49 protein-coding genes (1 of these 49 running past the window's edge) are annotated in these 56,561 nt (G+C 73.0%); 23 read left to right on the plus strand and 26 right to left on the minus strand.

Annotation, left to right across the window (positions count from 1 at the left end; genetic code table 11):
- The 7 genes from ACF1AL_RS27800 to ACF1AL_RS27830 all read right to left on the minus strand — a co-directional run.
- On the minus strand, positions 1-693 hold a 693-nt coding region (locus ACF1AL_RS27800; protein ID WP_366835757.1), incomplete at its 3' end, for an adenosylhomocysteinase.
- A gap of 429 nt (positions 694-1,122) precedes the next feature.
- Positions 1,123-2,103: a cation diffusion facilitator family transporter gene (locus ACF1AL_RS27805; RefSeq protein ID WP_366835755.1), complete on the minus strand. Its 981-nt coding sequence runs from the start codon at positions 2,101-2,103 to the stop codon at positions 1,123-1,125.
- Positions 2,104-2,259: 156 nt separating this feature from the next.
- The gene (gene manA / locus ACF1AL_RS27810) at positions 2,260-3,411 is read right to left on the minus strand and encodes a mannose-6-phosphate isomerase, class I (protein ID WP_391780684.1); all 1,152 of its coding nucleotides are present in this window, start codon (positions 3,409-3,411) and stop codon (positions 2,260-2,262) included.
- A 62-nt stretch (positions 3,412-3,473) separates the two neighbouring features.
- The gene (locus ACF1AL_RS27815) at positions 3,474-4,601 is read right to left on the minus strand and encodes an SIS domain-containing protein (protein WP_366835753.1); all 1,128 of its coding nucleotides are present in this window, start codon (positions 4,599-4,601) and stop codon (positions 3,474-3,476) included.
- Between the two features lie 44 nt (positions 4,602-4,645).
- Complete coding sequence (locus ACF1AL_RS27820) at positions 4,646-4,816, minus strand: Trm112 family protein (protein WP_007382472.1); 171 nt, start codon at positions 4,814-4,816, stop codon at positions 4,646-4,648.
- Positions 4,817-5,230: 414 nt separating this feature from the next.
- A complete protein-coding gene (locus ACF1AL_RS27825) occupies positions 5,231-6,595 on the minus strand; it encodes a phosphomannomutase/phosphoglucomutase (protein ID WP_391827948.1) in 1,365 nt (454 codons plus the stop codon).
- Between the two features lie 158 nt (positions 6,596-6,753).
- A complete protein-coding gene (locus tag ACF1AL_RS27830; protein WP_019331074.1) occupies positions 6,754-7,176 on the minus strand; it encodes a DUF3499 domain-containing protein in 423 nt (140 codons plus the stop codon).
- Positions 7,177-7,471: 295 nt separating this feature from the next.
- On the opposite strand from ACF1AL_RS27830, the gene ACF1AL_RS27835 reads away from it, so the two are divergent.
- Positions 7,472-7,921 carry a metallopeptidase family protein gene (locus tag ACF1AL_RS27835; protein WP_366835779.1) on the plus strand — a complete coding sequence of 150 codons (450 nt, stop codon included), beginning with the start codon at positions 7,472-7,474 and terminating at the stop codon, positions 7,919-7,921.
- A 197-nt stretch (positions 7,922-8,118) separates the two neighbouring features.
- Here ACF1AL_RS27835 and ACF1AL_RS27840 read toward each other — a convergent pair whose 3' ends face one another.
- The 3 genes from ACF1AL_RS27840 to ACF1AL_RS27850 all read right to left on the minus strand — a co-directional run bounded on the left by ACF1AL_RS27840 (position 8,119) and on the right by ACF1AL_RS27850 (position 13,760).
- The gene (locus ACF1AL_RS27840; protein WP_391827950.1) at positions 8,119-9,636 is read right to left on the minus strand and encodes a DUF5719 family protein; all 1,518 of its coding nucleotides are present in this window, start codon (positions 9,634-9,636) and stop codon (positions 8,119-8,121) included.
- Positions 9,633-13,304 (minus strand): glycosyltransferase family 2 protein, encoded by a 3,672-nt coding sequence (locus ACF1AL_RS27845; RefSeq protein ID WP_391827952.1) that lies wholly within the window; start codon positions 13,302-13,304, stop codon positions 9,633-9,635. Before ACF1AL_RS27845 ends, ACF1AL_RS27840 begins: the two co-directional genes overlap by 4 nt.
- 192 nt (positions 13,305-13,496) lie before the next feature.
- Complete coding sequence (locus ACF1AL_RS27850; RefSeq protein WP_030792866.1) at positions 13,497-13,760, minus strand: WhiB family transcriptional regulator; 264 nt, start codon at positions 13,758-13,760, stop codon at positions 13,497-13,499.
- 687 nt (positions 13,761-14,447) lie between these two features.
- On the opposite strand from ACF1AL_RS27850, the gene ACF1AL_RS27855 reads away from it, so the two are divergent.
- From ACF1AL_RS27855 to ACF1AL_RS27870, 4 genes are all read left to right on the plus strand, one after another.
- On the plus strand, positions 14,448-14,954 hold the full coding sequence (locus ACF1AL_RS27855; RefSeq protein WP_391780682.1) for a cysteine dioxygenase: 507 nt from the start codon (positions 14,448-14,450) through the stop codon (positions 14,952-14,954).
- A gap of 101 nt (positions 14,955-15,055) precedes the next feature.
- Positions 15,056-16,015, plus strand: a complete 960-nt coding sequence (gene cofD, locus ACF1AL_RS27860) for a 2-phospho-L-lactate transferase (protein ID WP_386913308.1) — start codon at positions 15,056-15,058, stop codon at positions 16,013-16,015.
- Positions 16,012-17,313 carry a coenzyme F420-0:L-glutamate ligase gene (locus ACF1AL_RS27865; protein WP_391821127.1) on the plus strand — a complete coding sequence of 434 codons (1,302 nt, stop codon included), beginning with the start codon at positions 16,012-16,014 and terminating at the stop codon, positions 17,311-17,313. The genes cofD and ACF1AL_RS27865 overlap by 4 nt, the downstream gene beginning before the upstream one ends.
- 49 nt (positions 17,314-17,362) lie before the next feature.
- Positions 17,363-18,367 (plus strand): DNA-3-methyladenine glycosylase family protein, encoded by a 1,005-nt coding sequence (locus tag ACF1AL_RS27870; protein ID WP_391827954.1) that lies wholly within the window; start codon positions 17,363-17,365, stop codon positions 18,365-18,367.
- 233 nt (positions 18,368-18,600) lie between these two features.
- On the opposite strand, the gene ACF1AL_RS27875 is transcribed toward ACF1AL_RS27870, so the two are convergent.
- Complete coding sequence (locus ACF1AL_RS27875) at positions 18,601-19,683, minus strand: sugar phosphate nucleotidyltransferase (protein ID WP_384212884.1); 1,083 nt, start codon at positions 19,681-19,683, stop codon at positions 18,601-18,603.
- A gap of 67 nt (positions 19,684-19,750) precedes the next feature.
- Positions 19,751-21,223, minus strand: coding sequence for a peptidoglycan recognition protein (locus ACF1AL_RS27880; RefSeq protein WP_391827956.1), 1,473 nt, complete (start codon positions 21,221-21,223; stop codon positions 19,751-19,753).
- Between the two features lie 151 nt (positions 21,224-21,374).
- On the opposite strand from ACF1AL_RS27880, the gene ACF1AL_RS27885 reads away from it, so the two are divergent.
- From ACF1AL_RS27885 to ACF1AL_RS27905, 5 genes are all read left to right on the plus strand, one after another.
- Positions 21,375-22,133 carry a TIGR03089 family protein gene (locus tag ACF1AL_RS27885; RefSeq protein ID WP_391780677.1) on the plus strand — a complete coding sequence of 253 codons (759 nt, stop codon included), beginning with the start codon at positions 21,375-21,377 and terminating at the stop codon, positions 22,131-22,133.
- A 456-nt stretch (positions 22,134-22,589) separates the two neighbouring features.
- A complete protein-coding gene (locus tag ACF1AL_RS27890) occupies positions 22,590-23,780 on the plus strand; it encodes an LCP family protein (RefSeq protein WP_391704629.1) in 1,191 nt (396 codons plus the stop codon).
- A 239-nt stretch (positions 23,781-24,019) separates the two neighbouring features.
- The gene (locus ACF1AL_RS27895) at positions 24,020-25,798 is read left to right on the plus strand and encodes an LCP family protein (RefSeq protein ID WP_391660839.1); all 1,779 of its coding nucleotides are present in this window, start codon (positions 24,020-24,022) and stop codon (positions 25,796-25,798) included.
- Between the two features lie 220 nt (positions 25,799-26,018).
- Positions 26,019-27,605 (plus strand): LCP family protein, encoded by a 1,587-nt coding sequence (locus ACF1AL_RS27900; protein WP_391828136.1) that lies wholly within the window; start codon positions 26,019-26,021, stop codon positions 27,603-27,605.
- Between the two features lie 134 nt (positions 27,606-27,739).
- Positions 27,740-29,365 carry an LCP family protein gene (locus ACF1AL_RS27905; protein WP_391827958.1) on the plus strand — a complete coding sequence of 542 codons (1,626 nt, stop codon included), beginning with the start codon at positions 27,740-27,742 and terminating at the stop codon, positions 29,363-29,365.
- Between the two features lie 24 nt (positions 29,366-29,389).
- On the opposite strand, the gene ACF1AL_RS27910 is transcribed toward ACF1AL_RS27905, so the two are convergent.
- Entirely contained in the window at positions 29,390-30,448 is a 1,059-nt protein-coding gene (locus ACF1AL_RS27910) for a glycosyltransferase family 2 protein (protein WP_386417043.1), read from the minus strand.
- Positions 30,449-30,677: 229 nt separating this feature from the next.
- On the opposite strand from ACF1AL_RS27910, the gene ACF1AL_RS27915 reads away from it, so the two are divergent.
- Positions 30,678-32,042 carry an LCP family protein gene (locus ACF1AL_RS27915; RefSeq protein ID WP_366835777.1) on the plus strand — a complete coding sequence of 455 codons (1,365 nt, stop codon included), beginning with the start codon at positions 30,678-30,680 and terminating at the stop codon, positions 32,040-32,042.
- Positions 32,043-32,188: 146 nt separating this feature from the next.
- Positions 32,189-32,548: a four-helix bundle copper-binding protein gene (locus ACF1AL_RS27920; RefSeq protein ID WP_366835738.1), complete on the plus strand. Its 360-nt coding sequence runs from the start codon at positions 32,189-32,191 to the stop codon at positions 32,546-32,548.
- Between the two features lie 75 nt (positions 32,549-32,623).
- Here the strand turns inward: ACF1AL_RS27920 and ACF1AL_RS27925 are convergent, their stop codons facing one another.
- The gene (locus ACF1AL_RS27925; protein WP_366835737.1) at positions 32,624-33,916 is read right to left on the minus strand and encodes an LCP family protein; all 1,293 of its coding nucleotides are present in this window, start codon (positions 33,914-33,916) and stop codon (positions 32,624-32,626) included.
- 119 nt (positions 33,917-34,035) lie between these two features.
- On the opposite strand from ACF1AL_RS27925, the gene ACF1AL_RS27930 reads away from it, so the two are divergent.
- Genes ACF1AL_RS27930 through ACF1AL_RS27945 form a run of 4 tightly spaced genes read left to right on the plus strand, consistent with a single transcriptional unit; the run spans position 34,036 to position 36,896 of the window.
- The gene (locus ACF1AL_RS27930; RefSeq protein WP_366835736.1) at positions 34,036-34,593 is read left to right on the plus strand and encodes an acyl-CoA thioesterase; all 558 of its coding nucleotides are present in this window, start codon (positions 34,036-34,038) and stop codon (positions 34,591-34,593) included.
- A 43-nt stretch (positions 34,594-34,636) separates the two neighbouring features.
- Positions 34,637-35,941, plus strand: a complete 1,305-nt coding sequence (locus ACF1AL_RS27935; RefSeq protein ID WP_391827960.1) for an SUKH-4 family immunity protein — start codon at positions 34,637-34,639, stop codon at positions 35,939-35,941.
- 50 nt (positions 35,942-35,991) lie between these two features.
- Positions 35,992-36,546: a hypothetical protein gene (locus ACF1AL_RS27940; RefSeq protein ID WP_391827962.1), complete on the plus strand. Its 555-nt coding sequence runs from the start codon at positions 35,992-35,994 to the stop codon at positions 36,544-36,546.
- 41 nt (positions 36,547-36,587) lie between these two features.
- Positions 36,588-36,896, plus strand: a complete 309-nt coding sequence (locus ACF1AL_RS27945; protein ID WP_391827964.1) for a hypothetical protein — start codon at positions 36,588-36,590, stop codon at positions 36,894-36,896.
- Positions 36,897-37,037: 141 nt separating this feature from the next.
- Here ACF1AL_RS27945 and ACF1AL_RS27950 read toward each other — a convergent pair whose 3' ends face one another.
- Positions 37,038-38,195: an acyl-CoA dehydrogenase gene (locus ACF1AL_RS27950; RefSeq protein ID WP_391660835.1), complete on the minus strand. Its 1,158-nt coding sequence runs from the start codon at positions 38,193-38,195 to the stop codon at positions 37,038-37,040.
- A gap of 201 nt (positions 38,196-38,396) precedes the next feature.
- Between ACF1AL_RS27950 and ACF1AL_RS27955 the strand changes: the two genes are divergently transcribed.
- A complete protein-coding gene (locus ACF1AL_RS27955; RefSeq protein ID WP_391827966.1) occupies positions 38,397-39,740 on the plus strand; it encodes a UDP-glucose dehydrogenase family protein in 1,344 nt (447 codons plus the stop codon).
- Positions 39,741-39,855: 115 nt separating this feature from the next.
- Here ACF1AL_RS27955 and ACF1AL_RS27960 read toward each other — a convergent pair whose 3' ends face one another.
- Positions 39,856-40,362 (minus strand): CGNR zinc finger domain-containing protein, encoded by a 507-nt coding sequence (locus ACF1AL_RS27960; RefSeq protein WP_391827968.1) that lies wholly within the window; start codon positions 40,360-40,362, stop codon positions 39,856-39,858.
- A gap of 125 nt (positions 40,363-40,487) precedes the next feature.
- On the opposite strand from ACF1AL_RS27960, the gene ACF1AL_RS27965 reads away from it, so the two are divergent.
- Positions 40,488-40,847 carry a VOC family protein gene (locus ACF1AL_RS27965; protein ID WP_386417054.1) on the plus strand — a complete coding sequence of 120 codons (360 nt, stop codon included), beginning with the start codon at positions 40,488-40,490 and terminating at the stop codon, positions 40,845-40,847.
- A 24-nt stretch (positions 40,848-40,871) separates the two neighbouring features.
- Positions 40,872-41,261: a VOC family protein gene (locus ACF1AL_RS27970; protein WP_384212855.1), complete on the plus strand. Its 390-nt coding sequence runs from the start codon at positions 40,872-40,874 to the stop codon at positions 41,259-41,261.
- 34 nt (positions 41,262-41,295) lie between these two features.
- Here the strand turns inward: ACF1AL_RS27970 and ACF1AL_RS27975 are convergent, their stop codons facing one another.
- The 4 genes from ACF1AL_RS27975 to ACF1AL_RS27990 form a co-directional block, all read right to left on the minus strand.
- On the minus strand, positions 41,296-42,417 hold the full coding sequence (locus ACF1AL_RS27975) for a dipeptidase (RefSeq protein ID WP_384212853.1): 1,122 nt from the start codon (positions 42,415-42,417) through the stop codon (positions 41,296-41,298).
- A gap of 189 nt (positions 42,418-42,606) precedes the next feature.
- Entirely contained in the window at positions 42,607-43,785 is a 1,179-nt protein-coding gene (locus ACF1AL_RS27980) for a dipeptidase (RefSeq protein WP_391827970.1), read from the minus strand.
- 4 nt (positions 43,786-43,789) lie between these two features.
- Entirely contained in the window at positions 43,790-44,287 is a 498-nt protein-coding gene (gene purE, locus ACF1AL_RS27985) for a 5-(carboxyamino)imidazole ribonucleotide mutase (protein ID WP_366835776.1), read from the minus strand.
- Positions 44,288-44,307: 20 nt separating this feature from the next.
- Positions 44,308-45,447: a 5-(carboxyamino)imidazole ribonucleotide synthase gene (locus ACF1AL_RS27990; RefSeq protein WP_391704660.1), complete on the minus strand. Its 1,140-nt coding sequence runs from the start codon at positions 45,445-45,447 to the stop codon at positions 44,308-44,310.
- 203 nt (positions 45,448-45,650) lie between these two features.
- Here ACF1AL_RS27990 and ACF1AL_RS27995 point away from each other — a divergent pair, with 203 nt between their 5' ends.
- Complete coding sequence (locus ACF1AL_RS27995) at positions 45,651-46,223, plus strand: GtrA family protein (protein ID WP_391704663.1); 573 nt, start codon at positions 45,651-45,653, stop codon at positions 46,221-46,223.
- A gap of 169 nt (positions 46,224-46,392) precedes the next feature.
- Here the strand turns inward: ACF1AL_RS27995 and ACF1AL_RS28000 are convergent, their stop codons facing one another.
- Both ACF1AL_RS28000 and ACF1AL_RS28005 read right to left on the minus strand, forming a co-directional pair.
- Positions 46,393-47,670: an ATP-binding protein gene (locus ACF1AL_RS28000; RefSeq protein ID WP_384212845.1), complete on the minus strand. Its 1,278-nt coding sequence runs from the start codon at positions 47,668-47,670 to the stop codon at positions 46,393-46,395.
- 41 nt (positions 47,671-47,711) lie between these two features.
- Positions 47,712-48,389, minus strand: coding sequence for a response regulator transcription factor (locus ACF1AL_RS28005; protein WP_020940464.1), 678 nt, complete (start codon positions 48,387-48,389; stop codon positions 47,712-47,714).
- Positions 48,390-48,914: 525 nt separating this feature from the next.
- Here ACF1AL_RS28005 and ACF1AL_RS28010 point away from each other — a divergent pair.
- Entirely contained in the window at positions 48,915-50,453 is a 1,539-nt protein-coding gene (locus ACF1AL_RS28010; protein WP_366835722.1) for an oligopeptide:H+ symporter, read from the plus strand.
- Between the two features lie 370 nt (positions 50,454-50,823).
- Here the strand turns inward: ACF1AL_RS28010 and ACF1AL_RS28015 are convergent, their stop codons facing one another.
- Together ACF1AL_RS28015 and ACF1AL_RS28020 are read right to left on the minus strand one after the other, a co-directional pair.
- Complete coding sequence (locus ACF1AL_RS28015; RefSeq protein ID WP_366835721.1) at positions 50,824-51,306, minus strand: ATP-binding protein; 483 nt, start codon at positions 51,304-51,306, stop codon at positions 50,824-50,826.
- 215 nt (positions 51,307-51,521) lie between these two features.
- On the minus strand, positions 51,522-51,941 hold the full coding sequence (locus ACF1AL_RS28020) for an STAS domain-containing protein (RefSeq protein ID WP_366835720.1): 420 nt from the start codon (positions 51,939-51,941) through the stop codon (positions 51,522-51,524).
- Between the two features lie 237 nt (positions 51,942-52,178).
- On the opposite strand from ACF1AL_RS28020, the gene ACF1AL_RS28025 reads away from it, so the two are divergent.
- Entirely contained in the window at positions 52,179-53,060 is an 882-nt protein-coding gene (locus tag ACF1AL_RS28025; protein ID WP_366835719.1) for an RNA polymerase sigma factor SigF, read from the plus strand.
- 156 nt (positions 53,061-53,216) lie between these two features.
- Positions 53,217-54,848 (plus strand): ricin-type beta-trefoil lectin domain protein, encoded by a 1,632-nt coding sequence (locus tag ACF1AL_RS28030; RefSeq protein WP_391827972.1) that lies wholly within the window; start codon positions 53,217-53,219, stop codon positions 54,846-54,848.
- A gap of 55 nt (positions 54,849-54,903) precedes the next feature.
- On the opposite strand, the gene hutI is transcribed toward ACF1AL_RS28030, so the two are convergent.
- Entirely contained in the window at positions 54,904-56,073 is a 1,170-nt protein-coding gene (gene hutI / locus ACF1AL_RS28035; RefSeq protein WP_391827974.1) for an imidazolonepropionase, read from the minus strand.
- 38 nt (positions 56,074-56,111) lie between these two features.
- Positions 56,112-56,561: the end of a formimidoylglutamate deiminase gene (locus ACF1AL_RS28040; protein ID WP_391780665.1), read on the minus strand. The gene runs 888 nt beyond the window's last position; the window shows 450 of its 1,338 coding nt (coding positions 889-1,338); its start codon lies off the right edge, out of view; the stop codon is at positions 56,112-56,114.

Raw genomic sequence — 56,561 nt, forward strand, 5'->3', positions numbered from 1 at the left:
GTTGATCGCGGGGAACAGCAGCGTGCCCTCGCGCATCATCTCGTACAGACGGTGCACACCCGTCGTCGTCTCCTCGGTGACGCCGCGGATCTCGGACGCCAGCTGGGTCCACTTCTGCGGGGTCTCGGCGACGGTGCGGGTGAGCAGCTCGAGGATGACGCGGTGCTCGTCGGACTCGGCGGTGTCGGGCGAGGGGACCTTGCCGTCCTTCTCGTACTCGACACCCTTGTGGACGAGGAGGGTGGCGTCACCGCCGTCGTCCAGGATCATGTTCGGGCCGCCGGTGGGGGTGCCCGGCCAGGTCAGCGCCTGCTCGGTGCACCACCAGTACTCCTCCAGCGTCTCGCCCTTCCAGGCGAAGACGGGGACGCCCTGCGGGTTGTCGGGCGTGCCGTTGGGGCCGACGGCGATGGCGGCGGCGGCGTGGTCCTGCGTGGAGAAGATGTTGCAGGACGCCCAGCGGACCTGGGCGCCGAGCGCGACCAGCGTCTCGATCAGCACGGCCGTCTGCACGGTCATGTGGAGGGAGCCGGTGATCCGGGCACCCTTCAGGGGCTGCGCCTCGGCGTACTCCTTGCGGATCGCCATCAGACCGGGCATCTCGTGCTCGGCGAGGCTGATCTCCTTGCGGCCGAACTCGGCCAGGGAAAGGTCGGCGACCTTGAAGTCCTGTCGGTTGTCGACAGAAGTCATTCGGGCTGCTCCTCGGGTTGGGTCGAGGTGTGGGTACGGCTGACCTGCGCGGCGGCGGACACAGGGTGCCCGAAGGGGACCCAGGCATGCCCGCGTGCGCGCAGCGCAGTCCGTCGGAGGCCCTCTCTCCCTCGGTCGGTCCGCGGCGGGACCGCCCGACCGCCATCAGCAGCGACGTCTGGCTCCCTCCCAAGCTACACCGGTCGGCCCGGCCGTCCCCAGTCCGCCTCGGAATCCATCGGACGTTCACCGCGGGGCCGGCGCAACTTTCACGCCATTGCGGCCGTGGCCGGGTGGGGCAGCACGCCGCGTCCGTCAGGCCGTCCGGGGCCGAGGGGACGCGGTACCGCGCGGTGGGCCGATCGTGGGGGTGCCGGGGCACCGGACGAGCCGGGGCTGCTCGACGACGGGTGAGGCAGGGGTAGCGGCTCAGTGGCCGGCGCTCTGGGGGGTGGGGCCGCCGGGGGTGGCCTCCGGGTCGGGGCCCTTGGCGGCCTCGGCCTCGCTGTAGATGTCGGGCTCGAGGTAGATGACGCGGGCGATGGGCACGGCGGCGCGGATGCGGGCCTCGGCCGCGTCGATGGCGGCGGCGACCTCGGCGGCGGTGTCGTCGTGCCGGACGGCGATCTTGGCGGCGATCAGCAGCTCCTCGGGGCCGAGGTGGAGCGTGCGCATGTGGATGATGCCGGTGACGGTGTCGCCGTCGACGACGGCGGCCTCGATCTTCTTCACTTCCTCGGTGCCGGCGGCCTCGCCGAGCAGCAGCGACTTGGTCTCGGCGGCGAGGACGAGCGCGATGAGGACGAGCAGGACACCGATGCAGACGGTGCCGACGCCGTCCCAGACGCCGTCACCGGTGAGCAGGGACATGCCGACACCGAAGAGGGCGAGGACCAGACCGATCAGGGCACCGAAGTCCTCCAGGAGGACGACGGGCAGCTCGGGTGCCTTGGCGCGGCGGATGAAGGCCGTCCAGGACAGCGTGCCGCGCAGTTCGTTGGACTCCTTGATGGCGGTGCGGAAGGAGAAGCCCTCGGCGATGATCGCGAAGACGAGGACGCCCACCGGCCAGTACCAGTGCTCCAGTTCGTGCGGGTGGCTGATCTTCTCGTAGCCCTCGTAGATGGCGAACATGCCGCCGACCGAGAACAGGACGATGGAGACGAGGAAGGCGTAGATGTACCGCTCTCGGCCGTAGCCGAAGGGGTGCTGCGGGGTGGCCTCGCGCTGGGCGCGCTTGCCGCCGATCAGCAGCAGGAACTGGTTGCCGGAGTCGGCGAGCGAGTGCACGCCCTCGGCGAGCATCGACGACGAGCCGCTGAACGCGAACGCCACGAACTTCGATGCCGCGATCGCGAGGTTGGCGCCGAGTGCCGCCACGATCGCCTTGCTGCCGCCTGACGCGCTCATGTGTCCGCGTGTCCCTTCGCCTGCGTCTGTTGTCGACGTCCGGGCCTTTGCCCGCCCTTTGCCGGTGGGTCATTCTTGCAGCCCGCACCGCTCCGGCGTCTCAGGTGTCCACAGGGGCGGTCATACGAACACACGAAATGGGCGCCGGGCTCGGTGTCAGGCGATCACGGTGGCCCGGAAGAGGGTGCCGGCGCCGGACACCTCGGCCCGCTCCCCCGCCGGCACGAACACGGACTGACCGGGGGTCAGCTCCTGGTCGCCGGCCCGGACCGTGCCCGCCGTGCACAGCAGGATCTGCGGGGTGGACCGGGTGAGGTCGTGGGCGGCGCCGCCCGCGGGGAGCACGTAGCGGGACAGGCGGAACTCGTCGATGGGGGTCTCGTAGACCTCCTCGCCGTCCGGGGAGGCCTCCGGGCGCAGTACGCCCGGGTCGCTCGCCTCGAAGCGGACGACGCGCAGCAGTTCGGGGACGTCGACGTGCTTGGGCGTCAGGCCGCAGCGCAGGACGTTGTCGGAGTTGGCCATGATCTCCACGCCCAGACCGCTCAGGTACGCGTGCGGGACGCCCGCGCCGAGGTAGAGGGCCTCGCCGGGCTGGAGCCGGACGTGGTTGAGCAGCATCGCGGCGATGACGCCGGGGTCGCCCGGGTAGTGGTGGGCGATGCCGGCGTAGGGCGCGTAGTCGCCGCCGAGGCGGTCGCAGGCGGCCGCGGCCTCGGCGACGGTGTGCGCGGTCTCCTCCCGGTCGGCGCCGAGGAGGGCGGTGAGCACCTCCCGCAGGGCCGCGTCCTCGGGGTGGGCGTGCAGCAGGTCGACGTACGGCTTGAGGGAGTCGACGCCGAGTCCGGCCAGCAGGTCGGCGGCGTGGGCCGGGTCGCGGAAGCCGCACAGCCCGTCGAACTCGGTGAGCGCGCAGATCAGTTCGGGCTTGTGGTTGGCGTCCTTGTAGTTGCGGTGCGGGGCGTCGGCGGGGATGCCGCGGCGCTCCTCGTCGGCGTACCCCTGCCGGGCCTGCTCCAGGTCCGGGTGCACCTGGAGGGAGAGCGGGGCACCCGCGGCCAGCAGCTTGAGCAGGAAGGGCAGACGCGGGCCGAACTTCGCCACGGCCGCGGCACCCAGCTCCCGCTCGGGGGCTGCCGCGATGACCTCGGCGAGAGTGCCGCGCGCGGTGCGCGAGGGGGCGCCCGGGTGTGCGCCCATCCACATCTCCGCCTGCGGTTCGCCGGTCGGCTCGACGCCGAGCAGCCGCGGGATCGCGGTGGTGGAACCCCACGCGTAGGGGCGGACGGTGTTGTCGAGGCGGTCCATGTCTCTCTCTGCGTACGCCGAAGGGGTGCGGGCCGGCCGCCCCGGGGGGCGCCGGTGAAAGGTCAGCTTCTGGACGCGACCGCCAGGTAAACGGCGGCGAAATCGGTGATGGCGATCAGCTCGGCGAGGGTCTCCAGCTCGCCGCCCTCCTCCGGTTCCAGCTCGCTGATCGGCGTGTCGTGGCTGAGTGCCAGGTCGCGGGCGGCCGGGGCGGCGGTGAGGCTGCCGATGGGGCGGTCGCGCAGCAGCACCACGCGCGCGTGCATCGCGGGCGGCTCCTCGACGCGGTCGCGGAAGAAGTCGTCCGGGTCGGAGCCGGCGGCCAGCGGGCCGGCGAGCAGGGCGCTGTGCGCGGCGAGCGCCTCGGGCAGTTCGGCGACGACCGCGGGGACGCCGGCCAGCTCGGCGAGGGCGGAGGCGAAGCGGCGGCCGGCCGGTCCTGCGGAGACGCCCTCGGTCCACACCAGGGGCAGGGCGTCGGCGAGTTCGGCGGCGAGCGTCTTGGCGGGATTGCTGTACGTCGCGATGGCCGGGCCGCAGCGTTCGGCGATCCGGTCGAGGCGGTCGGCGACCTTCTCCAGGGCCTCGGGCGGGGCGGAGAGCAGCCCGACCCGGTCCAGGAGGGCGAGCAGCGGGGTGAGCAGCGCCCACAGGACGCCGGGCGCGGACGCGGCGAGCGGCTCGTCCTGGTCGTACGGGGCGGTCGCCATCGGTACGAACAGGCCGTGGGAGCCCGCCACGGACTCGGCGAGCGGGGTGCCGGCGGGAGCGACGGCGACGACCGTGCAGCCGCGGCGGTAGGCCTGCTCGGTGAGCTGTGACAGGGACGGTTCGGTGCCGTCCGGGGTGGCGATCAGCAGCAGGTCGACGGAGCTGGCCCAGCCGGGCAGTTCCCAGCGCAGGGCGCCCGCGGCGGGGGCGACGCCGGTGGGGGCGAGCCGGATGACGGGGCTGCCGGCGCCGGCGAGCGTGCCGAGGAGGTCGGCGGTGTGGGTGGCGGCGGCGCCGGGACCGGCGATGAGGACGGCGCGGGGGCGGCCGTCGGGGCGCAGGTCGCCGATGCCGGCCTCGGCGGCGTGCCGGGCGGCCGTGCGGACGCGGGCGCCGGCCTCGGCGGCGCCGCGCAGCAGGGCGCGGCGGTCGGCCTCGGTCAGGGCGTCCGGTGTGTCGAGCAGCGATTCGTCGAGCATGGCGGCAGTCTCCGATCGCCGGGTCGTCTGGGCGCGGGCGGCGGCTACGCCGGGCGGCGGGCCTCGTCGACGAGCAGGACGGGGATGCCGTCGCGGACGGGGTACGCCAGGCCGCAGTCCTGGCCGGTGCAGATCAGCTCGGTGTCCTGCTCCTTGAGGGGGGCGTGGCAGGCCGGGCAGGCGAGGATCTCCAGGAGGCCGGCTTCGAGCGGCATGAGCGTGTCCCTTCCGGGGGGGTGCGGGTGTGGGTTTGCGCCTGGTCAGGGTACCGCCGGGAGCGGGTCCGCGCCGGGGGTGGGCCAAGGGTGCGGTGCCCTGCGGTGCGGTGCCCTGGGGTGCGCTTGCCCCCGGGTGCGGTGCACGCCGTGGGGCGCGGTGCCCTGCGGTGCGCTGTGCCCGGCGTTTTGGTGAACGCCGTGGGGTGCGCTGCCCGGCGGTGCGGGGTGCCGCTGCGCCCACCCGTGCCGCCCCAGCGGCACGACTGCCCGCAGCTACGCAGGGTGGGGCGCCGGCCCAGCGGCACCACTGCCCGCAGCTAAGGAGACGGGTGACTGCAACCCCCTAGGGGCGCGAGGAACTGCGCGACAAGCCACGACGAGACCCGCACCCGGCACCGCACCGCACCCACCTCACGCTCGGATGATTGCCAGTGCCTCGTCCCGTACGTGGGCCATCAGGTCCGTGTTCTTCGCTTCCGCGTTCAGCCGCAGCAGCGGTTCCGTGTTGGAGGGGCGGACGTTGAACCACCAGTCGGACCCCGTGACCGTCAGCCCGTCCAGCGTGTCCAGGGTGACCCCGTCCCGCCCCTCGTACGCGGCGCGGATCGCGGCGAGCCGGGACGCCTGGTCCGCGACCGTGGAGTTGATCTCGCCCGACCCCGCGTACCGGTCGTACTGCGCCACCAGCGCGGACAGCGGCCCGTCCTGCCCGCCGAGCGCCGCGAGGACGTGCAGCGCGGCCAGCATGCCCGTGTCGGCGTTCCAGAAGTCCTTGAAGTAGTAGTGCGCGGAGTGCTCCCCGCCGAAGATCGCCCCCGTACGCGCCATCTCGGCCTTGATGAAGGAGTGGCCGACCCGCGTCCGCACCGGCGTGCCGCCGTGCTCCTTGACGACCTCCGGGACCGACCAGGAGGTGATCAGGTTGTGGATGATCGTCCCGTGCCCGCCGTTGCGGCCGAGCTCGCGTGCCGCGACCAGCGCGGTGATCGCCGACGGCGAGACCGGTTCGCCGCGTTCGTCGACGACGAAGCAGCGGTCGGCGTCGCCGTCGAAGGCGAGGCCGAGGTCGGCGCCCTCCTCGCGGACGCGCCGCTGGAGGTCGACGAGGTTGGCCGGGTCGAGCGGGTTGGCCTCGTGGTTGGGGAAGGTGCCGTCGAGCTCGAAGTACATCGGGACCAGCTCGACGGGCAGGCCGGCCAGGACCGTCGGCACGGTGTGGCCGCCCATGCCGTTGCCCGCGTCGACGACGACCTTCAGACGCCGGATGCCGGTCAGGTCGACCAGCGACTTCAGATACGCCGCGTAGTCCTCCAGCGTCTCGCGCCGCCCCACGGTTCCGGGCCGCTCGGCCGGCGAGGGGGCACCGGAGGCGCTCCACTCCTCCACCAGCGCGCGGATCTCGGCGAGCCCCGTGTCCTGGCCGACGGGCGCGGCGCCCGCCCGGCAGAGCTTGATGCCGTTGTACCGGGCGGGGTTGTGCGAGGCGGTGAACATGGCACCGGGCAGGTTCAGCGCGCCGGAGGCGTAGTACAGCTGGTCCGTCGAGCACAGGCCGATCTCGGTGACGTCCACGCCGCGTGCGGCCGCGCCGCGGGCGAAGGCGCGGGACAGGCCGGGCGAGGAGGGCCGCATGTCGTGGCCGACGACGATCGCCTCGGCGTCGGTCACCTGCGCGAAGGCCATGCCGAACAGTTCGGCGAGCGACTCGTCCCACTGGTCGGGGACCACCCCGCGCACGTCGTACGCCTTCACGATCTGCGACAGATCACGAGCCACGGTCACTTCCTCCTGAGCGTCCCCGTCGGGTCGCCCCAACCTACCCGCCCGTAGTGGCCGCCGCGGGGACGGACACCGAGTGGACGTCGAGCCGTAACCTCAGGTCAAGCGGATGGTCCGCGCCGTGAACGCTGGGCGCCGCAGGCTGTCGCGGCGGCTCAGTTGTCGGGCGAGCGCAGGACCCGCAGATGGCCGCGGCGGGCGACCTCCATCGGGTCGGCCGAGCGGGCCCCGCCGCCGGCCTCGGCCGCCCGCTCCTGGGGGCGGGCCGCCTCGCGCACGGCGTTGGCAAGCGCTTCCAGGTCGTCTCCGCTGGGCCGCGCCGGGGCGGAGCCGTCGAGGAGCCGGACGACCTCCCAGCCGCGCGGGGCGGTCAGGCGCTCGGAGTGCTCGGCGCACAGGTCGTAGCAGTGGGGTTCGGCGTAGGTCGCGAGCGGGCCGAGGACCGCGGTCGAGTCGGCGTAGACGTACGTCAGCGTCGCGACGGCGGGTCGGCCGCAGGCGGTGCGCGAACAGCGACGTACAGGGCTCACGATGTTGGACGGTACCGCACTCTTGAGCGGGCCGCGACGACTCTCCACCAGGTCACCCCACCGTGTCGTGCTGTGAAACGTCCCACACACCTTGCCAGAGGCACCTCGTTGACCTGCACCGACGTCCGGTTTCGGCAGGGGTCGCGGTTCGCCGTACAGTCATTTCTCGGTACAAACAACGCCAATTGGCTTGAGGTCCGCGGTCCCGCAGAGATACGGAAACGAGCCCAACCTTGGCTGGAATGGTCATCTCCCGACACACACGCTCCGTCGACCACCGGTGGCCGAACCGTCACGCGTGCACAGGGCGGACGGCCGCCCCGAGGACTACGCTGCACCAGTGATGGACAACGCCGTACCTCCCCGTGCCACGGGCCCCGGGCCCCGCCGCCGTGATCGCCACGGCCGGGGGATGCGCGGGCCGATCGCGCCGCCGCAGGTGCCGCTCGCGGCCAGCCGCGCCGAGGTGTTCGCCGATCTCGTGCAGGACTCCGTCGACCGGCTGGAGCGGCACTGGCCGCAACTCGCCGACATCGATTTCCTCGTGCTGGAGGTGCCCCGGCTGGACGGTCCGGGGCAGCCGTGGAACGACGAGGCGGTGCCGCTGGGCGGGATCATCCCCGCGCGCGAGGGCCGGCGGGCCCGCGTGGTGGTGTACCGGCGGCCCGTGGAGATCCGCACCAAGGGCCGCGACGAGCGGGCGGCGCTGGTCCACGAGGTCGTGGTCGAGCAGGTCGCCGAACTGCTGGGCCTGACGCCGGAGACGGTCGACCCCCGCTACGGCGAGGACTGAGCCCGCACGCGGGGCCGATCCGGGCACCCGCGGCCGACCCGGACCCCCGCCGCCGACCCGGAGCCCCGGCCCCGGGCCCGACGCCCACCGCTGATCCGAACGCCCGCCCCGGGGCCGACACCCACCGCCGGGGCCCGGCCCCCGCCCCCCGGCCGAAGGCCCGCCGCGCGAGCGCCCGGCCCCCGGCACCGTCCGCGCTACTTCTGCAGCACCGACAGGTCCTCGTCGGCCTGCGGCACCGCGACCGTGCCGCGGTCGTTGGGCAGCGTCTGGATCGTGAAGCCCGGAACGCCCTCCTCCGTCGCCGCGAGCATCCGGGAGGCGTACACCGGGCCGCCCGAGACCGTCTCGACCGTCAGCGCGTACGTGCCCTTCAGGCCGGCCGGCACCGGCACGGGCACGTCCTGGGTGGTGCCCGCCTTGACGGTGTACGTCTGGGTGGCGGCCGCGCCGCCCTCGCTGCCCGCCGACGCCGTCACCTTGACCTGGGCGGTCGCCGTGGGAGCGGTGAGCGAGAGCGTGGTGCCCTTGGCGCTGTTGTCGGCGACCGTCGCGCGCGTGCCCACGGGCGCGGTGGCCGGGATGAACGCGGTCTCCTGCTTGTCGCCCTTGCCGCGTACGACCCGCAGCGCGGCGACCACCGGCACCGCGCGGTCCGTCGGCGTGAGCACCAGGGAGCCGGCCTCGCCACGGGTGACGTCGCCGAGGTCGAGCACGCTGGTCATGCCGGACTTCACGTGCAGCGTCTCGTTGCCGGCGGGGGTGATCGGCCCGGAGGGGGAGGCCAGGCGCACCTTCAGGTCCGCGTCGGAGGCGCCGGGCGTGAACGCGACCAGCCGCACGGACACGGCGTCCTTGGGGATGCCGGGCAGCACCAGGCTCGGCGCCGGGTCCGCGGCCGGGGACAGCCAGTCGCCGCCCAGCTTGGCGTCGAGGGCCTGGACGGCGGCGCCGACCCGGCCGCTGCGGACGGTGACGTGGACGGTGACGACGTCCTGCCGGTCGTCGGTCAGCGTGGACAGCAGGATCGGCTCGCTGGAGTGCGGCGGGACCGTGATGCCCTCCCCCACCGTGGACTTGATCGCGCCGTCCTTGCCGTACAGCTCGATGTCGGCGACGGCGGCGGAGTCGTCGGGGTTGGTCAGGTGCACGTAGTCGGTGCGGTCGGCGGCGGTGCTGGCGCCCGGGAACCAGAACTCGGTGTCCGGGGCGGTGCAGTTGACGCCCTGCAGGCCGCGCCCGTTGCCGGCGGCGACCTCGGTGGTCTGCTGGACGGTCCAGCCGGGCGCGAGGCGGCCCGTGGCGGTGCCGATCAGCGCGGGGGCGTTCGCGCCGGAGGCCTCACCGGTGGCGGGCGTGCCGGGCTGCTTGGGCGTGAGGACCGGCTTGCCGTTCGCGGCGGGCGCCTTCTTCTTGCCGCCCTTCTTGTCCTTGCCGGCCGTCCCGTCCGTGGACTGCTCGGCCGCGGCGCGCAGTTCGGCCGCACCGGCACCAGGAACGCCCTGCGTGACGGGCGTGAAGGACGTGTACGCCGTGTCGGCGAGGTCGGACAGGCTGGGCGCCGGGCACAGCAGCGTGGTGCGCTCCACGGGCCGCTGGGCGGCCGCCTCGGCGGTGTCCGCGCCGGAGGCGTCCGGCGAGGTGAGCGCCGCGAAGCCGGTCACGGCGGCGAGCGCGGTGACGCCGGCGATCAGGGACAGGGTCGTGCGGTTCACTGCTGGCTCCCGTCGGGGCGCTCATGGCCGCCGTCGTGCGGTTGCGGCTGTGCCTGGCCGTACGCCGTGGTGTCGTAGCCCTGGTCGTACGGCTGCTGATAGGCCGTCGGGTCGTAGGCGCCGGTCTGGCCGTGGCCGTCGTAGGCGTACGGGTCGTATCCGCCCGCCTGGTACGGGTCGCCCTGGTACGCCTGCTCGTAGGTGCCGGCCGGGTAGGGCTGGGGGCTCGCCTGGTACGGGTCATAGCCGCCGCCGTACTCGCCGGGGGTGGCGGCGGGGGTGGCCCACTGGTCGTAGGACTGCTGCTGCGGGACCGGCGCCGGGGGCTGCTCGGGGGGCGCGGGCTGCTCCTCGGGCGCGGCCTCCGACTCGGCCTGGGCGCGCAGGCGGCGGGCGCGGCGGCCCTCGCCGGCGACGGGCTGGGCGGGGATCGCGGGTTCCTCGGGCAGGTCGTCGTCGACGTCGCGGCGCCGGCCGGGCAGGGCGAGGACGACCAGGACGACGGCGAGGACGCCCTGCGCCCACAGCCAGGCGGTGTGGCCGAACGGGTCGTCGTAGACGACGTCGAGCCGGCCGCCGGATGCGGGCAGTTCGAAGCCCTGGGCCCAGCCGTCGACGGTGGTGGCCTTGAGCGCCTTGCCGTCGAGGGTGGCGCTCCAGCCGTCGGCGGCGGTGTCGGCCAGGCGCAGCACGCGCGGGCCCTGGCCGGCCGGGATCGTGGTGTGGATCTCGACGGGGCCGGCCGCGACGGGCAGCGGTGCGCCGGTGCCGGAGGCGGGCACGACGGCGGCGCGGGAGACCTCGCGGTCCAACCGCCACAGGGCGCTGCCGTTCTGCTGGCTGAGCCGGCTCAGGCCGGGGGTGGCGTCCAGGACGCGGGTGATCTCGCGGGGGGCGCCCTTGTGGACGAGGACGTAGCGGACGGCGAACGCGCCGAGCTGGTCCACCTGGTCGGCGCCGGAGCCGGCGACCAGGTTGGCGACGGTCTTGTCGAGCTGGGCGTTCTCGCCGTCGGCGGCGGCCAGTTCGGCGTCGCCGAGGCGGGCGCCGGAGCCGCGGACCAGCATGTAGGAGACGTGCGCCGGGGAGGTGCTGTCCAGGACGAGGGTGCGGGCCTGGTCGCGGGTGCCGCTCTCCTCGGCGACGAACGCGGGGACCTGCACCGGGTCGCGGCGCTCCAGCGGTCCGTCGGCACCGCCGATCATCCACCCGGCGGCGACGAGCAGCGGGCCCGCGGCGGAGGCGAAGGCGATCAGCGCGGCGACGGGCTGGCGCCAGCCGAAGCTCTGCTCGGCCACGCGCGCGCGTGCTCCGTCGGCGCCGAGGACGGCGGCGGTGAGCAGGGCGAGTCCGTAGACGAGGGTGGCGGGGCCGGCCCAGGCGGAGCGGTTGGCCAGTACGGCGAAGACGAGACCGACCAGGGCGACGGCCCAGGCGGTCCGGATGCCGCGCCCGCGCTCGGTGCGCATGAGGGCGGCGAGCGCGGCCAGCACGACGCCGATGAGCATCAGCCCGTCGACGGTGCCGGGGCCGCCGGGGCTGGCGCCCAGCAGGTCGAGCGCGGAGGCGGACGAGGGGCCGTAGTCGAGGCCGGCCTCGGTGAAGAAGCCGAACGGCAGCAGCGACAGCGACCAGGGCGCGAGGATCAGCAGGGGCGTGCCCAGCTGGGCGAGGAAGCGCAGGCCGTGGGCGGTGAGGTCGCCGCGGCGCAGCACCAGGACCGCGATGCCGAGGACCAGCGCGAGGGGCCACACGATCGGCGTGAACGCGGTGGTGAGCGTCAGCAGCAGGGCGTACGCCCAGGTGGCGCGCCAACTGCCGCGTGCCCCGGAGGGGTTCGCGAGGCCGGCGGCGGCGATGCCGGCGCGGGCGATCAGCGGCAGCAGGACGGCGAGGACGGCGGTGCCGATGCGGCCGCCGGCGAGGGCGCCGGTGGCGGCGGGCAGGAAGGCGTAGACGATGGCGGCCCACGCGCGCAGCAGCCGCGAGGTGACGAGCGGCCGGGAGGCGAAGTAGGCGGTGAAGCCGGCCAGCGGGACGGAGCAGACCAGCAGGACGGTGACGGCGAGGCCGGTGGAGCCGAACAGCAGGGTCGCCAGCAGGGCGACGATCGCCAGGTAGGGCGGTGCGGAGGGGTCGCCGCCGGCGCCGACCGGGTGCCAGGCGTCGAGGTAGCGGGACCACAGGTCGGAGGCGTCGGCGGGGGCGGGCAGCAGCGCGCCGCCGGCGAGGGCGCCGCCGCCGAGGAGGCCCCGGCAGGCGACGAGGGAGACGAGCAGCAGCACCAGGAAGAGCACCGGGCCCGGTCTGCGGGCGATGCGCTTGAGGCGGGCGAACTGCTCGATCTCCAGGAAGTCGGCGTCGTCGCCGCCCGGTCCGGACTCGACGGCGCCGCCGTGCCGGCCGGCCGAGGAGGTCTCGGGGTCGGAGCCGCCGAAGAGGTTGCCGGCGACCTGTTCGACGGTGGCGCGCACGGTGGCGCCGGGCGGCGGGAAGAGGGGGCGCAGCTCGCCCTTGTCGGCCACCGGGCGGCCGCGCCGGCGCCGGCCGGCGACGATCCGCTCGGGGCGCAGCAGCGTGCCGAGCAGGCCGCGGATCTCGTCGAGCGCCTGTCCGGGGACCTTGCCGACGAGGTAGGCGACGGTGCGCACCAGGGTGCCGAGCACGACCCGCAGCAGCACCCAGGGCAGCACGGCCGTGCGGGCGTTGACGAGGAGGGTGTAGACGGCGCCCGCCTTGTCGACCTTGTGCGGGGAGGCGGTGGTGCGGCCGGCGCAGTCGACGGTGCGGCGTTCGCGGGAGGCGGCCTCGGCGTGGCGTACGACGGCCTCGGGGGCGATGAGGACGCGGTGGCCGGCGGCGTGCGCGCGCCAGCACAGGTCGACGTCGTCGCGCATGAGGGGCAGGCGGCGGTCGAAGCCGCCGAGCTGCTCGAAGACATCGCGGCGGATGAGCATGCCGGCGCTGGAGACCGCCAGCACGTCGCGGACGTGGTCGTGCTGGCCCTGGTCCTGTTCGCGGCGGTCCAGGCCGGTCCAGCGGCGGCCGGAGTTGGCGATGGAGACGCCGACCTCCAGCAGTTGCCGGCGGTCGTACCAGCCGCGCAGTTTGGGGCCGACGACGGCCACGTCGTCGCGGCCGAGTTCGAGTTCGCGGTCGACGACGCGCAGCAGTTCGGCGAGGGCGCCGGGTTCGGGTGCGCAGTCGTCGTGCAGCAGCCACAGCCACTGGACGGGCTCGCCGTGCGGCAGTTCGGGCAGGTCGTAGGCGTCGTCGCGCCAGGTGCGCGTGACGGGGTCCCAGCCGCTGGGCCGCTTGAGGTAGGGCAGGTCCTCGGGGGTGAGGTGGGGCGCGATCCGGGCGGCCTCCTCGACGGCCTGGCCGAAGCCGGTGCGGCGGGCGAGGTGCAGCACCCGGTCGGCGCCGAGGGCGGCCGTGACCAGCTGCGCGGAGTCGTCGGCGCTGCCGGTGTCGGCGGCGACGGCGTACTGCACGGGGCGCTCCTGGCCGAGCAGCCCGGCGAGCGCGTCGGGCAGCCAGCGGGCGCCGTCGTGGGAGACGAGGACCGCGGTCACCACGTGACGCGGGAACTCTGGCGGGCGGGCTGGGTCGAACCCGGCGGACGCAGCCGGGTCGTGCTGGGCTGCGGTGTGGCTGTGCACGGTCATCGAGGTACGGGCCCCGGTTCGGTGGACTGCGGTGGACGCCTGTGCCACCTGCGGGTGGCGGGGCGTCTCGGACGAGCGACCACACTATCGGCTGGGCATGACCGCGGCCCGTCGCCTGTGGACAACCCACCCGCGACGGGCCGTTCGAGACGTTTGTGCGGAACGGTCCGCTGTTGTTCGGCCGGCGTGCGGTCAGACGGCGGCCTTCTTCAGGCGCCGGCGCTCACGCTCGGACAGACCGCCCCAGATGCCGAACCGTTCGTCGTTGGCGAGGGCGTACTCCAGGCACTCGGAGCGGACTTCGCACGCGAGGCACACCTTCTTGGCCTCTCTGGTGGAGCCGCCCTTCTCGGGGAAGAAGGACTCGGGGTCGGTCTGGGCGCACAGCGCGCGCTCCTGCCAGCCGAGTTCCTCGCCCGCGTCGTCGACCAGCAGTTGCTGCACCAGCTCGGTCATGTGCGCCCCTCGTCTGTCTCTCCGCGTCCCCGTGATGTAGCCGTTACCGATTCCGGCTGAACGACACGAGTGAAATTACAAGTGTGCTGCTCCGGGCGAGTCAAGCCGAGATCTGCTATTGGGCCCCTTATTCACTCTGCGGAACCAAGGCCATGCGGAAAGTGTTCAAATCGCCATAAACCTTGACACGCAGTCGGGGCCCGGAGGGCTTCCCTCCCCCTCGAGGACCCCTCACGGAGCCTGTACGGAGAAAGACGCCCGCGCGTTCGATCCCGTTCCTGTGCACGCGGCGAAGCGAACAAGATCACAGTCGGATCACGAGATCGCAACGCGCCTTGCGCACCCGGATGTGCCGCATGTGTCCCGGTGAGGGGGTGAGCAAACCTTTCACCTTCGACATGCACCGGAAGAGGTGAAGCTTGTCCCACATACCGGGCGTCGAGTTGACAGTGAAGGTGTGAACCGCTGTCCTTGTGGGCATGCTCGCGAACTTGGCACCTGTGACGACCCGCGCCGCCGGGTCCCTCGGTGCTGTGTGCGTTCGCTGTTGCTGTTGCTGTCCCAGCTGTTGAGCCGACCGTAGCTCCAGCTGCCCGCCGGACCTCGTCCCCGGGCCGTCGTATCCCCCTTTCGCCCTCTCCCACGGGGCACCCGTCCGCACTCCTCGCCAAGGGACCTCAGCACCCCATGAACAGCGACAGCGACCTCCAGATCGCCGGCGACATCCTCGAAGTGCCGCACCTGCTGCAGCCCCCGCGTGAGCACCCGGCCACCGTCGCCGACTTCGTCGGCCTGGCCCGCGCGATCGCGGCCGACCGCGCCCAGTGGGAGCACCTGGTCCGCTACGACGCCACGACCCGCTGGTACCACCGGCTGCGCACCGGGCCCGGCTACGAGGTGTGGCTGCTGTCCTGGGTGCCCGGCCAGGGCAGTGGGCGGCACGACCACGGCCCCTCCTCCGGCGTGCTCACCGTGCTCGACGGCACTCTCACCGAGCACACCGCACGCGGCACGCGTGCGCTGGCGGCCGGTGCCCAGCGGGTGTTCGCGCCCGGTTACGTCCACGAGGTCGTGAACGACACGCTGGAGCCGGCGGTCAGCCTGCACGTGTACTTCCCCGGCCTGACCGAGATGCCGATGCACACGGCCCCGCACTGCGAGGCCCGCCGGACGCCGCGCTCCCTGTCCGTCTGATCCGTTCCCCGGCCGGCTTCCCGGTGCGCTCGCCGGAGCGCCCCGCGGCGCGTTGCCCGGTCGTCTGACGCGTTGTCGTACCCGCCTGCGAGACTTGGCGCATGCGCATTGTGGTTCTGGCAGGCGGCATCGGCGGTGCCCGGTTCCTGCGCGGTCTGAAGCGGGCCGTGCCGGACGCGGACATCACGGTCATCGGCAACACCGGCGACGACATCCACCTCTTCGGTCTGAAGGTCTGCCCGGACCTCGACACGGTGATGTACACGCTCGGCGGCGGCATCAACGAGGAACAGGGCTGGGGAAGGGCCGACGAGACCTTCCACCTCAAGGAGGAGCTCGCCGCCTACGGCGTCGGGCCGGAGTGGTTCGGGCTCGGCGACCGCGACTTCGCCACGCACATCGTGCGGACGCAGATGATCGGCGCCGGATATCCGCTCAGCGCGGTCACCGAGGCGCTGTGCGACCGCTGGAAGCCGGGCGTGAAGCTGATCCCGATGACCGACGACCGGGTCGAGACCCATGTCGCGGTCGAGCTCGACGGGGAGCGCAAGGCGGTCCACTTCCAGGAGTACTGGGTGAGGCTGCGCGCCGAGGTGCCGGCCGAGGCGATCGTGCCGGTCGGCGCCGAGCAGGCCAAGCCGGCACCCGGGGTGCTGGAGGCGATCGCCGAGGCGGACGTGATCCTCTTCCCGCCGTCCAACCCGGTGGTCTCCGTCGGCACGATCCTCGCCGTGCCCGGCATCCGCGAGGCCATCGCCGACGCGGGCGTGCCGGTGGTCGGCCTGTCCCCCATCGTCGGGGACGCGCCCGTGCGCGGGATGGCGGACAAGGTGCTCGCCGCGGTCGGTGTCGAGTCCAGCGCCGCCGCGGTCGCCGAGCACTACGGCTCCGGACTGCTGGACGGCTGGCTCGTCGACACCGTCGACGCGGGCGCGGTCGAGCGGGTCGAGACGGCCGGCATCCGCTGCCGGGCCGTACCGCTGATGATGACCGACGTGGACGCCGCGGCGCAGATGGCCCGTGAGGCGCTGGCGCTGGCCGAGGAGGTGCGCGGACAGTGAGCACCGAGGGCTACCGGGTGTGGGCGCTGCCCGGCCTCCCCGAGGTGCGGCCCGGTGACGACCTCGCCAAGCTGATCGCCGCCGCCGAGCCCGGCCTCGCCGACGGGGACGTCGTGCTCGTCACCTCCAAGATCGTCTCCAAGGCGGAGGGCCGGATCATGCGGGCCGCCGACCGGGAGGCCGCCATCGACGCGGAGACCGTCCGCGTGGTGGCGCGGCGCGGCACCCTGCGGATCGTGGAGAACCGGCAGGGCCTGGTCATGGCCGCGGCCGGCGTGGACGCCTCCAACACCCCGGCCGGCACAGTGCTGCTGCTGCCCGAGGACCCGGACGCCTCCGCGCGCGCGATCCGCGACGGGCTGCGCGACCTGCTCGGCGTCGACGTCGGTGTCGTCGTCACCGACACGTTCGGGCGGCCCTGGCGCGCGGGGCTCACCGACGTCGCGATCGGCGCCGCCGGGGTGCGCGTGCTGGACGACCTGCGCGGGGGCACGGACGCGTACGGCAACCCGCTCAGCGCGACGGTCGTGGCGACCGCCGACGAGCTGGCCGCGGCCGGCGACCTGGTCAAGGGCAAGGCCGCCGGGCTGCCCGTCGCCGTGGTGCGCGGACTGCCCCAGGTGGTGGCCGGCGACGACACCGACGGGGCCCGGGCGCTGGTGCGCGGCGCGCGCGACGACATGTTCCGCCTCGGCACCTCCGAGGCGATCCGGCTGGCGGTGACCCAGCGGCGTACCGTGCGCGCGTTCACGGACGAGCCGGTCGACCCCGGTGCGGTCCGCCGGGCGGTCGCCGCCGCGGTGACGGCACCGGCGCCGCACCACACCACGCCGTGGCGGTTCGTCCTCCTGGAGTCGCCGGAGTCCCGCACGCGGCTGCTGGACGCGATGCGCGACGCCTGGATCGCCGATCTGCGGCGGGACGGCAAGAGCGAGGAGTCCATCGCCAAGCGGGTGCGCCGCGGCGACGTCCTGCGCAACGCCCCGTACCTGGTCGTGCCGTGCCTGGTGATGGACGGCTCGCACACCTACGGCGACGCGCGGCGGGACGCGGCGGAGCGGGAGATGTTCGTCGTCGCCGCCGGCGCGGGCGTGCAGAACTTCCTCGTCGCGCTCGCCGGGGAGCGGCTGGGGTCGGCGTGGGTGTCCTCGACGATGTTCTGCCGGGACGTCGTACGGGAGGTGCTGGAGCTGCCCGCCGGCTGGGATCCGATGGGCGCGGTGGCCGTCGGGCACCCCGCCGAGGAGCCGCGGCCGCGGCCGGAGCGGGACGCGGGGGGCTTCATCGAGGTGCGGTGACCGTACGCTCGTAGCGTCTCCTTTCCCTTCCGACACTCGGGACTCCTTCGTGGCTGGACGGTTCGCTCCCCGGCCGACGCGTACCACCCTGCGCGGCGGCGACGTCGCGGTGCCCGCGGGGGCGGTGCCGCGGCCGGCTCCGGCACCCGGACGGGTGCGGACGTGGACGCCCGACGGGCCGCTGGACCTCGGGCTGGTGCTCGGGCCGCTGCGGCGCGGGCCCGGCGACCCGACGTTCCGGGCCCTGCCGGACGGTTCCGTGTGGCGGGCGAGCCGGACGCCCGCCGGGCCGGGGACGCTGCGCGTGACGATGCGCGGCGGGGTCGTCCACGGGGAGGCGTGGGGGCCGGGGGCCGGATGGCTGCTGGAGCAGCTGCCGCTGATGTGCGGCGCGGCGGACGATCCGTCGGCGTTCACGCCCCGCCACAAGATCGTGGCGCTGGCCCGGCACCGGCGGCCCGGGCTGCGGCTCGGACGGACCGGGCTGGTCCTGGAGTCGCTGATTCCGTCGGTGCTGGAGCAGAAGGTCACGACGGACGAGGCGTACCGGGCGTGGCGGTTGCTGGTGCGGCGCTTCGGTGAGCCGGCGCCGGGGCCGGCGCCCGGGCGGATGTACGTCATGCCGGCCGCCCGGGACTGGGCGCTGATCCCCTCCTGGGAGTGGCACCGGGCCGGGGTCGACGACAAGCGGGCGTCGACCATCCTGCGGGCCGTGCGGGTCGCCGCGCGGCTGGAGGAGGCGGTACGGATGCCTCCGGCGGCGGCGCGGGCCCGGCTGGAGGTGGTGCCGGGGATCGGGCCGTGGACGTCGGCGGAGACCGTGCAGCGCAGTCATGGCGCGGCGGATGCGGTGACCGTGGGGGATCTGCATCTGCCCGGGATCGTGGGGTGGGCGCTGGCGGGGGACCGGCATGCCGACGACGAGGTGATGCTGCGGTTGCTGGAGCCGTATGCGGGGCAGCGGCATCGGGCGGCGCGGTTGATTCTGCTGAGCGGGCGGGTGCCGGCGCGGCGCGCTCCACGGTTCCCTGTCGGGGACATTCGGGGGTTGTAGTACGTCGGTGTCTCGTACCCCGGGTGCGCTGTGGCCGGGGGTGGGGTGGACGCCGTGGGGTGCGGTGGCCCTCGCGTGCGCTGTGCCCGGCGTTGCCGTGGACGCCGTGGGGTGCGCGGCCCGGCGTTGCGGGGTGCCGCTGCGCCCACCCGTGCCGCCCCAGCGGCACGACTGCCCGCAGCTATGCAGGCCTGAGGGGCGCGGCGGTGGTCGGGAACCGGGGCGGCGTTGGGTTACTGGTCGGAGGAGAAGCGGAGCGCGCCCGCGGGGATGTGGGCGTCGCACCACACGCGGACGCCGTCGCGCAGTTCGTTGTCGGGACCGACCACCGCGCCGTCGCCGATGACCGTGCCGGTGAGGATCGTGCGTTCGCCGACGCGGGCGCGCGTGCCGACGAGCGAGTCGGTGATGACGGCACCGGGTTCGACGACGGCGCCCGGCATGATCGTGCTGCCGAAGATGCGCGCGCCCTCGGCGATGAAGGCGCCCTCCCCGACGACCGTGCCGCCGGTCAGCTTGGCGTCGGGCGCCACCGTGGCCGTGGGGAGGATCAGCCGGTCGCCGCAGCGGCCGGGGACGGCCGGGGACGGGGCGCGGCCCAGCACCAGGTCCGCCGAGCCGCGCACGAACGCCGCGGGCGTGCCGAGGTCGAGCCAGTACGTGGAGTCGACCATGCCCTGCAGATGCGCACCGGCGGCCAGCAGGCCGGGGAACGTCTCGCGTTCGACCGACACCGGCCGGCCCGCCGGGATCGTGTCGATGACCGAGCGCCGGAAGACGTACGCACCGGCGTTGATCTGGTCGGTGACGATCTCCTCGGGCGTCTGTGGCTTCTCCAGGAAGGCGAGGACCCTGCCGGTGTCGTCCGTCGGGACGAGGCCGTAGGCGCGCGGGTCCGTGACCTTCGTCAGGTGCAGGGAGACGTCCGCGCCCGTCGTCTCGTGGGTGCGGACCAGGGCGCGGATGTCGAGCCCGGTCAGGATGTCGCCGTTGAAGACGAGGACGGGGTCCTCGGGCCCGGAGTGGAGCCGCGAGGCGACGTTGCGGATCGCTCCGCCCGTGCCGAGCGGCTCCTCCTCCGTGACGTACTCCAGGTGCAGTCCCAGGGACGAGCCGTCGCCGAAGTACGGCTCGAACACCTCCGCCAGGTACGACGTGGCGAGCACGATGTGTTCCACACCCGCCGCGGCGGCCCGCGCCAGCTGGTGGGTGAGGAAGGGCACGCCCGCCGCCGGGACCATCGGCTTGGGGGTGTGCACCGTGAGCGGGCGCAGCCGGGTTCCCTTGCCGCCGACCAGAAGGATCGCTTCCGTCACCTGTCGTCTCTGCTTCCTGCCGGGACCGGCCGAACTGTCTTTCGGCCGGTCAGTGTATGTCCCGGCCTCAGCGTCCCTGGAAGCCGGCCGCCTTGGAGCGGGCCGTGCCGAGCTTGCCGTAGAGCTGCTTGCCCGGGCAGTCCGTGGCGAAGCCGTCGCGGTGACCGGAGATGACGTTCAGTCGTACGTTCTTGCCCTTGGCGTAGAGGTTGCCACCGCCGGACTTCAGGTATGTCTTGGCGGTCGGGTTCATCCCGTACAGGCCGAGCTTCCAGGCCGCGAGCCGGGCGATGGCGTCGACCGCGGCGGTGGAGGGCTTGCCGGAGCCGTAGGTGCCGATGACGGCGATGCCCATGCTGTTGGAGTTGAAGCCGAGGGTGTGGGCGCCCAGGACGGCCTTGGCCACGCCGCCGGCCCGGCCCTCGTAGATGGTGCCGCACTTGTCGACGAGGAAGTTGTAGCCGATGTCCCGCCAGCCCATGCTCTTGACGTGGTAGCGGTAGATACCGCGGATGACCGACGGGGCCTGCGCGCAGGTGTAGTTGTTGCCGGTGGCGGTGTGGTGCACGAAGGCCGCCTTGACCGACTTGGTGTACACGAAGCCCTTCTCGCGCAGCTTCTCGTCCGCGCCCCAGCCGGCCCGGGTGACGATCCGCGGCCGCGGACCGATGTACGGCTTCGCGCGCTCCGGCCGGCTCATCTCGGCGCCGCGCAGGGTGGTCAGTTCCTGTTCGGTGCCGGCACGGTCGAGGGCGGGGATCTCGGTGGCGCCCGCGCGCACGCCGGTCAGGCCGGCGTTGGCGTCGGCGATCTCGCGCACCTGGGTGGTGTCCTCGCTCTCCTCGTCCGGCTCGTCGACGGCGATGGCGCCGGTGCGCGGGATGGTCACGGGGGCGTGCCGGTGGACGGCCGGGTGCTGCCCGGCCGGGGCGGTGCCCTCGCCCGGGGCGGTGCCCTCGCCCGGGGCGGTGTCCCGGCCGGGGTCGACGAGTTCCAGTCGCAGTCCGGAGGGCAGGGCGGAGGTGGGGCCGGTGACGGTTCTGACGCCGCGTCCGGTCTCCTCGACGCGGGTGTCGGCCACGGACTCGGCGCGCACCCGGACCTCGACGCCGTCGGAGTCGCCGACCCACAGGGGGGCGGTGGCGCCGCGGACGTGGCCGGAGGTGCGCTCGGAGGTGCCGGGGTCGGCGCCGTGGTCGCCGTTGTGCGTCTCGAGGTCCTGCCAGGCGGACCAGGTGTGGGTGGCGGCGGCGCGGGTGCGGACCTGGACGCGGCCGTGGAGTTCGGTGGCCGGGTCGTCCCAGACCACGCCGACGAGGGAGAAGTGCCCGGTGTCGCGGCGGGGCACGCCCTGCTGGGCGGCGCCGGGGGCGCGGTCGCTGCCGAGGGGGACGAGGGGCAGCGAGTCGGTACTGCCGGGGATCCCGGCGGCCGACGGTGACCCGGCCCGCGCCGGGGTCGCCGCGGCGGGCGGGGTCAGCGGAAGGGCGAGGGCGGCTGCGCATGTGACGCCGATGGAGGTAGCAAGCAATCCACGCATGCCAACGATCCTGGACATAGTCAGACATATCTGTCCATCGGGGAACTGACGGAGCGTCGGCTGCGGTTCCGCCAAACCGGTGGCGTACGGCGCAGCGCGCGGCGGGGGCCGTGACGGGTGCCGGGGGCGGGACGCGCGTACGCTGATGCGGGTGAACGCCACCGATCGCACCCCTGCCGACCTGCTGACTTCCGCGCTCGCCGCGGATCCCGCGCGCCCGCTGGTGACCTTCTACGACGACGCCACGGGTGAACGTGTCGAATTGTCCGTGGCCACCTTCGCCAATTGGGTGGCCAAGACCGCGAACCTCCTCCAGGACGGGTGGTCCGTCGAACCCGGCGACCGGGTCGCGCTGCTGCTGCCGGCGCACTGGCAGACGGCGGTGTGGCTGCTGGCGTGTTCCTCGGTCGGGGTGATCGCGGACGTCGCCGGGGATCCGGGGCGGGCGGACTTCGTCGTGGCGGGGCCCGGGGAGTTCGAGCGGGGGCTGGCGTGCCGGGGGGAGCGGTACGCGCTGTCGCTGGCGCCGCTGGGGCGGCGGTTCGTCCCGGCTCCGCCGGAGGGGTACGCCGACTACGCCGTGGACGTGCCGACGTACGGCGACCGTTTCGCGCCGTACGCGCCGGTGGACCCGGAGGAGCCGGCGCTGATCGTCGCGGGGGCGGAACTGACGGGGGCGGAGATCGTCGAGCGGGCGGTCGGGGACGCGGCGGGGCTGGGGCTGACGGGGCCGGGGTCGCGGTTGCTGTCGGGGCTGGCGTACGACACGTGGGAGGGGCTGAGTGCGGGACTGTTCGCTCCGCTGGCCAGTGGGGGGTCTGTGGTGCTGTGCCGTCATCTCTCCCAGCTGGGGGAAGAGGCGCTGGCCAAGCGCATCGAGAGCGAGAGGGTGACGGCTACGGCGCGGTGACTGTCCGCGGGGCGGTGCCTTGCGGTGCGCTGCCCTGCGGCGCGGGGCACCCGGCGTTGCGGTGAACGCCGTGGGGCGCGGTGCCCTGCGGCGCGGGGCACCCGGCGCCGGGGTGAACGCCGTGGGGCGCGCAACCCGGCGCTGACGGGGCGCCGCCCGCGCCCACCCGTGCCGCCCCAGGCGGCACGCATGCCCGCGGGTGGAGCGGGCGAACGGCCCGCAGCGCCCGCGGCGGCGCGTCCTGGGCGGGCGGGACTGCGACCCCCCAGGGGCGCGGGGAACTGCGCGACCAGCCGCCCGCCCTGCCGCGGGTGAAAGACGGCCCTCGCCCCCCGTCCTCCCCGCCCTCGGACAGAGAGAACCCCCCGTTCGGCCCAGCAACCCCCGCCCCCGCGGCAGCGGACGCGGCATCGTCGTAAGGGCAGGTCGTTTTCGGCACGAGGGGGTGGCGCGGGCGTGACGGAGTCCATACGGGGCAGCGGTCCCCCGGCCGGCGCGTCCGCCACCGGAGGTGGACTGCGGCGCCGGCGCCGGCGCCGGTGGTCCGTGCGTGCCGGCGCCGCCCTCACCGTGCTGCTGCTCGCCGCCGCCGGCACCGGCGTCCTGCTGTACGCCAAGCTCGACGGGAACATCACCGCCGACGAGGCCGCCGCACGCGAGCTGGCCCGGTACGAGAAGGAGCGCCCCACCGCGCTCACCAAGGACGCGCAGAACATCCTGCTCATCGGCTCCGACTCGCGCGCCGACGACAACGCCCGCTACGGCCGCGACTCGGGCACCGAGCGCTCCGACACCACGATCCTGCTGCACCTGTCCACCGGCCGGCACAGTGCGACCGCCGTCTCGCTCCCCCGCGACCTGATGGTCGACGTCCCCGCCTGTCTGCGCCGGGACGGCACCCGTGGCGAGCCGATGTTCGCGATGTTCAACCACGCCTTCGAGGTGGGCGGTTCGGCCTGCACGATCCGCACGGTGGAGAAGCTGACCGGCATCCGCGTCGACCACCACGTCGTGGTCGACTTCAGCGGTTTCAAGGAGATGGTGGACGCCGTCGACGGCGTCGAGATCTGCCTGGCGCACCCCGTCGACGACAAGGACGCCCACCTGCGCCTGCCCGCGGGCCGGGTCACGCTCGACGGCGAGCAGGCCCTCGGCTACGTCCGCGCCCGCAAGTCGCTCGGCGACGGCAGCGACACCGACCGGATGGAGCGCCAGCAACGGTTCCTCGCGGCGCTGGTCAACAAGGTGCGCGGCAACGACGTACTGCTGAATCCGGTGAAGCTCTATCCCGTGCTGGACGCGGCGACCTCGTCGCTCACCACGGACCCGGAACTTGCGCATTTGCGCGGTTTGTACCAGCTCGTTCGGGGACTGCGCGATATCCCCACCGAACACGTCCAATTCATGACCGTTCCCCGGGAGTCGTACGTTTACAACGCCAATCGCGACCAGCTCGTGGAGCCGGAGGCGGAAAGACTGTTCGACCTGCTGCGCGCGGACAGGCCGGTGAAAGTCACCGACAAGCCCGCGGGCGGCTACGGGCCGTACGGGTCCGGTGACGGAAAGACGTCCGACGCCGCAGGTGCCTCCGCCTCCCCGGACCCCGCATTCCGCGGTAACACTGCCGCCGAGAACACCTGCGAGTAAAGCAATCGCCAAGCCGGCGAACGCGTGTTCCGGGAAATGAGGCAATTGCCCGGTTGTAGGGACGTGGAATTTGTCACCGCCGTCGCCCGATCTCCGACCGGGCGGATAGTGTGAGCGATCCGGTGCACCCGATCACGAAGTCCATCCCTGGGGTCGTGCAGGTCGTGCATCGTGAGACCTAGACCGGAGCGCCTGGAGGGGAAGGCGCGGCGTGGCCCCGACGGAGGATTCGGACAACCGTGGACGCGCAAGGCCGTGGGCGGGCGGAGAACATCGATCCCGCAGACCAGTGGGTGCTCAATCCGAACACCGGCGAATACGAACTGCGACTGACTCCTTCCGCACCGCAGTCGGCGGTCCCCTCCCCGCGCAGAGCACCCCGCGCCGCGGGAGCGGGCCGTGCGGCGGAGGGCACGGCGCGCACCGGCACCCGCACGCCCGCGCCCGCGCGGGAGAGGGGCGCACCGGAGCCCGGCGCGCCGGGACGTGACGTCCCGTCACCTCGGCGGCGGCGCAACGCTCCCCCGGAGCCGGCTCCGGGCCGTCGTGGCCGGCGTCCGGCGAAGAAGAAGTCGAAGGCGAAGAAGGCCCTGATCTGGACCGGCGGGACCATGGCGTTCCTGCTGGTCGTCGTGGGCACCGCGGGCTATCTGTTCCTCAAGCACCTCGAGGGGAACGTCAGCACGACGGACGTCGGCGACGCCGGGTCGAAGGGCTTCAGCAAGGACGAGGCCTTCAACATCCTGATCATCGGCACGGACAAGCGCACCGGCAAGGGCAACGAGGGCTACGGCGACAAGGGCAGCGTCGGTCACGCCGACACCAACATCCTGCTGCACGTGGCCAAGGACCGGACCAACGCGACCGCGATGAGCATCCCGCGCGACATGATCGTCGACGTGCCGGACTGCCCGACGAAGCAGCCCGACGGCTCGGAGAAGGTCATCGCCGGCACGGACAACGTCCGTTTCAACACCAGCCTCGGCCAGGACGGCCGCGACCCCGGCTGCACCATGCGCACGGTGGAGTCCGTCACCGGCATCCACGTCGACCACTTCATGATGGCGGACTTCAACGCCGTCAAGACGCTGTCGAGCGCGGTCGGCGGTGTGGACGTGTGCCTCAAGCACGCCGTGGACGACCCCAAGTCGCATCTGAAGCTGCCCGCGGGCGAGAGCAAGATCGAGGGCGAGCAGGCCCTCGCCTTCGTCCGCACCCGGCACAGCTTCGGCAACGCGGGCGACCTGGACCGCATCAAGGTGCAGCAGCAGTTCCTCGGCTCGCTGGCCCGCAAGATGTCCTCCAGCGACACGCTGACGAACCCGACCAAGCTCTACAAGCTGGCGAACGCGGCCACCAAGGCGCTCACCGTCGACACCGGCATCGGCGACGTGTCCACCCTCAAGGACGTCGCGCTGGAGCTGAAGAAGGTCCCCACGAAGAACATCACCTTCCTCACCCTCCCGGTGATCGACAACCCCGCCGAGAAGAAGGTCCACGCGACGGTGATCCCGGACCCGAACCTTTCGCCCGGGGTCTTCGACGCCATCAAGAACGACGTGTCCTTCACCGAGGTGAAGCAGAAGGAGAAGGCCGCCAAGGACGCCGAGGCGGCCCGGCTCAAGGGCCCGCAGTCCGCGGCGTCCGAGGTGCGGGTGCGCATCCTCAACGGCGGCGCGAAGGCCGGCTCGGCCTCGCAGACCCTGAGCTGGCTGCAGAACGACGAGGGCGTGCTGAAGTCGGAGAACGCCGGCAACGCACCGGCCGAGGCGGCGAAGACGACGCTGGAGTACGCCCCCGACCAGGCCGCGCAGGCGCGCAAGCTGGCCGCGCTGATGGGCCTGCCGGGCTCGGCGCTCAAGCCGGGCAAGAGCGTCACCAACGCACAGGGGCTGCCCACGATGACGCTGACCCTGGGCAAGGACTTCAAGGGGGCGGGGGTGTCCCTGACCGCGCCGGTGAAGGCGCCGACGGTGAACAACCAGTCCACGGCGGACAAGGTGCAGTGCGCGAGCTGACGCCGATCCCGGCGAGTTGAGCGCAGCAGGGCCACCGAACGGGCCTGTCGTACGTCTAACAAGGCGAGACGACAGGCCCGTTCGACTGACCGGACGGGGGGACGGGGCCGTCCGGGCGACCGGACGGGGTGACAGACCCGTCCGGTGACCGACGAGGGTGGGGAGGGCAGCCGTGGCGCGCAGCACCGTCCGGGGGGAGGTGCCCGGGGTCGAGGACACGATGTCCCTGACGCCGCGGGCCGGTGCCGGGCGGAACGGCTCCGGCACCGGCCATGGGGGCGGCGGCCGTGGTGCGGACCGCAGGCGGCGCAGACGGCGCGTGCTGCGCTGGTCGGCGATCGTGCTGGCGGTGGCGATACTGGGCACGGCCTGCGCCGGTTACCTCTACTACGAGCACCTGAACGGCAACCTCCGCAGCGGTGAGCGCGACAGCGGCGACTCCAAGGCGCGCAAGGCCGAGCCGAACGCCGCCGGGCAGACCCCGCTGAACATCCTGCTGATCGGCTCCGACAGCCGCAACAGCGCCGAGAACGTCGCGCTCGGCGGCAGCCGGGACAACCGGGGCAACCCGCCGCTGGGCGACGTGCAGATGCTGATCCATCTCTCCGCCGACCGCGAGAGCGCGTCCGTGGTGAGCATTCCGCGCGACACCCGCGTCCCGATCCCCCGGTGCACCGACCCCAAGACCGGCGAGACGTTCCCGGCGACGACGAACAGGATCATCAACGAGTCGCTGGCCCGCGGCGGCCCCGGCTGCACGCTCGCCACCTGGCAGAACCTCACCGGGGTCTACATCGACCACTGGATGATGATCGACTTCGCCGGTGTGGTGCGCATGGCGGACGCCATCGGCGGCGTCGAGGTGTGCGTCAACCAGAACGTGTGGGACCGTCCGCTGCCCGCCCAGAAGGGCGGCTCGGGGCTGAAGCTGACGGCCGGCCGGCACGAGGTGAAGGGCGAGCAGGCGCTGCAGTGGCTGCGCACCCGGCACGCCTGGGGCAGCGACCCGCTGCGCGCCCGCGCCCAGCACATGTACATGAACTCGATGATCCGCACGCTGCGCGGGCAGAACGTCTTCACCGACACCGGCCGGCTGATGGACCTGGCCGAGGCGGCGACCAAGTCGCTGCAGGTGTCGGAGGAGATCGGCACGGTGAAGAAGCTGTACGACCTCGGCATGCAGCTGAAGACGGTGCCGCCGGACCGCATCACCATGACGACGCTGCCGACGGTGGAGGACTCGCAGAACTCCGACCACCTCGTCCCGGCCGGGGCCCGGGCCGACCGGATCTGGCGGATGGTCCGCGAGGACGTGCCCTTCGACGACAAGGGCGGGCCGGGCGCCGCCCGCAAGCCCGCGCCGCAGCCGGCCTCGTCCGACCCGGCCGCGCCCGACGCGCGGATCGGGGTCGTCGTGCGCAACGGCACCCGTGGGGACGGGCAGGCCGCCGTGCCGGGCCGGGCCGGTACGATCGCGCAGGCGCTGGTGGGCAAGGGCTTCGCCCGGGCGTCGAAGGACACCGCGGCGCCGGTCGCCGAGCCGGCCACCGAGGTCCGCTTCCCGAGCGCCGACCTGGAGGGCGACGCCCAGCGGGTCGCCAAGGCGCTGGGGATCCCGCCGGCGTCGGTGAAGAAGTCCGCCGAGGTCTCCGGCGTCACCGTCGTCGTCGGCGCGGACTGGCGCACCGGCACGGCGTATCCGGTGCAGGCGCCGCCTCGGGCCGGTGACCTGCCCGCGGACGCCGACGCGCTCAGCGGCTCCGACAGCGGTCGGTGCATGGACGTGTACAAGCCGTACCGCTGGTAGCGGGCGGCTGCGCCGCCGGTCCTGAGGCCGCCGGCGACACACAGAGAACTCTTACCCGGCTGCACGAAGATGGCGCAGCGAACCGGCCGAGGGGGGCCGGCCGGGGCAGGGTCCAGGGGTGGGGAGGACGGGAAGTGACGCGACACGACGGGCCGGGGGACGGCACGCTCACCGAGATACGCCACAGACGGCGGCCGGGACGGGAGGACGGCCCCGCGGGGCCGGAGCCGGCCGTGCCGCCGGGCGGGGAGGGCGGCGCACCGCCGCGCCGCCGCCGGCGCCGGGTGCTGCGCTGGACGGCGACGGCGCTCGCGCTGCTGGTGCTGGGCGCGGCGGGCACCGGCTACCTCTACTACCGGCATCTCAACGGCAACATCAAGAAGGACGACCTCAACCTCGGTGACGCCAAGGACATGGCGCCCGCGCCGACGGCGAACGCGGCCGGGCAGAAGCCGCTGAACATCCTGCTGATCGGCTCGGACGCGCGGGACACCAAGGAGAACCAGGACCTGGGCGGGGCGAAGGAGACGTTCGGCGGCGTCCCGCTGGCGGACGTCCAGATGCTCGTCCACGTCTCCGCCGACCGGTCCAACATGTCGGTCGTCAGCATGCCGCGCGACACGCTGCTGCAGCTGCCCAAGTGCACCGACCCCGACGACGGCACGGTGTACCCGGCCACGACCGGCCGGGTGATGACGAACACCTCCCTCGGCCGGGGCGGTCCGGGCTGCACGGTGGCGACGTGGGAGAAGCTCACCGACATCCACATCGACCACTTCATGATGATCGACTTCTCGGGTGTGGTGTCGATGGCGGACGCCATCGGCGGTGTCCCGGTGTGCGTGGACGCCAACATCTACTCGCACACCTCGGACGGCCACGGCTCGGGCCTGAAGCTCCCCGAGGGCACCACCCCGGTCAAGGGCAAGCAGGCCCTGCAGTGGCTGCGCACCCGCTACGGCTTCGAGGACGGCAGCGACCTGGCCCGTGCCAAGGCGCAGCACATGTACATGAACGCGATGGTGCGTCAGCTGCGGCAGAACGCCACGCTCAGCAACCCGGGCGGGCTGCGTGCCCTCGCCGAGGCGGCCACGAAGGCCATCACGGTCGACAAGGGCCTGGGCACCATCAAGAAGATGTACGACCTGGGGGTGGAGCTGAAGAAGGTGCCCACCGACCGGATCACGATGACGACGATGCCGAACCGCTATGTCGGTGCCCGGGTGGAGCCCACCGAGGACGCCGCGAAGCTGTTCCGCATGGTCCGCGACGACGTGGCGCTGGACGGCAAGGACACCAAGAAGCCCGCCGCCACGCCCAGCGCCTCCGCACCGGCCGACCAAGCGGCGCCGGACGCCGAGATCGCCGTACGGGTGGAGAACGGCACCCGTACCGACAGCCTCGCCGCCGCGCGCGGCCGGGCGGGCACCGTGGCCGGGCTGCTGCGCGACAAGGGCTTCGCGCAGGCCGTGGCGGACCCCTCGGCGGCCACGGCCGAGGCGGTCACGGTCGTGCGCTACCCGAGCGCCGACCTGGAGGGCGACGCGCGCCGCGTCGCGCAGGCGCTGGGCCTGCCGGCGGGCGCGGTGCAGAAGTCCACGGACGTCTCCGGCGTCACCCTCGTGGTGGGCGCGGACTGGCGCAGCGGGACGGCGTACCAGGTGCCGAAGGACGACGGGAAGACGCCGGAGTCGGCGCAGGCGATGAACGCCTCCGACGACAGCCAGTGCATGCACGTGAACCCGGCCTTCACCTGGTGAGGCCGGGTCCGGTCGGGCCGTGGGTCAGGCCGGCTCGTGCGGCTGCTCGGCGGTGCGCGCACCGCTGAGCACGGCCGGGCGGCGGGAGGCGATGACCCGCTTCGCCAGCGACTTGGGGCTGGTCAGGAAGCCCCAGCCCCAGGACATGTGCATGGTGGCCAGCGCGAGAGGGATCTGCAGCCGCGCCTTGAGCGGCAGCCCCTTGCCGGCGGGCAGCGACCCGGCGGTGATGGCCGCGAGGTAGCCGGCCGGGACGACGAAGCCCCACGGCGTCAGCACGGCGCCGACGACGATGCCGGCGGCGATGGCGCACACCGCCGTCGGCGGGGCGAGGTAGCGCAGGTTGATGGAGCCGGCGTGGTAGCGGGCGACGACGTGCCGCCAACGGCCGTAGTCCTTGTACTGCTTGGCGAGCGCGCGCACGCTGGGCCGGGGCCGGTAGGACACCCGCAGTTCGGGCGAGAACCAGATCAGGCCGCCCGCCTCACGGATGCGGAAGTTCAGCTCCCAGTCCTGGGCGCGGATGAACTCCTCGTTGTAGCCGCCCTGTTGCTCCAGCGCCTCGCGGCGGAACACCCCGAGGTAGACGGTCTCGGCGGGGCCGGCCTGGCCGCCCGTGTGGAAGGCGGCGTTGCCGACGCCGATCTTCGAGGTCATCGCGGCGGCGACGGCGTGCTCCCAGTCGTTCTCGCCCTCGGCGTGCATGATGCCGCCGACGTTCTGCGCGCCGGTCTCCTCCAGCAGGCGCACGGCGGTGGCGATGTAGTTCGGCGAGAGCATGCCGTGACCGTCGACACGGACCACGATCGGGTGCCGGGAGGCCTTGATGGCCGCGTTGAGGGCGGCCGGCGTGCGCCCGGTCGGGTTGGGCACGGTGTGCACGCGCGGGTCTTCGGCGACGAGCTCGGCGGCGATCTCGTCCGTGCGGTCCGTGGAGGGACCGAGGGCGATGACGACCTCCATCTCGCCGGCGTACTCCTGCGCGAGGATCGCTTGGACGGCTCCGCGCAGGTGCCGCTCCTCGTTGAGGACGGGCATGATCACGGACACGGCGGGGAGCTGCACGTCGGACTTGGCGTTCATCGGTGCTCACGTTACCGCGAACGGGGGACACCTTTGCGCGCCGCGTGAGCCGGTCGCCGGGCAGCAGATCGTATGGACCTACCGTGCTCACGGATCCCGCGTACGGCCTCGTCCGGAGGTGTCCTTCTTGTCCACGCCGCCCCGCTCCGCCCCGTCCCGGCCGCAGCGCCGCCCGCAGCCGCCCCGCGCGCCCCGGCAGCCTCCCGCGCGCCGCAGGCCGCGCTGGGCCATGCGGGCGGTGACGACGCTGTCCGTGGTCGTCCTCGCCTCCGCGGGGATCGGGCACGCGGTGATCTCCAGCCTGGACGCGGACATCGCGCGGGTCGACCCCTTCAAGGACATGAAGAACCGGCCCCGCGCGGGCCACGGCATGAACGTCCTGCTGGTCGGCACCGACGGGCGCGACAAGATCACCCCTGAGGAGCGCAAGAAGTACCACCTCGGCGGCGCGCCCTGCCACTGCACCGACACGATCATGATCGTGCACATCTCGGCGGACCGGGACCGGGCCAGCGTGGTCAGCCTGCCGCGCGACTCCTACGCCGAGACGCCCGCGCACACCGACGCCATCACCGGTCAGCGGCACGCCGGGCACCCGATCAAGCTGAACGCCGCGTACGCGGAGGGCGGGCCGCAGCTGACCGTGCGCACGGTCGAGCAGATGACCCATGTGAAGATCGACCACTATCTGGAGGTCGACTTCACCAGCTTCATGAAGACCGTCGACGAGCTCGGCGGGGTGCGGATCTGCACCGCCGAGCCGCTGAAGGACTCCTACACCGGCCTCGACCTGCCGGCCGGCAACCACACCCTCACCGGCGGCGAGGCCCTGCAGTACGTGCGCTCCCGGCACATCGACGGCGCCTCCGACCTCGGCCGGATGAAGCGCCAGCAGCGTTTCCTGGCCGCGCTGGTGGACCGGGCCACGTCCTCCGGGGTGCTGCTGAACCCGCTGAGGTTCCGCGACGTCATCCGCGCGGTGCTCGGCTCGGTGCGGGCGGACACCGGCTTCGGCGCGGACGAGCTGCTCGACCTGGGCCGGGCGATGCGCACGTTCTCGCCGTCCTCCTCGGAGTTCACGACGGTGCCCATCGGGCAGATGGGCTACGCGGTCAAGGGCATCGGCTCCACGGTGAAGTGGGACCAGGCGAAGGCGGCGCAGCTGTTCGAGGCGCTGCGCGAGGACAAGCCGCTCGCCGCGCACCGGCCGCGCGGGACCGCGCCGGTGCGGGTCGAGGTGCCGCCGGCGCAGATCCGGGTGCAGGTCGAGAACGGCACCCCCACGGCCGGCCTCGGGCGCCGCGTCGACGCCGCCCTCGCCGCGGCCGGCTTCCGCACCACCGGCAGCCCCCTCAACGCCGCCGGCCCCGCCGCGGCCCGCACGGTCGTCCTCTACGACCCGCGCTGGGACCGCTCGGCCCGCTCCCTGGCCGCCGCGCTGCCCGGCAGCGAGCTGCGCCCGGTGCCCGGCCAGGGCCCGCTGCTGAAGGTGGTCGCCGGCACGGACTTCCGCCAGGTGCGCACGGTCCGCGCCGAGGAGCCGGACCGGCCGGAGTCGGCGGTGGTGCGGGGCAACGAGGTCGGGTGCGCGTGAGGCACCGCCGCGGGGAGTCGTCGTCGCGGGAGCCGTCGCCGCAGTCGTAGGGACCTCCGATGGACGTGGGCCCGTGGGGAGGCGTACGACGGAAGGGCACGCAACGGGGCCCGCCCCCGGGCCCCTCGAACCCCCAAGGAGGAGCCATGACCCAGTCCGCCGCGACCCCCATGAGCAAGGAGATGCAGGACTGCGTGGAGGCGTGCATGTCCTGCCACAGCATGTGCGAGGAGACGATGAGCTCCTGCCTGCAGATGGGCGGCCAGGCCCAGATGCAGATCATGCGCGCGCTGATGGACTGCTCGGAGATGACCCGGATGTGCGCCGACATGATGATGCGGCGCTCGCCGCTGTCGACGGAGATGTGCGCGATGTGCGCCCGCGCCTGCGACATGTGTGCCGAGGCGTGTATGAGCATGCCGGACGACCCGCAGATGATGCGCTGCGCGGAGACCTGCCGCCGCTGCGCCGACATGTGCCGCACCATGGCCGGAGCCACGATGTGACACCCCCCGTCCCCGCGACCTCAGGGCGCCCCGCGCGGGGCGCCCTGTGCCGTCGGGCCGAGGCCGTCGGGCGGGTCAGTTGCCGGTGACGGTGACCTTCTCGTCGTTGTTGAGCTCCTTGACCAGGGTCTTCACCTTGGCCTTGTCCCAGACGAGGTTGCCGCCGCGGGAGCCCGAGATGGGCATGTTCATGGAGGTGCCGTCGCCGCCGTTGACGCCCTTCATCGCGAAGAACATCGAGCCCAGGTCGTACAGGCCCATGTCCTTGTCGACGATCAGGGAGTCCAGGCCCGCGCCCATCGTCGGATAGAACTTGAAGGGGTTCAGCACCGTGCCGGGCGTGGCCACCTGGTGGGCCAGGGCGGCGAGGAACTTCTGCTGGTTCTTCGTGCGCTCCAGGTCGGAGGCGGCGAAGGCGTGCCGGGTGCGGACGAAGGCGAGGGCCTGCTCGCCGTCGAGGGTCTGCTTGCCGGCCTGGAAGTCGGCGCCGGAGTACTTGTCCTTGAACGGCTTGTCGATGGTGATCTCGACCCCGCCGACCGCGTCGACGATGTTCGCGAAGCCGGCGAAGCCGATCTCCACGTAGTGGTCGATGTGCAGGCCGGTGTTGTACTCCACGGTGCGCACCAGCAGCTCCGGGCCGTCCTCGGCGTAGGCGGCGTTGAGCTTGGTGTGGCGGCCGGTGGCCGGGTAGGTCTTGCCGGACTCGGAGCCCTTGTACGAGGGGATCTCCACGTCGGAGTCGCGCGGCAGCGAGATCAGCGTGTCGCCGTTGCCGCCGACGTGCAGGATCATCATCGAGTCCGTGCGCTTGCCCTCGGCGGAGCCGGTGTGGAGCTTCTTCTTCTCCTCCTTGGACATGCCCTCACGGCTGTCCGAGCCGACGATCAGGTAGTTCGTGCCCTCGCCGGACGCGGGCCGGTCGATGACCTTCGACAGGTCGACCTCGCGGCGCAGCTTGGAGTCGGCCCAGAAGTAGGTGCCGACGGTGGTGACGACCAGCACGGTGGCGACGGTGATCGACGTCCACTTGATACGGCGCCGCCAGTTCGGCGCGGGACGCGGGCCGCGGCCGGCCGGGCCGCCGGGGCCGTGGCCGCCGGGGGTGCCGTAGACCTGGCCGGTGTTGTAGCCGGAGTCGTAGCCGCCGTCGTAACCGCCGGGGACCTCGCCGCCGTCGACGTACGACGGCTGCTGCGGGACCCCGCCGTACTGCGGGGCCGACGGGCCGGGGCCCGGGCGGGCGCCCGGGGCGGGCCGGCGTACCTGTCGCATGACGCGGGCGCCTTCCGGCTGCGCGCCGGTGCTGCCGCGTCCGTAGCGGGTGCCGCGGTTGTCGTCGGACCATCCCTCGGGCCAGTCATTCATGCGCCCCAGTGTGCCGGTCGCGGCGGTGTGCCTTACAAGGGCCGTCGGAAAATAAGGGCACGCCTGTTGCGAAGCTGACACAAATTACCCGGATGTCAGTTCGGCATAGGGTGGATGGCATGACAGATCAGGCCCCCGCCGCAGAAGCGGACACTCCGGAGATCCCGGGCAAGCCGACGTCGGCGTCCCGCACCACGCTGAGCCACATCATGACCCACAACGACACCAACCTGCTGGGCACGGTGCACGGCGGTGTGATCATGAAACTGGTCGACGACGCCGCGGGCGCGGTGGCCGGGCGGCACTCGGGCGGGCCCGCGGTCACCGCGTCCATGGACGAGATGGCGTTCCTGGAGCCGGTCCGCGTCGGTGACCTGGTCCACGTCAAGGCGCAGGTCAACTGGACCGGGCGCACCTCGATGGAGGTCGGTGTCCGGGTGCTCGCCGAGCGCTGGAACGAGTCCACGCCGCCCACCCAGGTCGGCTCGGCCTACCTGGTGTTCGCCGCGGTCGACGCCGACGGCAAGCCCCGCATGGTGCCGCCGGTGCTGCCGGAGACGGAACAGGACAAGCGCCGCTACCAGGAGGCCCAGATCCGCCGCACCCACCGCCTGGCCCGCCGCCGCGCGATCATGGAACTGCGCGAGCGCCGGGCCGCGGAGGGCTTCGAGGACTGAGGTCCGGCGCCCGGCTGTCGGTGGGGGCTGCCAGCATGGCCTCGTGAACAATGATCTTGACGAGGTCCTGGCCGATCCCGCACGGCTGCCGAGCGCCGACCGTGCCGCCCTGCGCGCCCACCTGACCGACGCGGCGGGCGGAGTCGGGGGCGAAATCTTCCTGCAGGCCGAGGCGATCTTCGGCGGCGCCGAGGTGACGACCGCGGAGTTCGCCTCCTGGCTGCACTTCGCGGCGAAGGCGACCGGTCACGACGAGTACGCCGGCCGGATCGCGGCGGCCGTCCCCGGCATGCCGTGGCGGACGGTGTGGGCGTGGTGGCGGCCGGCCCGCTGGTTCCCGGCCCACCCGAGCCTGAACGGCGACTACTTCCAGGTCCGCCGCTGTTTGGACGGGAAGCGGGAGCTGGTCGAGGTCACCGACCAGCGCGGCCCTCTCTGGCTCGACGCCGCGACCGGCGACCGGGTGACGGGCGTGGACGAGGCGGCGCTGACGGACGCGCCGGACGGGCCCGGGGCCGCCGGGGCGCCCCCGCTGTACGACCTCGACCTGTTCCTGCCGGAGGAGTGGGAGGGTGCCGTGGCCTTCGCCGGCGACGGCGGCCGGACCCGGTATCTCGTCGAGAGCGTGCACGGCATAGCCGTCGTCGAGACGGACGCCGGCGTGCTGCGGGACTGGCCGCGCGGCGAGGGCCTCGACCCCACGTCGGCGGAGGAACCGCCGCCGGGACCGGCCCCCGCCGTGCGGCGGCCGACGGGTCCGCTGACCGCGGCCCGGGTCGACGACGCGTTCGGCGGCGCGCGGCACGTGGTGCGCCTCGCCGAGGGCGACCTGCCCGAGGGGCTCACCCACGCGGGCAGCAGGCGGTACCTGCGGGAGGTCGGCCTGCCCGCCTGGTGGGTGTGCCACGGCGCGCAGTACGAGACCCGCCCGCTCGACGCCCTGCGTCCCCCGGCGGAGGGTGCCCTGCCGGCGTCGGCCCTGCCCGAGGGGACGGCCGCCGGCGATCTGATCGCCTTCGGCGACACCGAGTACGGCGAGCTGTACCTCCACCGGCACGACGGCACGGTGCACATCCTCAGCCGCCTGACGCGCCGCGGCGACGAGGTGCTGGTGCCGCTCGCCCCGGACCTCGACGTCTTCACCCGCGCCCTGGAGGCCGTCGACCGCTACCGCAACGCCTGCTGGCACCCGTACCCGGTGGAGGGCGGCCAGGAGGAGGTGGCCGAGCTGTTCCTGGCGGAGCTGGCGGACCTGGCCCCGGACCTCGCCGACCCGGACACTCCGGCGGGCACGGTCTGGAGCTGGCTCTACGCCGGCATCACGGAGCTGGGAGTGGACGGCTACTGAACCGGCCGGGCCCGGTGCGGCCGGGCGGCGCCGTCTGGGATGCTCAGGTCATGATCACCAGGGAGACGGCCGAGGACCCGTACGACGACGAGCCGTGGACCGCCGCGCCCGCCACACCGGCGGAGTGGCGGTTTCTCATCGGCGAGTGGGAGGAGATCCGGCATGGTCACCACCTCGGCGACACCCGGGCCAGGGTGCTGGAGTGCGCGCGCCATCTCCGGGCGAGCGTGGCGGCCGGGGGACCCGACACCGCGCTGTGGACCTTCGGGCTGCTGCTGACGGGCCCCTACGTCCTCTACGCCCGCCCGGACGCGGCGGCCGAGGCCCGGGTCCTGGAGGCGATGGCCGAGGTGGAACGGGCGCTGGGGCAGGCGTCGTGTGCCCATGAGGCGCACCCGTGCGACGACGTGCTCCTCGACGAGGAGCTGGACAACCTCCCGGCGGTGCTGGAGATGCTGGCCGACGGGGACGCCGCCGGGCCGGCCGCCGCGCAGCTCTGGCCCGACGAGGAGGGGGCCGAGTCGTGGTTCGAGGGCCGGATGACCCGCGAGGCCTGGACCTGCCCCCGCAACCTGACCGCCTTCGCCCGAGCCTTCCCCGCCTGACCCCACCCACCTCGGCCAGGTCTTCTGCCATCGTGGCGGGCATGCCCTTCCCTCCCGAGGCCGTCCTGGTCTTCGACCGCGACGGCGAGCTGGCGGTCTTCGAGTCGTTCGCGCGCGCCGCGGACGGCCTCGAGGCGATCGATGTGGACGACGGCGAGTACGTCGCCTACGCCCCGGACGGCCGGGTGGTCGAGCTGACCGCCACCGGCCCGCAGGGCGAGGTGCACGTGGCATGGGCCGGGCGCGCCGACCCGGAGGACCTGGCGCGCCGGCTGGCCTTCTTCCAGGCCAAGCAGTCCCGGCCCGGTTTCCTGCGCAGGCTCCTCGGGCGCGGCGACGCCTCCGCCTGAACATCCGCGCCGCTGTGCACTCCTCAGGGGCGTGGGGAACTGCGCGATCAGCCCGCACCGGCCCGTGGGCGTGCGACAGCGCGCGGACGGCCCGGCTCCCGGGGTTCCGGGGGCCGGGCCGTGGCGTGTGGTACTGCGGAGTTATGGGAGGTTGCGGGCCATGACGATCCGCTGCACTTGGTTCGTGCCCTCATAAATCTGGGTGATCTTGGCGTCGCGCATCATGCGCTCGACCGGGTAGTCGCGGGTGTAGCCGTAGCCGCCGAGGAGCTGGACGGCGTCGGTGGTGACCTCCATGGCGACGTCGGAGGCGAAGCACTTGGCCGCGGCGCCCAGGTAGGTCAGGTCGGCGTCGCCGCGCTCGGAGGCGGCGGCGGCCTGGTAGGTCAGCGCACGCGCCGCCGAGATCTTCATGGACATGTCGGCGAGCATGAACTGGATGCCCTGGAAGTCGGCGATCGGCTTGCCGAACTGCTTGCGCTCCTGGACGTAGCCCTTGGCGTAGTCGAGGGCGCCCTGGGCGCAGCCGAGCGCCTGCGCGGCGATGGTGATGCGGGTGTGGTCGAGGGTCTTCATGGCCGTCATGAAGCCCGTGCCCTCCTCGCCGATCATGCGGTCGGCGGGGATGCGGACGTTGTCGAAGTAGACCTCGCGGGTCGGCGAGCCCTTGATGCCGAGCTTCTTCTCCGGCGCGCCGAAGGAGACGCCCTCGTCGCCCTTCTCCACGACGAACGCGGAGATGCCCTTCGAGCGCTTGGAGGGGTCGGTGACGGCCATCACCGTGTAGTACTCGGACACGCCGGCGTTGGTGATCCACCGCTTCACACCGTTGAGCACCCAGTGGTCGCCGTCGCGGACCGCGCGCGTCTTCATGCCGGCCGCGTCCGAGCCCGCCTCCGGCTCGGACAGGCAGTACGAGAACATGCCGTCGCCCTTGGCGAGCGGGGTCATGTACTTCTTCTTCAGCTCCTCGGAGCCGGAGAGGATCACCGGCAGGGAGCCCAGTTTGTTCACCGCCGGGATCAGGGAGGAGGACACGCAGACGCGGGCCACCTCCTCGATCACGATCACCGTGGCGAGCGCGTCCGCGCCCGCGCCGCCGTACTCCTCGGGCACGTGCACCGCGTGCAGGTCGTTGGCGACAAGGGCGTCCAGCGCCTCCTGCGGGAAGCGGGCCTCCTCGTCCACCGCGGCGGCGTACGGCGCGATCTTCGCCTCGGCCAGCGCACGGACGGCGTCGCGGAGCATGTCGTGCTCCTCGGACGGGCGGTACAGGTCGAAGTCAGCCGATCCGGCCAAGGTCTCTCACGCTCCAAAGACGCTGTGATACTGACGCGATACCCACGCTAATTACCGTTAAGTAACTCAAATTTTAGAGCGCCGCCCGCGCCACGGGAACGTGACCTGGGCGACAAAGGAAAAAACTGCCCGGTGAGGGCCACCACCGCGCCCCGGCTATGCTCGGCACGCGCACCGAACGACCTCGACCCGGGAGCACGCATGGCCCTCAAGATCACCGTGATCGGCACCGGTTATCTCGGCGCCACGCACGCGGCGGCCATGGCGGAACTGGGCTTCGAGGTGCTCGGCCTCGACGTCGTCCCGGAGAAGATCGAAAAGCTCCGGCGCGGTGAGGTCCCGATGTACGAGCCGGGGCTTCAGGACCTGCTGCGCAAGCACGTGGCCGGCATCGAGGGCTCCAGCGGCCGGCTGCGCTTCACCCAGGACTGGGCCGAGCTCGGCGCCTTCGGCGACGTGCACTTCCTGTGCGTGAACACCCCGCAGCGGCACGGCGAGTACGCCTGCGACATGAGCTACGTCGACTCCGCGATCGCCTCGCTCGCCCCGCACCTGCGCGGCCCCGCCCTGGTCGTCGGCAAGTCGACCGTGCCCGTGGGCTCCGCCGACCGCCTGGCGACCTACCTGGCCGAGCACGCGCCGGCCGGCGGGGACGCCGAGCTCGCCTGGAACCCGGAGTTCCTGCGCGAGGGCTTCGCCGTCGAGGACACACTGCACCCCGACCGGATCGTGGTCGGCGTACGCGGCGAGCGCGCCGAGAAGCTGCTGCGCGAGGTGTACGCCACGCCCATCGCCGAGGGCTCCCCCTTCGTCGTCACGGACTTCCCGACCGCCGAGCTGGTGAAGACCGCCGCGAACTCCTTCCTCGCCACCAAGATCTCCTTCATCAACGCCATGGCCGAGGTGTGCGAGGCCGCCGGCGGCGACGTGGCCCGGCTCGCCGAGGCGATCGGCTACGACGACCGGATCGGGCGGAAGTTCCTGCGGGCCGGCATCGGCTTCGGCGGCGGCTGCCTGCCCAAGGACATCCGGGCGTTCATGGCGCGCGCCGGCGAGCTGGGCGCCGACCAGGCGCTGACGTTCCTGCGCGAGATCGACTCGATCAACATGCGCCAGCGCGGGCAGATGGTCGAGCTGGCCCGGCAGGCCCTGGGCGGCGGGCCGTTCCTCGGCAAGCGGGTCGCGGTGCTCGGCGCGACGTTCAAGCCCGACTCCGACGACGTGCGCGACTCCCCCGCGCTGAACGTCGCCGGGCAGATCCACCTGCAGGGCGGCCAGGTCACCGTCTACGACCCGAAGGGCATGGACAACGCCCGCCGCATCTTCCCGACCCTGGGGTACGCCGGCTCCGCGCTGGAGGCGGTGCGCGGCGCGGACGTCGTGCTGCACCTCACGGAGTGGAAGGAGTTCCGGGAGCTGGACCCGGCCGAGCTCGGCGCGGTCGCGGCGGCCCGGGTGATCCTGGACGGGCGCAACGCCCTCGACCCGGAGCTGTGGCGCCGGGCGGGGTGGACGTACCGGGCGATGGGCCGCCCCACCGCGTAGCGGCACGGTCTTCCTCGCACGGTTTGCTCACGGACGGACGAAGGACGCCGGTTCGGCCGAGGCTCAGTCGGCCGAACCGGCGTCTTGTCGCATTCTGCACCACCGTGCCGCCCGCTCACGCCTCCTTCGCCCGGTAGCGCCGCATCTTCGCGCGCGCCCCGCACACCTGCATCGAGCACCAGCGGCCCCGCCCGGCCGGGCTGCGGTCGTAGTACGCCCAGTGGCAGGTGTCGGCCTCGCACGCCTTCAGCCGGGTCCAGGTGCCCGCGACCAGCGCCTCGGCGACGGCGGCGGCGATCCGGGAGAGCAGCGGCCCGCTGTCGGCGGGGGCGAGGCGGGCGGAGCCGTCGTCCGGGTCGACGGCGACGAGCAGCGGGGCGACGGCGAGCAGCTCGCCGAGCGGGGTGACCGCGCGGTGCGGCGGGTGCCCGGCGTGCGCGAGGAGCGCGGCGCGCAACGATTCGCGCAGTTCGCGCGCCCGGGGCAGGTCGTCCTCGGTGATCCCGAAGCGCGCCCGGCCCTCGGCCGCGTCCAGCGTGTCGCGACCCGACTCGATGTCGAGGGTGTTGACCAGGGACTCCACGAGGGCGAGTCCGCCCGGCGCGGTCGGTCTCTCACTCATGCTTGCGACGTTACCGCCTATGCGGCAGCATGCAGTAACCGTTACCGGTTGCCGAGGTTTGACGGTAACCCCGCCGGTTACCCGTGCGCCACGGCAACACCACCCGATACGTCGAGGAGGACGTCATGGCCGTCGCCGAACTCGGAGTCGTCGTACTGGACTGTCCCGACCCGCGCGCCCTGGCCGGCTTCTACGCCGCCGTGCTGGGCGGCAGCGTCGAGGACCAGGGCGAGTGGGTGGACCTGAAGCTGCCGGGCGGGCAGCAGCTGGCCTTCCAGGCCGCGCCCGGGTTCGTCCCACCGGCCTGGCCGTCCGCCGACCGCTCGCAGCAGTTCCACCTGGACCTGAACGTGCCCGACCTGGACGCGGCGGAGAAGGCCGTGCTGGAGCTGGGCGCGCGGCCGCTGGAGACCGAGGACCGCTCGCGCACCTTCCGGGTTTACGCCGACCCCGCCGGGCACCCGTTCTGCCTGTGCGCCTGCTGACACTTCGCTGACCAGGGAGGTCCCATGCCCCGCGTGGCCCGCTTGCGTTCCGTCGTCGTCGACTGCCCCGACCCCCGCGCGCTCGCCCGCTTCTACGCCGAGATCATCGGCGGCCGGCCCGACGACCAGGACCCCGACTGGGTCGTCCTGCCGATGGGCGACGGCCCCCGGCTGGTGTTCCAGCGGTCGGAGGGGCACACCCCGCCGGAGTGGCCGCGGTCCGACCGCAACGCGCAGCAGTTCCACCTCGACCTGGACGCCGGGTCCACCTGGGAGGAGATCGACCAGGTGGAGAAGCGGGTCCTGGGTCTGGGCGCGCGGGTGCTGCAGCGGGAGCAGTCCCCGGACGACGACTTCCGGGTCTACGCCGACCCGGCCGGGCACCCGTTCTGCCTGTGCCGGATCGAGCACTGACGGTCCCCGGGGGCAGGCCACGGCGGCCGGGACGTCACCCGTCCAGGTCCTCGATGGTCGCCGCCGAGGCCTCCCGGCGTTCCTGTGCGGCGCGGGCCGCGAAGTCCGCGCTGCGCAGCACCCGCTGAACGTTGCCCCAGGTCAGCAGGGCGAGGTCGGCCTCCGGCCAGCCGCGGCGGAGCAGCTCGGCGATCAGCCGCGGGTAGCAGGAGGTGTCGGCGAGGTCCTGCGGGTGGTCGGCGCCGGAGTCGTAGGTGCCGGCCAGGCCGACGCACTCGGGGCCGGCGACGGTCCGCACATGGTCGAGGTGGTCGGCGACGTCCTTGAGCGCCGGGCCGGTGCGGTCGGCGGCCAGCGGCACCATGCACAGGCCCTTGGCCGCGCCCAGCGCGGCGAGCAGGTCGTCGGGCAGGTTGTCGGGGTGCGGGCACAGGGCGCGGGCACCGGAGCGGCTGCACAGCACCGGGGTGCGGGACAGCGTGAGGGCGCGCCCGATGGTGGCGTCGGAGGCGCCGGAGAGGTCGGCGAGCACTCCGAGCCGGTTCATCTCGCGCACGACCTCCTCCCCGAAGCGGCTCAGGCCCGCCTCGCTGGCCCAGCTGGTCCCGGCGAGCGTGACGACGCGTACGCCGAGCGAGTGCAGCACGCGCAGGATGCCGAGCGAGTCGTCGAGCGCGGCGGCGGGGGCCGGGCCGGGGATCACGGCGACGCGGCCGCAGTTGCGGGCGTCGATGACCTGCCCGGCGGTGCGGGCCAGGCGCAGGCCCTCGGGGTGGCCGCGGATGACATGGCGGATCAGGTCGAGCTGTTCCAGGACGGTGCCCAGCGCCCGGCCGGGGCGCGGCTCCACCGGCGGGTGCAGGGACCAGAACAGGGCGGCGACATGGCCCTCGCGCAGCCGGGGCACGTCCGTGTCGACCGAGCTCTCCCCGAGTTCCAGGTCGTACCAGGGAAGCTTGCGCAGCGCCCACGGCAGCGCGCTGTAGCCGTCGGCGACGGGATGCTCCGCGAGCAGCGCGCGCACCCGGTCCACGGCGTCCAGGGCGGCGGCGTACGCCTTCGGGAACGGGTCCTCGGCGGACTGTCGGACAGGGTGGTCGACGGGCAGGTCGCCGATCTCGCTGGTGTCGTGCAGTTCGTCCTGGAGGTCGGCCATGACGGTCTCCGTACGTCGTGATCGGCGGCGGAACGGCAGTACGGTTCACGGTCGCACGGAGCGGGAGACGCTTCCTGGTGGACGGGGCGTTCGGGGGTACACCGCCCGGGCGCTCCCGGGGACGGGGCGCGGCACACCGCCCGCGGCGCCCGCGCCCGCTCGGGGCGCGGGTGCCGCGGGCGGGCGCGGTCAGCCGTCCAGGGACTCGATCGTCGCGTGGGACGGGGCGCGGGTCGCGCGCAGGTCGCGGGCGACGGACTCCGCCGCGTCCAGGACACGGACCGCGTTCTGCCAGGTCAGCTTGGCCAGGTCCGCCTTGGACCAGCCGCGGTCCAGCAGCTCGGCGATCAGGTTCGGGTAGCCGGAGACGTCGCTGAGGCCGTCGGGCGTGAACGCCGTGCCGTCGTAGTCGCCGCCGATGCCGAGATGGTCGACGCCGGCGACCTCGCGCATGTGGTCCAGGTGGTCGGCGACGGTGGCGACCGTGGCGACCGGACGCGGGTGGCGCTCCTCGAAGGCGCGGTGCACCTTCATCGCCTCGGGGCTGGTGTCCAGGTGGTGCAGCCCGTGCGCGCGCATGTTCTCGTCGGCCGCGGCCGTCCAGTCCACGGCGGCCTGGAGCACGAACTTCGGGACGAACGTCACCATCGCCACGCCGCCGTTGGCGGGCAGCCGCTCCAGCACGTCGTCGGGGATGTTGCGCGGGTGGTCGCACACCGCCCGGGAGGAGGAGTGCGAGAAGATCACCGGCGCCTCGGTGGCGTCCAGCGCGTCCCGCATGGTCGTCGCCGCCACGTGGGAGAGGTCGACGAGCATGCCGAGGCGGTTCATCTCCCGCACCACCTCGCGGCCGAAGGCGGTCAGCCCGCCCGCCCGCGGCTCGTCGGTCGCGGAGTCCGCCCAGTCCACGTTGTCGTTGTGGGTGAGCGTCATGTACCGCACGCCGAGCGCGTACAGCCCGCGCAGGGTGCCGAGCGAGTTGGCGATGGAGTGACCGCCCTCGGCGCCCATCAGCGAGGCGATCCGGCCCTCACCGCGCGCCGCCTGAAGGTCGGCGGCGGTCAGGGCGAGACGCAGCTCCCCGGGGTGCCGGTCGACCAGCTGCCGTACGCAGTCGATCTGCTCCAGCGTCGCCGGCACCGCGTCCGGCAGGTCGGAGCGGACGTACACGGACCAGTACTGCGCGCCGACCCCGCCCGCCCGCAGCCGGGGCAGGTCGGTGTGCAGGTGCGCGGACTGGTCGGCGGTGATGTCGCGCGCGGCGAGGTCGTAGCGGACCTGCTCGCGCAGCGCCCACGGCAGGTCGTTGTGGCCGTCGACGACCGGGAACTCCGCGAGGAGTTCCCGGGCTGCCTCCAGGGAGGTCATCGCGTCACTTCCCGAAGCCGAAGCCGTTGTTTCCCTCGACCTTGGACCGCAGCCGCTTGCCCTTCTCGGTGGCCTGGTCGTTGAGGTCCTGCTGGAAGTCGCGCATCCGGCCGAGCAGCTCCTCGTCGTGGGCGGCGAGGATGCGGGCGGCGAGCAGACCGGCGTTGCGGGCACCGCCGACGGAGACCGTGGCGACCGGCACCCCGGCCGGCATCTGCACGATCGACAGCAGCGAGTCCATGCCGTCGAGGTACTTCAGCGGCACGGGGACGCCGATGACCGGCAGCGGCGTCACCGAGGCGAGCATGCCGGGCAGGTGGGCGGCGCCGCCCGCCCCGGCGATGATCACCTTCAGGCCGCGCTCGGCGGCCTGCTCGCCGTACGCGATCATCTCGCGGGGCATGCGGTGCGCGGAGACGACGTCGACCTCGTAGGCGATCTCGAACTCGTCGAGGGCCTTCGCGGCGGCCTCCATGACGGGCCAGTCGCTGTCCGACCCCATGACGATGCCAACAACAGGGCTCATTCGGTGATGGTGCCTCTCAGGTAGCCGGCAGCGTGACGGGCGCGCTCCAGCACGTCGTCCAGGTCGTCGCCGTAGGTGTTCACGTGACCGACCTTGCGGCCGGGCTTCACGTCCTTGCCGTACATGTGGATCTTCAGCTGCGGGTCGCGGGCCATGCAGTGCAGGTACGCCGAGTACATGTCCGGGAAGTCGCCGCCGAGGACGTTGACCATCACGGTCCACTTCGCGCGCGGGCGCGGGTCGCCCAGCGGCAGGTCCAGGACCGCGCGGACGTGGTTGGCGAACTGCGAGGTGATCGCGCCGTCCATGGACCAGTGGCCGGAGTTGTGCGGGCGCATCGCGAGCTCGTTGACGAGGATGCGGCCGTCGCGGGTCTGGAACAGCTCGACGGCGAGGTGGCCGACGACGCCCAGCTCCTTGGCGATGGTCAGCGCCATCTCCTCGGCCTGCAGCGCCAGCCCCTCGTCGAGGTCGGGCGCCGGGGCTATGACGGTGTCGCACACGCCGTTGACCTGCTGCGACTCGACCACCGGGTAGGCGACGGCCTGGCCGTGCGGGGAGCGCACGACGTTGGCGGCCAGCTCACGGACGTAGTCGACCTTCTCCTCGGCGAGGACCGGGACGCCCGCCTTGAAGGGGTCCTCGGCCTCCTCGACGCTGTCGACGACCCACACGCCCTTGCCGTCGTAGCCACCGCGGACGGTCTTCAGGACGACGGGGAACCCGTCTCCCTCCGCCGCGAAGGCCGCCACGTCCTGCGGATCGCTGACGATCCTGTGCCGTGGGCAGGGGATGCCGAGTGCGTCGAGCCTGGCGCGCATCACCCCCTTGTCCTGGGCGTGAACGAGCGCGTCGGGGCCGGGGCGCACGGGGATGCCGTCCGCCTCCAGCGCCCTGAGGTGCTCGGTCGGTACGTGTTCGTGATCGAAAGTGATCACATCGCACCCGCGCGCGAACTCGCGCAGCGTGTCGAGATCGCGGTAGTCGCCGATGACGACATCGCTCACGACCTGCGCCGCGGAATCCTGAGGGGTGTCACTGAGAAGCTTGAACCTGATGCCCAGCGGGATGCCCGCCTCGTGTGTCATACGAGCGAGCTGGCCCCCGCCGACCATGCCGACTACCGGGAACGTCACGCCCCTAGGGTATCGGCCACGCCGCAGTGGCCGGATCCCAGCGCCTCTCGGTCCCCTACGCACCAGGTGTCCCACGGGGTACGGCGTACCTCACACACCCCGCCCGGGCACTCGCCGGGCATCCGCCGAGCGGGGTGGTTAGCATGGCTGGGTTGACGAAACCACGTCGACGACACCGCGACTTGACGGGGGCCTGCTCGACCATGGGACGTGGTACCTCCGGGGTGCGACGGATCGTCCGCGAGATCGCCAAATTCGGCGCCGTGGGCGGCGCGGGCGTGCTCGTCAACCTGGGCGTGTTCAACCTCGTACGGCATGTGACCGACCTGCAGGTCGTACGGGCCAGCGTCATCGCGACGATCGTCTCGATCGTCTTCAACTACGTCGGCTTCCGGTACTTCACCTACCGCGACCGCGACAAGAGCGGCCGGACCCGGGAGCTGACCCTCTTCCTGCTGTTCAGCCTGGTCGGCATGGTGATCGAGAACGGCGTGCTGTACGTCGCGACCTACGGCTTCGGCTGGGACACCCCCCTGCAGAGCAACGTCTTCAAGTTCCTCGGCATCGGCGTCGCGACCCTGTTCCGCTTCTGGTCCTACCGGACCTGGGTCTTCCGCGCGCTTCCGGCGCCGGTGCGTGAGCCGGCCGGGGACGGCGGGGCCCTGGATGCCGCGACACTGGAGGCCGACGCGCTGGAGGCCGGGGGGCTCGCGGAGTCCCCGGGCACCACACCGCCGCCGTCCACCCCGGAGCCGCGGCCTCACCAGCGGGTCTGACGCCTGCACCAGCGGATCTGAGGCCTGCCGCTCAGCGGGTCGGACGACTGCCGCTCAGTGATTCCCGTGACTGCCGCTCAGCTAGTCCGGCGACTGCCGCTCAGCGAGTCCGGCGACTGCCACGCAGCGAGTCCGGCGACTGCCACGCAGCGAGTCCGGCGGCTGCCGCTCAGCGGACCGTCGGCTCCTCCTCCGGTGCCGGCTTCTTCGCGGGCTGGCTGCGGGACAGGAACAGGCCGAAGACCGGCGGGGACGCCTGCAGCATCTCCAGCCGGCCGCCGTCGGCCTCGGCGAGGTCGCGGGCGACGGCCAGGCCGATCCCGGTGGAGTTGCGGCCGCTGATCGTGCGCTCGAAGATGCGGGCGCCCAGCTCGGAGGGGACACCCGGGCCCTCGTCCGTCACCTCGATCACCGCCTGGTTGCCGGTCACGCGCGTGCGCAGGGCGACCGTGCCGCCACCGTGCATCAGCGAGTTCTCGATCAGCGCCGCCAGCACCTGCGCCACCGCGCCCGGCGTGCCCACGGCCTGCAGGTGCCGCTTGCCCGAGCTGACGATCGCGCGGCCGGCGCTGCGGTAGGCGGGGCGCCACTCGGCGAGCTGCTGCTGGATGACCTCGTCGAGGTCGAAGGTGACGGCGGAGCCGGTCCGCGGGTCGCGGGAATTGGTCAGCAGCCGCTCGACGACGTCGGTGAGCCGCTCGACCTGGGTCAGCGCGACGTTCGCCTCCTCCTTCACCGTCTCCAGCTCGTCGGTGAGGGTGATCTCCTCCAGCCGCATCGACAGCGCGGTCAGCGGTGTGCGCAGCTGGTGGGAGGCGTCGGCGGCCAGCCGCCGCTCGGCGGTGAGCATCCGGGCGATGCGCTCGGCGGAGGAGTCCAGCACGTCGGCCACCCGGTCCAGCTCGGGGACGCCGTACCGCTTGTGCCGGGGGCGCGGGTCGCCCGAGCCCAGCCGCTCGGCGGTCTCGGCGAGGTCCGTGAGCGGGGAGGCGAGCCGGTTGGCCTGCCGGATCGCCAGCAGCACCGCGGCGACCACGGCGAGCAGCGCGACCAGGCCGATGATCAGCAGCGTGCGGCCGACCTCCCGGGTCACCGTGGAGCGGGGCTCCTCGACGACGACGGTCTCGCCCTCCTCGCCCCGGTGCACCTTGGAGCGGATGACGTCGCCCTCGGGCTTGGTGCCGACCTCGATGGGCGGCCGCCCCGGGATGCGCACCACGGCGTAGCGGTCCTGCATGCCGGGGCCCTGGAGGATCTTCGGCGAGACCTCGCCCGCGCTCAGCAGCCGGCTGTCCACCACGCTGGCCAGCCGCAGCGCCTCGGAGTCCACCCGCTCCTGCGCGGTGTTGCTGATGGTCCGCGTCTCGACGATCACCAGCGACACACCGAACACGGCGATCACCACGAGCACGACGGCGAGGGTGGACTGAATGAGACGGCGGCGCATGTCCTCTTATCCCGTACGGGCCCGGTGCGGCTGGGCTCCGCTCAGCTCTTCTCGAAGCGGAAGCCGACGCCCCGCACCGTGGCGATGTAGCGCGGGTTCGCCGCGTCGTCGCCGAGCTTCTTGCGCAGCCAGGAGATGTGCATGTCGAGGGTCTTGGTGGACGACCACCAGGTGGTGTCCCAGACCTCGCGCATCAGCTGGTCGCGGGTGACGACCCGGCCCGCGTCGCGCACCAGGACCCGCAGCAGGTCGAACTCCTTCGCCGTGAGCTGCAGCTCCTCGTCGCCCATCCAGGCGCGGTGGGACTCGACGTCGATGCGCACGCCGTGCGTGGCGGGCGGCTGCTGCGGCTCGGCGGCCCCGCGCCGCAGCAGGGCGCGGACCCGGGCGAGCAGCTCGGCGAGCCGGAACGGCTTGGTGACGTAGTCGTCGGCGCCCGCGTCGAGGCCGACCACCGTGTCGACCTCGTCGGCCCGCGCGGTCAGGATCAGGATGGGCACGGTGTGGCCGTCGGCGCGCAGTCTGCGCGCGACCTCCAGGCCGTCCATGCCGGGCAGCCCGAGGTCCAGCACGACCAGATCGACGCCGCCCTGCATTCCGGCGTCGAGCGCGGTGGGGCCGTCCTCGCGCACCTCGACCTCGTACCCTTCCCGGCGCAGTGCGCGGGCCAGCGGCTCCGAGATGGACGCATCGTCCTCGGCGAGCAGTACACGGGTCATGAGGTGATGGTAGTCCGCCCGGTGCAACGCCCGAGGTGAGATCGACACAGGCGGCTCTTACCTACGGACAAGCCGGACACGCGCGGGGCCTCGGCGGCCGGACCCCGCGTCGGGGCTGGTGGGAGGCGGATGCCATCCTGGTATCGACTGACGAGACGGGGCTTGCGGTTCCGCCGCTTGCTGTGATCCGTGTCTCAAGTCCTTCCATACCGGGCGGTGTCCTGCCGTATGGTGAATCAACGCCTGTAGCACCGCGGGGACCTTTGGCGGCATAAGACGCTGAAGGTCTTCTTTGTGTGCGGGCCGGTCGCGACCGGCCTCGAAAGGAATGACCTGTGGCCGGGCCTCCAGCGCGACGACGCGCGTAGAGGCGTGGATCCCGGTGGTCGCCGTCCTTCCGCTCCGCGATCCGGAGCGGGCTCCCCGTGGGCGTGGGGTGGGCGGATTCGACCGTGCCGGTGCCGGCCTGCCCCCACCGGGCGCGCAACGCTCCATCCCGCGCGTCCCGACCAGCAAGGAACGACCATGGCGTCCAGCCTGACGAAGGCCTCGGTCCAGCCGGGCACCCCCGGTTCCGGGAAGACCTTCTTCGGCCACCCCCGCGGACTGGCCACTCTCTTCATGACCGAGATGTGGGAGCGTTTCAGCTTCTACGGCATGAGGGCTCTGCTCGTCGTCTACCTGCTCTCCGGCGGCCCCGACGCCAAGAAGGGCAGCATGGGCGGTGGCCTGGGCATGGACCTGGCCACGACGACGGCGATCTACTCCGTCTACCTGTCGATGGTGTACCTGCTCGCCATGCCCGGCGGCTGGCTCGGCGACCGCGTCTGGGGTCCCCGCAAGACGGTGGCCATCGCGGCCTGCACGATCATGGCCGGTCACCTGGTGCTGGCGCTGCCCGGCGGCCAGGCGCCGTTCTTCGCGGGCCTCGCGCTCGTGGCGCTCGGCTCCGGTCTGCTCAAGGCCAACATCTCCACGATGGTCGGCCACCTCTACGACGGCCCGGACGACCCGCGCCGTGACGGTGGCTTCACGATCTTCTACATGGGCATCAACATGGGTGCCTTCTTCGCGCCGCTGATCATCGGCACGGTCGGCCAGGAAGTGAACTGGCACCTGGGCTTCGGCCTCGCCGCCGTCGGTATGGCCATCGGTCTCGCCGCCTTCCTGCTCGGCACCCGCAACCTCTCCCCGGAGAGCAACGTCGTCCCGAAGCCGCTCGCGGCCGAGGAGCGCGCGGCCTGGCTGCGCAAGGGCCTGATGTGGCTGGCCATCGCGGCCGTCTTCTACGGCGTCGTCGGCTTCACCGGCCACTTCACGCTGAACTGGGCGATGATCCCGCTCACGGTCATCGGCCTGATCATCCCGGCGGGTGTGCTGCTGCGCATCAAGCGGGACAAGGAGCTGTCGACGGTCGAGCAGTCGAAGATGACCGGTTACATCTGGTTCTTCGTCGCCGCCGCCGCGTTCTGGATGATCTACGACCAGGGTGGCTCGACGGTCCAGGCCTTCGGTGAGACCAAGGCCGCGGACTCGCTGTTCGGCTTCAGCTTCCCGTCCTCCTGGTACCAGTCGCTGAACCCGGTGTTCATCATGGCGCTGGCGCCGGTCATGGCCTGGTTCTGGCTGTGGCTGAACCGCAAGGGCAAGGAGCCCAGCACGGTCGCGAAGTTCGCGGCGGCCCTGTTCTTCATCGGTGTGTCGTTCTTCTTCTTCCTGCTGCCGCTGGGCATGGCGTCCGACGGCACGAAGGTCACGCCGATGTGGCTGGTCGGGATCTACCTGATCCAGACCGTGGGCGAGCTGTGCATCTCGCCGGTCGGCCTGTCGGTCACCACGAAGATGGCGCCGGCGAAGTACGCCAGCCAGATGATGGGCGTGTGGTTCCTCGCGGTCACCGCGGGTGACTCCATCACCTCGCTGCTGTCCAACCCGGCCGTCGCCGGGGTCGACCTCAGCGGCAAGGGCGCGGTGCTCGGCGAGGCGGTTCTCGCGGCGCTGGCCGGCTTCGCGGTGTACATGTACCGGCGCAAGGTGAAGGCGCTGATGGGGGACGTCCGCTGACGGTTCCTCCGGAGGTTTGACCTGGGGCTGCCGCATCCGTTGGGGTGCGGTGGCCCTTGGTGTTTGTGGAGGGTGGGGGGCGGCTCGGGGTGTGTTTTGTCTGCGGGTGGGTGGGGGCTGGTCGCGCAGTTCCCCGCGCCCCTCAGGGGGTTGCAGATCCCTTGGGCGGCAGCTCACACCTTGTAGGGGGTTGCAACTCGCTTGGGCGGCAGCTTGCGCCCCTTGGAGGGGGTTGCAGATCCCTTGGCCAGCAGCTGGCGCCCCTTGGAGGGGGTGCAGCTCGCTTGGGCGTCAGTTCGGCGCCCCTGGAGGGGGTTGCAGCGCCGTTGGGTCTCAGGGCGCCGTTCTGAGGGGTTTCCTAGGGGTCGCGTTACGCGGGGGCGCCCAGTTCGGCCCAGACGGTTTTGCCTGAGACTCCCGGCGTGCGGACCACGCCCCAGTCCAGGCACAGGCGCTGCACGATGAACATGCCGTGGCCGCCGGGGCGGCCGGCGCGGTGCGGTGTCCGTGGGGCCGGCTGGCCCGTCCCGCGGTCGGAGACCTCGACCCGGATCACCTTGTTGTCGCAGGTGAGTTCCATGCGGTCCGGCCCCTCGGCGTGCAGGCACGCGTTGGTGACCAGCTCGGAGACGACGAGCAGCACATCCTCGGCCGCGGCCCGCTGGTCCGCGGAGTCGGCCGGCAGCCACCCCCAGGCGTACAGCGCCTGGCGGGCGAAGTCGCGGGCGAGCGGGACGACGCCGCTTTGGTCGTCGAAGCTCAGCGTGCGGACCTGACGGCCCGCCGACGCCCCGGAAGCGCCGCTGGGCTCCGGGCCGCGGTCGCCCGGCGAGTAAGGCCGGGTGGTGCTCATCAGCGCTTCACCTCACCGATTCACCAGTTCACGATTCAAGACTTGGGTCACGACTCACTACGTCGCCCGACGGCAGGGCCGCCGAGGGGGCCGACAGGTCCAGGATGTCTCCTGCCCGAGCCGGCGCACGGAACACCCCCCGGTTCCGGACGACGGATGCGTCGTACACGTACCGGACGGAGCGCTGCCGCGCGCGGGCACACACGGGGGCCGCGTCAGCCGGTGGGGCCCTGGTCCCCGGACTGACCGGGACCGCCGCCGCCACCGTCTCCCGCCAGCGCGTCCTCGACCGTGTCGTGCACGGTGAAGACCGCCTCGGCGCCTGTGATCTCGAACACCCGGGCCACCACGGGCTGCATCCCCGCGAGGTGCACCCCACCGCCGGCGGCCTCCGCCTTCAGGCGGGCACCGAGCAGTACGTTGAGGCCCGTGGAGTCACAGAACTCCAGGCGTGAGCAATCGACCACCAGCCTGCTGAAACCCTTCTCGAGGCAGTCCTCGAGGGGCTCGCGCAGCAGTTCGGCGGTGTGGTGGTCCAGCTCCCCCGCCGCCGATACGACGACGCTGGAGCCCTCCTCCCGCACCTCCACCAGAAGCCGGCCCGACTGTGCGCTGCCGACCGTCCCGCGGTCCATGCCGTGTTACTCCCGAGGTCGTGGCTGCTGACTGACGCCCTCGAACACTACGCCTTCTCCACGGGACCCGACACCCGAACAACCGCACACAAACGGACATACCCGAACGAAACGCACTTGCGATCGCCCAGGTGAAGCGGGTAGGGCTAGTAGGAACACGTAACCGACACGGCCGGCTTTGGAGGCGCCGCACACCGCAGTGCACGTACTGGCTTCGGCAGCCATATGCCGAGAACGATGGAGGACATCATGTCACCCCGGCTCGACGCCTCGCATACCCGGACGACGACGTCGACACCCCCTCCGGACGACATCCTTTCCGGACTCCCGGACATCCCCCCTTACGACGAGGTGGGCGCCGTCGACGCGCGCGCCCTGTCCAAGACTCTCTTCGAGCGGCTGGAGTCCCTCGAAGAAGGCACGTACGAGTACTCGTACGTGCGCAACACCCTCGTCGAGCTCAACCTCGCGCTCGTCAAGTTCGCCGCCTCCCGCTTCCGCTCCCGCAGCGAGCCGATGGAGGACATCATCCAGGTCGGCACCATCGGCCTGATCAAGGCGATCGACCGCTTCGAACTCTCCCGCGGCGTCGAGTTCCCGACCTTCGCCATGCCAACCATCATCGGGGAGATCAAGCGCTTCTTCCGCGACACGTCCTGGTCCGTGCGCGTCCCGCGCCGGCTGCAGGAGCTGCGGCTCGACCTGGCCAAGGCCGGTGACGAGCTGGCCCAGCAGCTGGACCGCGCCCCGACGGTGGCGGAACTGGCCGAGCGCCTGGGGCTGACCAACGAGGAAGTCGTCGAGGGCATGGCCGCGTCCAACGCGTACACCGCCTCCTCGCTGGACGCCCAGCCGGAGGAGGACGACGCCGAGGGCGCGCTGGCGGACCGGATCGGTTACGAGGACCACGGGCTCGAAGGGATCGAGTACGTCGAGTCGTTGAAGCCGCTGATCGCCGAACTCCCCTCCCGCGACCGGCGCATCCTCTCCCTGCGCTTCGTCGCCGGCATGACCCAGTCGGAGATCGGCGAGGAGCTCGGCATCTCCCAGATGCACGTCTCGCGGCTGCTGTCGCGGACGCTGGTCCGGCTGCGCAAGGGCCTGACCGTCGAGGAGTGACGGCCTGCGGCCGGCCGCCCGGGCAACACCGGGAATTCTTCGCAGGGTTACCCGGGGAAACTTTGCTTCCCCGGGTCCCCTGCGCGCCCGCCATGCACTACGGTCGCCCCACCAATACCGGTCGGTAGGTCGGGAACGCGTGCGAGGAGGCGGGCGATGGCTCGGGCCGATGCGGAGGGGTACGCGCAGGCGTCCGACGCCCGTCTGACGGAACTGCTGCGCACCGGGACGGCCACGGCCTACCCGGCGCTGCGCGAGCTGCGCGACCGCCACCTGGACCGCGTCCTGCGCTACGCGCGGCTGTGCACGGCCGGTGACGCCGCGGCTCGGCAGCTGGCGGCGGAGGTGTTCACGCACGCGGCCCGCGAGACCGCGCGCGGCGCCGAACCCGCCGTACCGTGGCGGCACCACCTGCTGCTGCTCGCCGCCCGGCTCGCCGGCACCTGGTCCGGCGACGAGCGCGCCGGCGGCCTGGACCCCGGCTATCTGCTCGTCCTGAGCAGCGCCGGCCCCCACGGCCCGACCCCGCCGCTGCTGGCCGCCTTCCGTTCCCTGCCGCCGCGCACCCAGGGCCTGATCTGGTACGGCCTGGTGGAGCGCGAACCGGCGGAGCGCACCGCCGCGCTGATCGGCGTGAGCCCCGCGGACGTCGCCTACGGCACCGGGCCCGCCCTGAAGACGCTCGCCCAGACCTGTCTGCACCAGCGCCTGGCCGCCTCGCCCGACCCGGACTGCGGCGACTTCCGCCGTCTGATCGAGGAGTCGGTGCGGCCCGAGGGCGCCCGCGACAGCGCCGACCTGCGGCTGCACATGGCCCAGTGCGGCTCCTGCACGGCCGCGTACGAGGAGCAGACCGCGCTGCGGGACACCCCCGGCGCGGCGCTGGCCGAGGGGCTGCTGCCGTTCGGCGGCACGGCGTACGCGCGGGACGTGGAGCCGTCCGGTGCCGGGGCGGCGGCCGGGCCCGCCGGGGCCGTGGACGCCGGGGCCGTGGACGCCGGGGACGGGGGCACGCGGGACGCCCGTGCGGCCGCCGGCGGCGGCGTGGTGTTCGGCGGGGTGCCGGGGTGGCGGCCCGCCCGCCGCGTCGCGCTCGCCTCGGCGGCACTCGGCGTGGCCCTGGTGCCGCTGCTGGTGCTGCTGCTCCGGCCCGCCGAGAAGCCCGGCCAGGACCCGGCGAGCGCGGTGACCACGCCGACGGCCGCCCCGCCGGTGACGGTGACGGCCACGACGACGGTCCCGGCCTCCCCGTCGCCGTCCGCGACCTCGGCCTCGCCCTCCCCGTCCCGCTCGGCCCCGCCCTCCCCCACGCCGACCCGCACCCCCACGGCGGCACCCCGGCCGACGCCCACGCCCACCCCGCGGCCCCCGGCGCCGCACCCGCCGGACGGCACGTACGCGCAGGTCGTGAACGTACGCACCGGGCTGTGCCTGGACGTGCGCGACGGCTCCTTCGACAACGGCACGGACGTCGTCACCGCGCCCTGCACCTCCTCCCCCACCCAGCGCTGGCGCTACGACGCCGACCGCAACGCGCTGCAGTCGTACGCCGACGGCGACTACTGCCTGGACAGCCGCGGGGACGTGGACCGGGGCGTGGGCATCTGGGAGTGCCGTTCGCTGTACGGGCGCAACGGGGACAACCTGCGGTTCGTGGTGGACGGCGAGGGGGCGATCCGGCCGGTGATCGACCTGGGCCGGGCCGTCACCCCGGGCTGGGGCGACGGCCTGTCCCTGGAACCGCTCGACGGCGGCGCGGAGCAGCGGTGGCGGGCGGGCGCCCGCTGAGGCACCCCGCCGGGCAGCGCGATCCGTCCGCCCGGGCTCGCCGCTCCGGTGCCGTTCAGGCCACGCGCGTGCCCCGGCGCCAGACCTCCGCGACCAGGGGCACGCCCGGGCGGTAGGCCAGGTGGACGTGGCTGGGCGCGTCGAGGACGGCGAGGTCGGCGTAGGCACCCGGGGTGAGGCGGCCGATGTCCTCGCGGCGCAGGGCCGCCGCGCCGCCCGCGGTGGCGGACCAGACCGCCTCGTCCGGGGTCATGCCCATGTCCCGCACGGCGAGCGCGACGCAGAACGGCACCGAGGAGGTGAAGGAGGAGCCCGGGTTGCAGTCCGTGGACAGCGCGACGGTCACGCCGGCGTCGAGCAGGCGGCGGGCGTCGGGCCACTGGGCGCGGGTGGAGAACTCGGCGCCGGGCAGCAGGGTGGCGACCGTGGAGCCGTTCGCGAGCGCGTCGACGTCGGCGTCCGTGAGGTGGGTGCAGTGGTCGGCGCTGGCCGCGTCGAGTTCCACGGCGAGCTGCACGCCGGGGCCGTAGGAGAGCTGGTTGGCGTGGATGCGCGGGTGCAGGCCCTTGGCCTTGCCGGCGGTGAGGATCGCGCGGGCCTGGTCGCCGTCGAAGGCGCCCTTCTCGCAGAAGACGTCGATCCAGCGGGCGTACGGCGCGCAGGCGTCCAGCATCGGGCCGGTCACCAGGTCGACGTAGGCGGCCGGGTCGTCGGCGTGGTCCGGGGAGACGATGTGGGCGCCGAGGTAGGTGACCTCGTCGGTGTGGGCGGCGGCGATGCGCAGGGCGCGGGCCTCGTCCTCGACGGTCAGGCCGTAGCCGGACTTGGTCTCGAAGGTCGTGGTGCCCTGGCGCAGGGCCTCGTCGAGGTACCGGGTGAGGTTGGCCTCCAGTTCGGCGTCGCTCGCGGCGCGGGTGGCGGCGACCGTGGTGCGGATGCCGCCGGCGCTGTAGGAGCGGCCGGACATGCGGGCGTTGAACTCCTGGGTGCGGTCGCCCGCGAAGACCAGATGGGAGTGGGAGTCGACGAAGCCGGGGATGACGGCCCGGCCGCCGGCGTCGACCCGGTTGTCGGCGGCGGGTGCCTGGCCGGACTCACCGACCCAGGCGACGCGGTCGCCGTCGACGACGACGGCCGCGTCCTGGATCAGGCCGAGGGGGGAGCCGTCACCGAGGGAGGGGTCGTTGGTGACCAGCGCGGCGATGTGGGTGATGACGGTGCTCATGGTGTCCTCGTGGTGGGCCTGGATGGGGGACGGCCGGGTCAGCCGCGCAGGGCGTCGACGGCGCTGGCGAGTGCCCGGGGCACGTCGGGGACGAAGGAGTGGTGACCGTCGCGCACGACGTGCCGGCCGCCCACGACCGTGTGCCGTACGTCCGCTGCCGTCGCGGCGAACACGGCCGTCTCGGCGCCGAGGCGCGGCAGCGGTCCCGCTGTCCTGACCGAGTCCAGCGCGATCGTCGTGAAGTCGGCGAGGGCGCCGGGGGCGAGGCTGCCCGCGTCGCTCCAGCCGAGGGCGGCGTGGCCGTCGGCGGTGGCGGCGCGCAGCAGGGCGGCGGCGGTCCAGTGGCCGCGGGTGCGGGTGCGCAGCCGCTCGTTCAGCTCCATCGCGCGGGCCTCTTCGAGCAGGTCGATCACGGCGTGGCTGTCGGAGCCGAGGGAGAGCGGGGAGCCGGCGCGCTGGAGGGCGACGGCGGGTCCGATGCCGTCGGC

This window comes from Streptomyces sp. NPDC014801, from assembly GCF_043082085.1.
Taxonomy (GTDB): domain Bacteria; phylum Actinomycetota; class Actinomycetes; order Streptomycetales; family Streptomycetaceae; genus Streptomyces.

Excerpts from the sequence above, each read along its gene's own strand:
- cofD (WP_386913308.1), top strand. The coding sequence starts at position 15,056 with ATGCGCATTGTGGTTCTGGCAGGCGGCATCGGCGGTGCCCGGTTCCTG.
- ACF1AL_RS28025 (WP_366835719.1), top strand. The coding sequence starts at position 52,179 with ATGGAGGACATCATGTCACCCCGGCTCGACGCCTCGCATACCCGGACG.
- ACF1AL_RS28015 (WP_366835721.1), bottom strand. The coding sequence starts at position 51,306 with ATGAGCACCACCCGGCCTTACTCGCCGGGCGACCGCGGCCCGGAGCCC.
- ACF1AL_RS27930 (WP_366835736.1), top strand. The coding sequence starts at position 34,036 with ATGACAGATCAGGCCCCCGCCGCAGAAGCGGACACTCCGGAGATCCCG.
- ACF1AL_RS27805 (WP_366835755.1), bottom strand. The coding sequence starts at position 2,103 with ATGAGCGCGTCAGGCGGCAGCAAGGCGATCGTGGCGGCACTCGGCGCC.
- ACF1AL_RS27960 (WP_391827968.1), bottom strand. The coding sequence starts at position 40,362 with ATGAGTGAGAGACCGACCGCGCCGGGCGGACTCGCCCTCGTGGAGTCC.
- ACF1AL_RS27850 (WP_030792866.1), bottom strand. The coding sequence starts at position 13,760 with ATGACCGAGCTGGTGCAGCAACTGCTGGTCGACGACGCGGGCGAGGAA.
- ACF1AL_RS28000 (WP_384212845.1), bottom strand. The coding sequence starts at position 47,670 with ATGCGCCGCCGTCTCATTCAGTCCACCCTCGCCGTCGTGCTCGTGGTG.
- ACF1AL_RS27970 (WP_384212855.1), top strand. The coding sequence starts at position 40,872 with ATGCCCCGCGTGGCCCGCTTGCGTTCCGTCGTCGTCGACTGCCCCGAC.
- ACF1AL_RS27880 (WP_391827956.1), bottom strand. The coding sequence starts at position 21,223 with ATGCGTGGATTGCTTGCTACCTCCATCGGCGTCACATGCGCAGCCGCC.
- hutI (WP_391827974.1), bottom strand. The coding sequence starts at position 56,073 with ATGAGCACCGTCATCACCCACATCGCCGCGCTGGTCACCAACGACCCC.
- ACF1AL_RS27965 (WP_386417054.1), top strand. The coding sequence starts at position 40,488 with ATGGCCGTCGCCGAACTCGGAGTCGTCGTACTGGACTGTCCCGACCCG.
- ACF1AL_RS28005 (WP_020940464.1), bottom strand. The coding sequence starts at position 48,389 with ATGACCCGTGTACTGCTCGCCGAGGACGATGCGTCCATCTCGGAGCCG.
- ACF1AL_RS27815 (WP_366835753.1), bottom strand. The coding sequence starts at position 4,601 with ATGCTCGACGAATCGCTGCTCGACACACCGGACGCCCTGACCGAGGCC.
- ACF1AL_RS27955 (WP_391827966.1), top strand. The coding sequence starts at position 38,397 with ATGGCCCTCAAGATCACCGTGATCGGCACCGGTTATCTCGGCGCCACG.
- manA (WP_391780684.1), bottom strand. The coding sequence starts at position 3,411 with ATGGACCGCCTCGACAACACCGTCCGCCCCTACGCGTGGGGTTCCACC.
- ACF1AL_RS27910 (WP_386417043.1), bottom strand. The coding sequence starts at position 30,448 with ATGAACGCCAAGTCCGACGTGCAGCTCCCCGCCGTGTCCGTGATCATG.
- ACF1AL_RS27980 (WP_391827970.1), bottom strand. The coding sequence starts at position 43,785 with ATGACCTCCCTGGAGGCAGCCCGGGAACTCCTCGCGGAGTTCCCGGTC.
- ACF1AL_RS27835 (WP_366835779.1), top strand. The coding sequence starts at position 7,472 with ATGGACAACGCCGTACCTCCCCGTGCCACGGGCCCCGGGCCCCGCCGC.
- ACF1AL_RS27920 (WP_366835738.1), top strand. The coding sequence starts at position 32,189 with ATGACCCAGTCCGCCGCGACCCCCATGAGCAAGGAGATGCAGGACTGC.
- ACF1AL_RS27855 (WP_391780682.1), top strand. The coding sequence starts at position 14,448 with ATGAACAGCGACAGCGACCTCCAGATCGCCGGCGACATCCTCGAAGTG.
- ACF1AL_RS27900 (WP_391828136.1), top strand. The coding sequence starts at position 26,019 with ATGTCCCTGACGCCGCGGGCCGGTGCCGGGCGGAACGGCTCCGGCACC.
- ACF1AL_RS27945 (WP_391827964.1), top strand. The coding sequence starts at position 36,588 with ATGCCCTTCCCTCCCGAGGCCGTCCTGGTCTTCGACCGCGACGGCGAG.
- ACF1AL_RS27915 (WP_366835777.1), top strand. The coding sequence starts at position 30,678 with ATGCGGGCGGTGACGACGCTGTCCGTGGTCGTCCTCGCCTCCGCGGGG.
- ACF1AL_RS27925 (WP_366835737.1), bottom strand. The coding sequence starts at position 33,916 with ATGAATGACTGGCCCGAGGGATGGTCCGACGACAACCGCGGCACCCGC.
- ACF1AL_RS27845 (WP_391827952.1), bottom strand. The coding sequence starts at position 13,304 with ATGACCGTGCACAGCCACACCGCAGCCCAGCACGACCCGGCTGCGTCC.
- ACF1AL_RS27975 (WP_384212853.1), bottom strand. The coding sequence starts at position 42,417 with ATGGCCGACCTCCAGGACGAACTGCACGACACCAGCGAGATCGGCGAC.
- ACF1AL_RS28010 (WP_366835722.1), top strand. The coding sequence starts at position 48,915 with ATGGCGTCCAGCCTGACGAAGGCCTCGGTCCAGCCGGGCACCCCCGGT.
- ACF1AL_RS28030 (WP_391827972.1), top strand. The coding sequence starts at position 53,217 with ATGGCTCGGGCCGATGCGGAGGGGTACGCGCAGGCGTCCGACGCCCGT.
- ACF1AL_RS27820 (WP_007382472.1), bottom strand. The coding sequence starts at position 4,816 with ATGCCGCTCGAAGCCGGCCTCCTGGAGATCCTCGCCTGCCCGGCCTGC.
- purE (WP_366835776.1), bottom strand. The coding sequence starts at position 44,287 with ATGGGGTCGGACAGCGACTGGCCCGTCATGGAGGCCGCCGCGAAGGCC.
- ACF1AL_RS27995 (WP_391704663.1), top strand. The coding sequence starts at position 45,651 with ATGGGACGTGGTACCTCCGGGGTGCGACGGATCGTCCGCGAGATCGCC.
- ACF1AL_RS27940 (WP_391827962.1), top strand. The coding sequence starts at position 35,992 with ATGATCACCAGGGAGACGGCCGAGGACCCGTACGACGACGAGCCGTGG.
- ACF1AL_RS28020 (WP_366835720.1), bottom strand. The coding sequence starts at position 51,941 with ATGGACCGCGGGACGGTCGGCAGCGCACAGTCGGGCCGGCTTCTGGTG.